This is a genomic window from Natrinema salsiterrestre (genome assembly GCF_029502005.1).
GTDB lineage: Archaea > Halobacteriota > Halobacteria > Halobacteriales > Natrialbaceae > Natrinema > Natrinema salsiterrestre.
Map to the genome: position 1 here is coordinate 57672 of NZ_JAMQOT010000011.1, position 54927 is coordinate 112598.

Below are 54927 nucleotides of genomic sequence, written 5' to 3' on the forward strand. Positions count from 1 at the left end.
TCGCGAACGTGTGCGCTTCATCCTCACGAGTGCGACGATGGGCGAAAACGTAGAGGAAGCAGCCCCAGAATTTGCGGCCCAGCTCACAACCGGAGATCCGGACGATTTCTCAGTAATCACCGGTGAGCAGGTGGAGTACGAAGGTGGAGAACCGAGCGAGAAACGCACGGCACAACTCCTAGAGCGGGTTGGCTACCAACTCGATGATCCATCGAAGATTCGCAACGTTGCGAGCGAACGAGGCTGGGATCCTCTTGAAAGTGATGACGTAGAATCGGTCCGTTCGTACCTCGCTGACCAGTTAGTCGATGACCCACTCTTCAGATTAGCACACGAATATCTTCGTGAAGAGCCGCTGCGCCTATCGGCCCTTGCCGAAGAGTTGTTCGAGGACATCGATCAGGAACTGGCTCGTGAGGCGACGGGTAATCTTCTGTATCTTTGTACCGAGGCCCGCCAGGGGGAGGATCAGGCGTTGCTTCCGACACGCCTGCATATGTTCCTCAAAGGGCTCCCCGCCCAGTATGCGTGTGTCAATCCTGAATGCAGCGGCCGCCGGGTAACAGAGGGGGAGAACCTCCTCGGGCGCATCTACAGTAATCCGCACACGACCTGTGAGTCCTGTGGCAGTCGAGTCTTCGAACTGATTAGCCACCGCACCTGTGGAGCAGCATATCTGCGTGCCTATCGACGCTCTGACGACGACCGCGGGCCGACGTTCCTGTGGTCAGATCCTGAGAGCAGCGAGGACTTGGACGAGCTTCATCTCTTAGTTGAGGAACCTCGGGATGACCCGAATCCAGACCACGAACACGGACGCTCGCTCGCCGAGACGACGACCTCACGAAACCTCTCGATTGCCTCCGGCCATCTTGTTGATGATCGGCATGTGGACGACGAAGGACCGACCACTCATATCGAGGTTCAGGTCCCGACTGAAGAGCCGCCGGACGAGGGCGGTGCATGGAGTTGGACCCAATGTCCGGCGTGCGGGATCAAAGAGCGACGTCGTCCGAATGGCGACACGAAGGTCGAAGATCTGGTCACCAAAGGTGAGGAACCATTCGCGCACAGCGTCCGCTCGATGTTCGGTATCCAGCCGACCGACCCACTCAAAGAGGAGTTCCCCAACGAGGGGCGCAAGGTATTGTGCTTCTCTGACGGTCGACAGAAGGCGGCCCGCTTAGCTCGCGACCTCCAATCGAACGTTGAATCCGACTCGTTCCGCGAGGTCTTAACCGACATTATTGGATCCGCGGAAGATGAAATCACGATGGGTCGGTTGTTCGCCGAGTTCGCAGTCTACTGTGCGAAAAACAACATCGTATTCTTCGACGACAGCGACCAATACACGAACCAGTCGGGTGTCGTGTATAAGGGTTCACGCTCCCACTTTGAGGATATTCGTGGGAACCTGTCCGATATTGTCGATGAGTACTATCTTGAGTCCATCGACGATATTCCGGAGGTGCCAGCCGCACGCAATGCGTTGTCGGAGCGTCCCCGCCAATATGAGGAACTTCTCCTCCGATCGTTGGGCGATGAGCAGTACTCCATCACCGGCGCTCTCGTCGGGTACATTGCGCCGTCCGAGGAAGTGTTTGAGAAAATCGATGAAGCGGTCCCTGAAATTGAGACAGACCAACTCAAGAGCATCCTCATCGAGGCGCTTCGTCATGCCTGCGAGGAACGGGCATTTGATTCAAGCATTGAAGCTAGACGACGTTCGAACTCCTATCCCTACCAAAATTGGATTGACCCGGACGATACGGGGCTCCCCCACAGCGAGATAATCCCTGAATATATTGTAGAATCACTCGACGACGAAGTGCCGGAAGAGGCGTGGAATAGTCTGAGACGGGCGTTGATGACGACAGAGCCTGTGTTGTTTGGGGCCTCCCACGGAAATTACTTCGTCAATCCAAAAGCAACGACAATCGATCTCCGACTCGACGACGATTGGTACCGGTGTGAAGGATGTCGCCGGTTCTCGGTAGTGTCTCTCAATGATTCGTGTCCCTACGATGGGTGTCGCGGAACTCTGAGTCCGGTTAGTGACGATGACATCCATCTCCAGGCACGGAAGAACTTCCTTCGGAACCCGCCACGCGAAGTGCTCCATGGCGAACGGGACCCGCTCACGCTGCGTTCAGAAGAGCACTCCGCACAACTGAGTGCAAAGGACAACTCCGAGGCATTCGCACGCTCCGAAGAGTACGAACTGCTCTTCCAGGACATCCTTGTCGGGGACTCCGAGGCCGATCAGCCAATCGACGTGTTAAGCTGTACGACTACTATGGAAGTCGGGATTGACATCGGGAGTCTCACCGGCGTGGCCATGCGGACGGTCCCGCCAGGACCAGAGAATTATGAGCAACGTGCTGGTCGGGCAGGACGTCGCGGAGCTGGGCTCTCGACGATCGTCACCTTCGCGGACAACTCCCCTCACGAGTCACACTACTTCGAGAATCCTGAGGAGATGATAACGAGCGAGGGGAACGCACCGGTCATCTACGCCGGCAACGAAAAGATCGCCCGGCGGCACATCAACGCCTCGCTGCTTGCTCGGTTCTTCGATCCATCGGCCGTCGAGACGGAAGCTGCCGTATTCCGCTCGCTCAAAGGTACAGCCGAGTTCTTTGAAGGAGAAGGGGACCAAACCCTCGCCGCGTTCGAAGACTGGCTGGACGAAGAGATCTTCGCCGATTCATCGTCGACGCTCGAGCAATTGGGGGCCCTCCTTCCGGATGCACTAGGAGAGGGACGTCCATCCGACTGGGAGGTCGCATTAGTCCGCGACGCCGCTACAGAGTTCCTAAGCGAACTCCAGGAGCTACAAGCCAAGACAGAATGGGAAGAGCAATCCACGGAAGACGACGATTTACTTTCCGTCCTTCTCGATGCAGCCCTCCTTCCGACGTTCTCGTTCCCGACTGATGTGGCCGACTTCGTCGTGCGCGAAAATGAGCCCGGGTCGTCACAGCCGAAGAACAAGTACCAGATGTCTCGGGATCTGAAACAGGCTCTCTCAACGTACGTACCAGGCCGAGAGATCGTCGTTGACAAGAAGACCTACGAGTCCTACGGTGTCTATGTCAAATTCCCAGACAACCCGAAGAACCGAGTAGCTGGCGAAGACTGGGGAGACCTCGATTGGTTGAACTGGTGTGACGTCTGCAAGACGGTCTTTGACGAGCATAATGAGAGTCTGGCAGCCAGGGATATGGAATGTCCAGTCTGTGAGGGAGCGACCGTCAGTTCCCTTCAAATGTACACCCCGGAGGCATTTGCACCGAAAGTCGATGAGACAGGTGCAGCTGAGAAAGGATCGGACTACAACGAGAACCGCGCCTACGCGACACAGCCTAAATACCCGCTGACGTCGACTTCTCACGAGAGTGAGAACGCTAGCGAGATGGCAGAGGAGAAATCCATTGGCCATTCGATAGTGGGGAAGATGAATGACGAACAGCTTCTTGTCGCTAACTTTGGGGCTGATGAGGATGGATTCGAGGTCTGCACCGATTGTGGGGCCGTTAGCCGCGAAGGTCCGCTCTCGAACCCACACGCCCGTCCATACCCCAAGGATCTCCGATTTGTTGGGGAATATGACTGGGATGATCAGTGTACCGGCTCAACAGTCACGACGAGTTTCAGCCACCGCTTCCCCAGTGATTTGACCGTCCTCCAAATCCCGTTAGGTGATGAGATGGAGTTTGTTCCATCCGAAGCATGGTTCGAGACACCAGGACAGTCGTTAGCTGAAGCATTAGTCATGGGTGCATCTCGTGCGCTAGGTATCGAAGATGACGAACTCGAAGGTGGATTCCGTACTCGTTCGGCAGAGCACGCCGACATCGACGCACGGGGCGTTATCGAGGTCTTCCTCTTCGACACAACCGCTGGCGGTGCTGGCTTCTCATCGCGCGTCTGGGAGGAATTCGACGCCGTGTGTGCAGAAGCCCGTTCAATCCTCGAGAGTTGCTCATGCGATACGGCGTGTCACAACTGTCTGCGCCGGTATCAGAACCGCCATCTCCACGACTCGTTGAATCGCCACGAAGGCCTGGCCTTGCTCGATTACGCACAGACGGGGACTCCACCAACGCTTCGTCCTGATAAGACACAGAGCCTGATAAAGCAGCTCGAACGTGCCTTGGAGTTGAAGGAAGAAGATGTTGCACTCAGGGCGATTGACGACGATAAATGGGAAATCGAGATTGACGGGACGACGATGACATTTGGTATTCGTTCGAGTCTGCGGCGTTCACGTGCCCCGACGTCGACGACGTACGACGAGGACTACTCAGACTACGAGCTGTCCCAACGGTTGCCAGAGGTGGCTCACTCAATCGTCGATCAACTCCAATAGCGGAATGGATGGGTCAGAACAGTTTGCACACGTAAACTGGTCGGCGTCGGCAGCACAGCTGTTCGAAGAGTGCCCCCGGCGGTTCTTTTATCGATACCAACAGATCGAGTCTACCGAGGACTATAGTGAGTATACACCGTCGCCAGGGGCCTATCTGGGAACTATCGTACACGAATCTCTCGCGGGGCAGGTTGCACGATGGGCTCGGGGTGAGAACATCCATCTTCAGACTGCAACTGAATATGCGAAAGACGAACTTGAGAGGTATGTCGAAGCGAATTCTGAGACGATTGCTGATCGGATTGACATTACGGATGGGGAATCCTTCGATAGTGATTCCTTCACGCGGTCATTAGTTCGTACAGCCCGTAATCACATCAGGCAGTTCTTCCGGGTGATTTGGCCCCACCTTGAGGACCACCAGTATATCGCCCACGAAACGCGCCAAACGTTCGAAGTCTCCGAAGAACCCGTCACCGTCCAGCCAGATCTCTGTACGCGAAACCCAGAGGGAGACTTTGTCGTTACTGACTGGAAGACAGGCGCGTATGACCGGTTTAGTAACCCTACAATACAGATGCAAGCATATGCACTCTATGCTCACGAAGCGTATGAACCCGAACTCAGTCGGATTCGGGTCCAATTAGCCCATACTGGAAGTGGGGAGTTCGACCGAATGGTGCCGACCACGGAAGACATGAGACAGATCCGAGAACGGATTACGAATGATAGGGCCTTCTGGACGAGTATGGGGGACATCGAATCTTACAAGACAAATCCAACAGTCCAGAAATGTAGCCAATGTTCGTACCTTCACCGGTGTACAGACGGACAAACCGTCACGGGTGAAGAGCCAGAACCAAACTAAGTAGTAAAGTGCGAATTAGGTCGTCTTATACCTCATCTACTGCATACAAAGCAAATCGGATTATATCACAATTCAATCACGCAATCGATAAATCCACTTGCGACGAACAAAATCATCAACTGAGGACCGGCCTTCGCGCGACTGCCAACTATCTCCTTGAGCTTTCTCTTCCCGAACTAGTTTGAAACCTGCCGCAGAATAAATCGTCCCCTTGTTACCTGCTACTCCAGCGTGAGCAGAAATCCGTTGATAGCCCTCTAAGAACGCCCACTTTCGGGCGCGAGCGATTAGCCAAGAACCAGTGTTTGATGGCCTTTCGGGTCGCGATCCGTACCGTGTAATTGAGATTTCTTTGTCTTCGTCGACCATTCGGGCTACTGGACGACCGAGAACACAGACTGCAATTAGATTAGATTTATGACGAGCTCCGAACGCAGCCTTCCATCCAGGGATACCTCCCAATTTGTGGTCTACCATATCCGACTCGAGGAAATCGTTGATCTCGTTTCGGCTTCGCTCCCGGGTTAGTTTGAGATCCGATACAGAGTCTGGTACTGATATTGGACCTTTCATCGTTTGCCTGAGGCAACTTGCGCCTCACCCAATCAGGCGCATGAAAAACAGAACGAGATCACCAGAATGGACTCATATTTCTGCGTTAGTACGTTCGAACCAAAGATTATCGAGGAACCTCACAACCCGTAGATCAGACGAGTTGTGAACGCTGATTATCTAGGAATGCCTCTTTCCGAGAACATCCCTATGGAGAGACCTGTTAATGAGCCTAAGCGCTCTTAGAAACTATCAAAACAGCGATCAAGCAGGGATAATGTAGGCCTTTCCGGAAACAACCCGGTCACGCTTTTATGACTAGACGGGAAACAGGTCGGACAGTAACAGATGATCCGCGATGCTCGCGTTCTCCGCGCCGGGTTCGTCCCTCGAGAAGTTGAGCATCGCGACGCCGAAGTCAACCACCTCTCTAGCGTTCTTGAGCCCATCACGAACGGGGAACCCGCCGACACGGCCATCGTCACTGGACCCAGCGGCGCCGGCAAGACCTGCATCTCTCAGTTCGTCACCGAACGACTCCGGGAAGAGGTGCTCGACGTCGAGGCCACCTACGTCAACTGCTGGCGCAACTACACCCGGTTCCGCACGCTCTACCAGATCCTCGACGACCTCGGCGCGACCATCGACATCCACCGGCAGTCGACGCCCCACGACGAACTCGTTGATCGCCTCCAGCAGCATGACGGCCCGCGAACCGTCGTCATCCTTGATGAGGTCGACCAGCTCGAAGACCCCAGCGTCATCTACGACCTCCACAGCCTCCCACAGTTCGCGATCATCTGCATCGCGAACAAGGAAGAGGAGCTGTTCAGCCGCGTCGACGACCGCCTCGTGAGCCGGCTGCGCTCCAGCGAACACGTCCGGATGGACAAGTACCACGACGAGCAGCTGTACGACATCCTCAGTGCGCGGGCGAAGTGGGGGCTCGATGAGGACGTCATCACCGACGACCAACTCTACCGCATCGCCGACGCGGCCGCCGGCGACGCCCGCCTCGCAATCGGCATCCTCCGAACGGCCGCCGGCAAGGCCGATCGCGAGAACCACGAGCGCATCACCGACGACATTCTCCTGGACGCCGCCGAGGATGCTCGGGCCCAGATCAAGCAGAAGAGCCTCGACTCGCTCACGCCGCACCAGCGCGTCGTCTACGATATCGTTCGCGAGCACGGCCCGGTCGGGCCGAGCGAGATTCACGAGCGCTATTCCGAGGACGTCGATGATCCGCGGACGAAGCGGACTATCCGCACGTACCTCTCGAAGATGGAGCAGTACAACCTCCTCGAGGCGGAAGGGACGAGCCGAGACCGAGAGTACTCGCTCGTCGATTCGGCAGCCGCGTCGCCGATGCAGTGACCGTGACCCCGTCAGCTATCAGGAACTGAACTCGCCGAGGCCCGATTGCTCGTGGTCTAGCGGCTCGATGACCGGGGGATCGTCGTTGCCGGGGTTGTTGACCCGCGTCGAAATCTCGTAGGCGTCCAGATCGTCCTTCGGGTACGGCTGGCACAGTTCCATGCGGGTGTCCGGGTCTGCGGCGAGCCAGTCAGATTCCGCGTCCTGCGGGAGGACGACCGGCATCCGGTCGTGGATTGAGTTCATCAGGTCGTTCGGCTCCGTCGTGAGAATCGTGACGCACGAGATCGTCTCGTCGTCGCCCTCCCAGACGTCCCAGAGCCCGGCCATCGCGAATGCGGGGTCGTCCTCCCGGTAAATCCGATAGGGCTGTTTCGACCCGCCGTTCGGCGATTTCCATTCGTAGAACCCTGACGAGGGGACGAGGCAGGGACGTGATTCCCACGCCCGCTCGAAGACGCGTTTCTCGTCGGCAGTCTCGGAGCGAGCGTTGATGATGCCCTCCTCGGGTTCGTCCGCCCAGAACGGAATCAGCCCCCAGTGGTAGGCATCGATCTCGTCGGAAGCCTCGTTCGTGATGATGTGGAGGTCGTCACCAGGTGCGATGTTGTATCGGGGTGTGTACCCGCCGTCCGCGACGACCTCGGCATCGAAGCGGGCCTCGAGGTCTGCTTGGTCGATGAAGAGCGAGTTCCGGCCACACATACATCCGGGTCCGGCCGGGAGAGTCTTCAACGTATCTGGAAATGTGAACGGCTCTGAATCGTCGATTAGAGCTCGGTCGGCGGCAGAAGCTCACAGAGAACAGCTGCTTGTTCAAGAAGTGCGTCGAAGAGTCGTTCAGTCGGTCGATATAGCGCGTGGTGTTCATCAACAGAGTATGGGGTTTTCTCATCATCTGTGTGTGAGAGAAATCCGCACTCAAGAAGCGGAGCAAGGGTAGTATCCAGCGCAGTTCCGGAACGGCCGGATTCGGCTTCAAGAGTGTGTCGAGGGAACTCAGAAAGGAACCGCGTACAGCAACTCAGGACGTGAGCACGTCGATCAGCGAATAGTTCGTTGAGCGCAGTACGATGGGTGCGTGTCCAATACTCATCGAGTTTGACGTATGTGCGAACGATCGGGGATAGCTCGTTCAAGGAACCAGTAGCATGGACGATGCCAAGGTCGTTGAGCGCATGTTGGTCTTTGGTGTCCAAAGACTCGCCGAGGGGATGGAGAACAGTTTGAAGCGCCTCGTGGTACCGCGAAGTGAGGAATTCCCCGGCAACAACGTGGGCGTTCACGATATTTCGAGTTGGGTGCATTGATTCGTGGTGGTCGGGGTTTCGGTGGTCGACGTGGGTTCGTGGATAGCTCATAGAGCACCTCTTCCAACGTGGCGTTGAGCATTAACATTCCGAGCAGTCAGGCTCGAGACTGCAGCTGGGTAGGTTTAACCAACACACCGCCGTCAATACGGCCGGGTGTTGGTTAACACGAAGTACGCTCGATTCAGGAACTATTCTCGGAAATAGGATCCAAACGGAGACAACTCGGGACTGTACCGGGATTAGAGGGGATCACATCGAGTTTCCTGAAACGCGGAAGCGACACGCCGCGGCTTATCGGGAACGTAGACAACTAATCTAGTATGGGAGAACACTCAACGTCGAACCGATTGGCGGTGGACCAGCCGACACGGGGCGCTGACCGCAATCGGTCCCTTGCTGACCAGGCCGATCCGACTACGGACGAGATGTTGTTGCCGTCACTCGGCGACGGCATCACGCTGCTCGACGTCGAGGGAGGCCGCGGCGTCCCGATCCTGCAGTCGCTCGTACTCGACCATCTCCTCCTGCAAGACGGGCCCGCCTTCTGGGTCGACGCAAACGGACACGCGACGACGACGACACTCGCCCAAATCGCGCCCAGTCAACGGTTGCTCAATCGAATCCACGTCGCCCGCGGATTCACCGCCTACCAGCACTACGGCGCCGTCTGTGATTTCCCGACGGCAGTGAACAAGTCGATCCAGATGTCTACCACCGATGCCGGGGCGGCCGGTCGAGGGGCGCCAAGTCGTGACGAGAACACGTCGCCCCACACCCCTGCCCTCATCGTCGCGCCGGCCGTCGACGCCCAGTACCGCGACGACGATACCCTTGGCGAGACCCACGCAAAAACCCTCCAAGCCCGCACCCTCGCCCGGTTATCGACCTACGCCGAGGGGTACGACATCCCGGTTCTCGTTACGCGAAACGAACGAAACGAATTCACCGAGTCAGTCGCGACGGTCGCCGACCACCATCTCGAGTGCGAGCAAACTCGGATGGGCCCACGGGTCGTCGGCGAGGACTTCGAGACGCTCGTCTATCCCGTCGACGACGGCGCGTACTACCAGACGACGTTCGCGTACTGGCGGCAGCTGCTCGCGGCACGCGCCACGCAGGTCGGCGTGGAACCGACAACGCCGACGCCGTCGACGCCGACTCCGGAGGGTGTCGGGACAGGCGTCACAGCTGACGGTGAGACGGTGGCGGCCACTGCGGACCCCTTGCTCGATGCGTGGACCGCGACCGGGACAGGAGGGCGATAGCGATGGGACGCACGAACCCGACGTACCGAGATGCACTGCGGGCCATCGAAGAATGCTGGGCAGAGTTCCGCCGGGCACTGCGGCGTCGCGACCAGCCGCGCTTCGACCGGCTGTTCGAGTACGCCCGCGAGCACGCCGACGCGAGCGGGCTGTTGAACCACCAGAACCCGCTGCTGCCGGCGCTGCTCAGCATCGATCTCGAACAGGAGGCCCGCCTCGACGACCACGAGGAACGCCTCGAAGAGCTCGAAGCCGCGATCGCAGCACGCGATGATCAAGAGAGTGCCCCACCGGACTCGAACCCGTGACGATGCCGTTCAGTATCGACTTTCTGGACGACGGCCGCGTCCTGGAGTGGGAGGCAACAGCCGACGGCGCCGTCGCGACCGAGCGCGATGACTACACCCCACGGTTCTACGTCGCCGCTCGCGACCCTGATGCCGACCTCGACCTCACGACACTCCAGTCGGTGTACGACCAGCACCCGGACGTCGTCGCGACCGAGACGGTTGCGCGACGCCCCGGATTTCGACGGGACGAGGAGGCCGTTCTCGCGGTCGATGTCGCCCACATCGATCGCGTCACTCCACTCGCCCGGCAGGCGCGTCAACTGCCGGACTATCCAGTCGGGGATCTCGCCTGTTTCAACGTGGACTTTTCGCGGGAGTTCCGGTACTGTCTGGAGACCGGCGCCGATCCGACGCCGGCGAGCGAGCTGTCGACGCTCCGGCTCAGCGTCCCGGTGACCGAAGCGAGCAACAACGTCTACGAGGAACTGTCCGTCGCCGGCGACACCGTCACCGGCTCGCCGACGGATATCCTGACCGCCGTCCAGGGGGCGCTCGAAGCGCACGATCCAGATGTCCTGGTCTGCTCGACGAGCGAGATCGTCCCGGCCCTGTACGAGATGGCGACGGACGCCGGCGTCGACGACTTCTCGCTGAGTCGGTGGCCGGACGTCGATTATCAGCAGCTCGCCAGCCGGTCGACGTACTCGAGCTACGGCCGCGTCGGCCACTCGCCGGCGAGGTACAACGTACCCGGGCGGGCGATCATCGACGAGTCGAACACGTTCTTCCACGGGGAGACGAACCTCGACGGCGTACTCGACCTCGTGTCGCGCTCGAACAAGCCTGTCCAGGAGCTCGCGTGGGCGTCGATCGGGAACGTGCTCACGGCGATCCAGATCTGCGAGGCCCACGACCGCGATGTCCTCGTCCCGTGGAACTCCTGGTGTCACGAGTTCTACAAGCCGATGGGGACGCTCCACGACGCCGACCGTGGCGGCTTCATCTTCGCGCCCGAGGTCGGGCTTCACGAGAACGTCCACGAACTCGACTTCTCCTCGTTGTACCCGAACATCATCTGTACCCGGAACGTCTCGCCGGACGTCATCCGGTGTGAGTGCCACAGCGACCGCGACGACGTCCCCGGCCTCGAGTACTCGATCTGCGACGACCGGGGCTACCTCGTCGACGTGCTGCAGCCGATCATCGACGCGCGCGACGAGATCAAGGCGGCCATCCGTCACGAGAAGGAACGGGACAACCCCGACGAGGACCGGCTGGCGGAACTCGAGGGACGGTCGGGTGCGCTGAAGTGGATCCTCGTCGCCTGCTTCGGCTATCAAGGGTTCAGCAACGCGAAATTCGGCCGCATCGAGTGCCACGAGGGGATCAACGCGTTCGCTCGCGAAATTCTGCTGACGGCGAAACAGCGACTGGAAGCTGGCGGCTGGCGGGTCGTCCACGGCATCGTCGACTCCATCTGGGTGACTCCGGACCCCGACGTCGACGACGATGACCGCGAGGACCTCCAGACGCTCGCGACGGAGATCACCGACTGCGTCGAGATTCGGCTCGAACACGAAGCCCACTACGACTGGGTGGCGTTCGTGCCGCAGCGCGAGAGCGACGCCGGCGCGCTGACGAAGTACTTCGGAAAGGTCGCCGGCGACGACGACTTCAAGATACGCGGTATCGAAGCCCGGCAGCGTTCGACCCCACCGTTCATCGAGGACGTCCAGCTGGACTGTCTCGAACGGCTCGACGCAACTCGATCTCCGGACACCGTACTCGACTGTCTCCAGGACGCGATCAAGCGCCTCCACGCTGGAACGGTGCCGGTCGAGCAGCTCGTCGAACGGAATCGTGTCTCCAAGCCGCTGGAAGGGTACACGCAGAACACGCAGAACGTGGCGGCGCTGAAGCGGGCTCGGGACCAGGACCTCGCTATCCACCCGGGACAGGACATCGAATACGTGGTCGTCGACGACGAGAAGAGTTCGCGAGAGCGGGTCGCGTTAGCCCACGAAGAGATAGAGTCGTACGATGCGTCGTACTACGAGACGCAACTCGTCAGAGCTGTCGAGAGTGTGCTGGCACCGCTTGGCTGGGATCGGACGGAGATTCAACGCGAGATCGCGGAAACTCGGGAAACGGACTTGACTGTCTTCACCGAGATTGAGAGGGGTTAACCAACACTATCGAGGTATCGGGAGGTTTGTTGGTTAATGCTGAGTGGAGACACGGAAGGGACTTGGAGAGAATACCCCGCCCACACACCCCTCGTCCAGAGTGAAAACCATTCAGAGGTGTGGGGTGAGGTCCACGGGAAATAGGGGTTCTCGTGAGAGAAGATCAGCAAGAATCACGGAATAACTGCCTGAGACGTGAGAACACGGAGGAAATGGAACAGCAAACACGAGCAGCGGTTCGAAACCACCCAGACGAATGCCGCCTTCGTCTTCTTCCCTGTGCTGAATACACTTGGAGAGTGGTAGGAGGTAGGTAGTAATAAAACTTCTAGGTAATACTATGAAGATTGGTATGTTTAGAGGAACTTCGACTGTGTGACGACTGCTGTTCGAGGGATACTCGTCTCACGTCTTGTGATTTCGGCACTTCCTAGCCGACTCGTCGTGTGGTTTCCGCCGAGTCAACCGAGGGACTCTCGTGGCCTTTCACTCTGGACGAGGGGTGTGGGGGTTCGATTCCGTCGTCCGTGTATTATGAGACGTTGAAGGAACAATCGTTATTCTGACTATTCGCCAACCAGTGAACCGGCATCAAAGCCGAAATCGGGATTGGTATCTCCCGATCTCCCTCATCAATCGGAATCAAGATACCCGATCCCGACAGTTCCGATTGTACCCTGCTTTGCTTCGGCTGGAGATCTGACCTGCGTCTTCACTCTTGATTGGGGGTGCCGACGAACGCTCGTCACCATCACTCGAGGTTCACACTCCACTCCAGCTCATCACACCAGCGCTTTCACTCTGGACGAGGGGTGTCTGCCGTGCGTCAGACGTCCAGGGCCGATGTGTCCTCTCATAGAAATGATTGATTACCCGGTTCGGGAGATACACTCTGGACGGGGGGTGTCGTCTCAACCAAGTACGCTGCTCCTGGATGGAGGGCTATTCACTCTTGACCAGGGGTGTGTCAAACCCGCTCCAGTCTGGCGTTTTCACTCTGGATTGGGGGTGCCGGTCTCCGTCGGTAACTCTCGCTCCGAATCCGATTTCACTCGGGACCGACTCGACCCTTTGTGAGGATGATACGCCAGCGACAAAACATCAGAAGACGACCATAGCCCGATTTACACTCTGGTCGAGGTAGCCAAATCATTAAGTAGGTCCCATCCGCGATGTCTGATATTGATGGCTGAGGAACCGTCCCAACTCTCTGACTTCGACGGCCGCTACGAGGATCCCGCTGACGATCCCCTCTTCGACTTTGATGAAGACGACCCCGACCGAGCCAACATTTTCGCTCGCAAGGAGCTGCTGAAGGTTGGCCACGTCCCTGAAAGCGGACGTATCGTTGGCCGAGATGGCGAGATCAAGGCCGTGGCTGCTGAACTCAGGCCAATCGTTCGTGGCGATCCGCCCAACAACGTGATTATTTACGGCAAAACGGGAACCGGGAAGTCACTAGTTGCTCGCCACGTCACAGAACGAGCCCGCCGAGCCGCGGAGTCGAACGGTGTGTCCGTGGGCACGGTCTACGTCGACTGCGCGCAGCACAACACACAGACACGCGTCGCGAGGACGGTAACTCGTTCACTCAACGAGACGGACGAGACTGACCTCGATATTCCACGCGCAGGGATTGGCAGCGGTGAATACTACGACTATCTCTGGGAGATTCTGGATACTGCCTACGAGTCAGTCATCATCATTCTCGACGAGGTGGACCGACTCGATGACGATGATATTCTTATGCAGCTCTCGCGGGCTCGCGAATCGGGGAAAGCGGATTGCCACCTGGGTGTCATCGCCGTCAGCAACAAGATCGAGTATCGCGACCAGCTGAACGAACGCGTCAAGTCCAGTCTTCGCGAGGAGGAGTTCGTCTTCCAACCCTACGACGCGAATCAACTGCGCGAGATTATGAAGCACCGACGGGACGCGTTCCACGATGGCGTTCTCTCCGATGATGTGATCCCGCTGACGGCGGCTCTAGCCGCTCAAGAACACGGTGACGCCAGAAAGGCAATCGAAATTCTTCGTCACGCCGGCGAACTAGCCGAGCGAGAAAACGTCGATACAGTCGTCGAAGAACACGTTCGCGATGCCCAGGAGTGGGCTGAAATCGATCGCTTCGAGGAGCTTCTCCGTGGATCGACGACACAGGTCAAATTCATTCTCTATTCGCTCGCGCTGCTCACCGAAGAGAATCCGAACGAGGACGGGTTTTCGACCAACCGGATTTACGAACGGTATCAGGCGACGACAGAGAAGGCTGACGCGAAGACTCTCAGCGAGCACCGCGTCTACGAGCTGTTGAAAGAGCAGGCGTTCCTCGGTGTCGTTGAATCAACTCGGACCGGTGGTGGCCGGGGTGAAGGCAGTTATCTCGAGCACCGGCTGGTTCAGGATACCGGCATCGTGCTGAAATCTGTCCTCCGGGACAGTCGGCTGGAAGACCTGGCCTAGCTCCCGTTTCGGTCGCTGACCACACCCCTGATCACGAGTGTATCTCTCGATACGTCGGAAACGTGGGGTGGGTGATCCGAGGTCGTCTTCTACTCCCAATAATCGACTTTGGGCGGGGTGACGAAACGACGGAAACGTGGGGGGTCTGATCCCCTCGATCGTGGCTGCGTTCCGTCCACGGACCTCCAGTTACGACGGAAACGTGGGGTGGGTCTGTTCTCTCCGAGTGTTACCTGTCTGGGCTGACCGGACCCATTCACATGAGGGGTGTGGGATGGGTTGAACCCATTCACACTCTGGGGTGTGTCCTCTGATACGCTACTAATTGCGCTCGACAAACACCCGGCTACGGTTCACCACCGTCTATTCGTCGGGACTGACGGGGCCTTTATACTGGGAACGAACTTTCTCGCCTTCTCGCCACTGCCAGTAGTAGTAGCGGTTGTCGTTAATCTCCTTGATCGTGATCGTGGCCTTCGCTGGGACGTCGTCCGGCAGATCGTCTGGTCGCTCTTCGACCTCGTCTTGATCTGCCGACTCCTCGAGGCGGGCCTCTCGTTCTTTGTGCTCGGCGAGCGCTTCAGCGTACGTCGCCACATCTCGGAGCTGCTCCGGATCCGACTCGTTGAGCGTGTTGACGATTCCCGTCGGGAGGTTCGCCGGTGGGGTCGGGGGTTCGTAGGACATCGGCTACTCTCGTGTTAACCAACACGACCCACGAGTCCATAGTTTTGTTGGTTAAGACGATGGGGCGGTTCTTGCGATTGCTGCCTGTAACACTACTCGAAACTTCTTTATATACAAGTTTCGTACTATGTTACACCGTGCTCCGGCGCATCGAACTCGAGGTCCTCGCCACGGTCGACCGCGGCGACACAATCTCCGAACTCGCGACGAAGCTCGACCACAGCGAGAGCTACCTCTCTCGTGCCGTCGGCGACCTCGTCGAAAAGGGACTCGTCTACACGGAACGCGACGGGCGGCGAAAACGAGTCGTTCCATCGGATGCTCGCGCCGTCGAACGCTACCAGGATCTTGTCCGCCAGCACTCCCATATCGACTTCCCCGAGCTACTGACCGGCAAGGCACTCGAGGTGCTGTACTACCTCGACCAGCCACGAACCGTCTCCGAGATCGCCGACCGGAGCGACAACTACCGCAACACGGTCAACCGCGTCCTCAAGCGGTTTCGCGACCGTGGGCTTGTCGGGACGGCCGACGGCCGCTATGACTTCAACGCCGACTTCGACCGCCTCCACGAGTTCGCCCGTGAACTCACACACCATCTACATCGCCAGCGCCTCGAAGCCGTCGCCCGGAAGGGCACGATTCTCTGGGAGGACTATGACGAATTCCTCGCTCAGACCGAGAAGGAGATCGACGCCGAGGGGTTTCACGAAACCGGCCTCGCTCGATTCGCGGCCTTCAACCTCCAGTTCCTGCTCACCGGCCATCGCTACTACTTCTACTCCGAGGATCTCGACGCAGTCTCGCCGGCGGAGGTCTGCTGTCACACACTGTTAATCGACGACGGCAGCCGCCACCGCTCGTACTGTCTCCTTCTACTCAGCCACGTCGACGTCGACGAGGCGGATCTCCGAGAGCAGGCGGCGAAGTATGGCCTCGAAGACGAAATCGACGCCTTGCTGCGCTACCTCGAGACGCACGGCGAGGTCGACGCCGACCGGCTCCCGGAGTGGGATGAGTTCCAGGAGCTGGCGGCTGACTATGAGGTGGATCTACCACAATGAGACCACGATTCGGACGCGAGTACATCGAGAACGAATTCCAGCGAATCGCGGATGGCCTCTCAGCCCCGCTCACGGTCTACCTGATCGGTGGTGGCGCGATGTCGCTGCGCGACCTCAAGGGGGCGACGAAAGATATCGACCTGGTCGTCCCGGATGGCGACGCGTACGGCCAGCTGTGGGCCGTCCTGATGGACCTCGGGTATGCGGAGGTTCAATCGCTGGATCCAGATTATCGGGCGCTGGGGGCAACGAGCTGCGTCGAGAACGACGATGGGTGTCGCCTCGACATCTTCAACCAGCAGGTCGCGAACAAGCTCGTACTCACCGACGGGATGCAAGAGCGCAGCGAGCCGTTCCTCGACAAGGATCGACTAACGGTCCGGCTAGTCAGCAACGAGGATATCTTCCTGTTCAAGGCGATCGCCGGCCGCGACGACGACATCGAGGACATGAATATGCTCGTGCAGGCCGGCCTCGATTACGACGTCGTCCGGGCTGAACTCGAAGCCCAGATCGAACGCCTGGGGGACGATCAGTTCGCCACGTTCGCGAACGAGGCGCTGGTCGAACTCGAGGAGCGGTACGGAGTGACCACACCGATCGAGGACCGCGTCCAGGAGCTCACGAACAGGTACTACCGGGGGCTCGAAGTCCTCCAGGCACTCGACGAACCGATGACCGTCGACGAACTGGCCGCCAAACTGGAGCTGGATGACGAGGAGGTTTACGACCGGATCGCGTATCTCTCAACGTTCGACCGGGTCCGTCGGGATGGCGACACAGTCCGTCCCGTGGAGTAGTCTGGCCACGACTACGGGGAGGGAAGGCGGCCGTCTGGTCGGGGAACGCGGCCCCGTTTGATCTCGTGATCGACGCGGCGCAGGTGCTTGCAGCCGCCTTCGGGTGAACGTTGCTGCCAGTCGGGGCAGGTACACGATTCGTCGATGACGTCGACTTCGTACCGGTTCCCGGACGCAGACTGTACCTCGTAGCGGCCACCCTTCGAGAGGAGTGAGACGTCCATCGCTTCGGCGACGGCACGCTTCGTGCGGGGCTCAAGATCGTCCTCCGACTGTGCGTTCTCGTCGACGACCAGTCGGTCGCGAACGTCGCCCGTTCGGCCACCGTCGGGAGCGACGGCTTCCGCCGGGCCACTGAGCCGCTTGTGGAGCACTTCCTCCACTGGATGGCCTTCCGGCCACAGGTAGTGGACCTCGCGGCGCTCGCGATGGTCGTAGGAGCCGCACGCGGCTGCGCACCCAGTCCAGACGCGCCAGGCACCCAGCGCAGCCATCACGTCGACAATGGCGCGAGGAACTGCCTGGTGGTCGTCCGGGAAGAACACCCGGAAGCGGGTACACGCTTCTCGCGGCGGGACGGTCTCCCACCAGTCTTCGCTGGAGCCCCAGCTATCGAACATCGCCTCATCGCTCCCGTAGCCGACTGTCACGCCGTCGGTCGGCGTCCAGTCTGCTGGGAGGTGGTCCGTCTCGCCTTCAAGCACCCGAAGAACGGCGTATCGGAGGTACTCGTGGGCTTGGTTGTCTGTCGTACGAGCGACCTGGTCGTGCTGCTCGGCAACGTGCTCGGCTTCCTCGAGGACCGTCGTGAGATTGGGTTCAGTCATCATTCGACGGAGGTCTGAATGCGCCTCCGCCCCTCGGCGGGCGCTGAAAAACTTAACCAACAGAACGGAAGGAATCCATCACTCTGTTGGTTAACTATGTTGGGACGAGGAGTCTCCTTCGAGCACGTCGATGAGCTCTTCTGCTGTAGAACTGATCCGTCCGAGCCGCTCGCGAACGACCTCGGGATCGTCCGACTCCCACGCAGCGAGGTAGAACGCCGACCCACTAGTGTCGATCCCGCAGTACCGCCCGACGACGTACGCGACGGCTTCGGCCTCGACTTCGCGTTTCGCCCGCTCGGTGTCGTCGTCGACATCGAAGTGGAGCAGAGCGTGGGCGTATTCGTGAATTAGCGTCCGCGCGAGGTCGGCCTCGTTCTCCCGATCACGCACCTCGACGAGCGGCTGAACGTCGACGAGGCTCAGCTGCTCGCAGATGCCCTTCGCCTCGCCGTGGGTCCACTCCTCGGCTGGAACGATCCGCACAGTCACGCCGAGCTCATCAGCGGCGGCAGTCAACTGAGAAACGAGGTCACCGGCGTCCCCGGTCGCTTCCGTGTCCAGGTCGGGAAGCGGCTCGCCCTCAGTTTGGGAGACGTCGAACACCGGCGCGGGTTTGAACCCCACCAGGCCCTCGGACCACTCCTCGGGCGGCGTCTCGTCGTACTCACAATCGCTGTCCTCGTGGTAGCTCGGCGAGTTCTCGCATTCCGGGCACTGCTTGGTAATGATCGGCGCCCAGATCCAGATGGCCGACTCGCCCTCCGTGACGTGGCGGTCGAACTCCTCCTGCCACGTCCGGTAGCCCGCCACCCGGCTCGCCTCGGGACACTGCCGCTTGATGAGGAGCGTGTTCCGGTAGGAGTAGTCGTGGAACCGACTCTGGACGTCAAGCCACTCCTGGAACTCTGAGCTGGCCTGCGCATCGTCGACGCCGGCGACGAGGTCGTCGATCCACTGTTCGATAGTGCTGTTCATCTCGTCGGATCGTGTGTCGGTCTGGTCGAAGGAGACCGACGAGTCTCTGGTCGTAGACATCGTGTTCACCGAATCGAGTTCACGGCGACTGCGTCTGTTCAGACCGCGCCGCACCCCTCAGGGGCGTTCAAAAAACCGCTCTGTCGGTCAGCGGAGCTCGTGGCGTTCGTCTGCAAAGCCGACCGTGACGAGGTACTCGAGGAACTCGTCGAACCGCTCGACGTCACTGGGCGTGTCGGTCGCAAGATGACGCGCCCACTCGATGGCCCACTGGAAGGCGGGATCCGTGCCGCCCTTGCCGTGAATGTACCACCACCGGGCCGCCTTGAGAACCACTATGGGATTCGTCGGCGGCTGCTCACCGGCGAGCCCACGGGTGATGGACTCGATTTCGTCGGGGACATCGGCGGAATCGACCTCCGCTGATTGCGTGTTGTCGATGTCGACCGGGATCTCGTCGATCGAGACGTTGTCAGGACGCTGTTGTTGACTCACTGGAAGTCACCTCTGAGGGCTCTCGAAGGAGCCCTCGCCCTCTCTGGGGGCACGAAAAACAGGTCGCGAAGTCACGCCGGCGGGAGGTAGACGCTCTGCTCGCCGGCAGACTATCGTGCTGAACGTGGAACTTCGCTTGTTAGTCAACCACTGGTTGGACTGGAAGCCGTTCGAGGCGGCGGTGGCACGGGATACAGAGAGTCAACAGGTTACTCGGTACATCTGCATCGTCGACCGACCGGTCTGGGTCGTTGTAGAACCGGCGTCGAGGGATCCTATGATGAACCGGGAGATCACGTCCGAATTTATCGCGGTGAGCTTCGCGGCCCATACCGCAGCGCAGACAGGATTCATTGTCACGGGTAATGATTTCCTCACGAATCTGTGGCCAGTTCGAGCCGAACGGTACTGTCTCGGTATTTGACTGGCGGTAGTCGTCTAAATAGTCTGGATCGGCCGCCTGTAGGGCTGTTCGCCATGATCCGAATACGCGCCGATACGGCTGGGTCGTGAATTCCCCGTGTTTAATCATCTCACCCGTTGTCGGCGGATGACCCAACTCTTCGGCGAGCTCTCGCAATTCGGTCAATAAACCCTCACGTGGAATTCGCCACCGGGTATTTGGCTCGAAGCCAGCGGCTGTAAGCGCCTCGTTCCAAGAACCGAACCGCTTCTGGTAGACCGATCCGCTCCATTTTCCCTGGTCCTGCATCTCCTCTTTGCGCGGAATGTGTCCCAACTCTTCGCTGAGTCTCTTGAGTTCAGACAGCAGAGTGTCTTCACTCACGTTTCGTGTATAGTTTATTTCTAAGCCAGCCCTCTGAAGAGCCTGATTCCAATTTCCGAAGGCCCGTTTGTACGGATCCGAGGTGTACGGACCATCTTGATCCATCTCGTCTGTCGTGGGTGGGCGGCCAAGTTCCTCAGCGAACTCCTGTAGAGCAGCAATAAGTGCTTCTTCGGAGAGATTCAGTTCAACGTTGGGCTCCAACCCAGCTGCCCGTAGAGCTGAGTTCCACCCGCCGAATCGCTTGCAGTACGTTTTCACCGAGTACTTCCCGTAACTTCTGTAGGTTCGCTCTGAAGGTGCCTCTCCTACGATTTCAGCGACTGATTTGAGGTCCACAAGAAGATCGGCTTTCGGTGTCGCTGGTCTTCCGTTTGGTTCGTTTGTTCCCGTCTCAAGGTCGGCAGTCTTGAGCGCTTCATTCCACGACCCGAAACGGTCCGCGTAGGTCTTTGCGGCATGAGTGCCGGACTCGTTCATCTCATTCTGCGACGGGGGCCGCCCGAGTTCCGACGCGAATTCCCGGAGACGATTGAGGAGTTCTTCGTCTGAGTACAGCTTCTTGCCCATGATTTGTGATGTGATTGAATCACTCAGTTTGGTCCCGGCTTGGTATTTGAATGTCAGTTCTCGTGTTTGTGAGTCGTTACCTGTTGATGCTGACTGAGCTTCTATTCGATCCCGCGAGGCCGCTGCTGGCTGCCTCGCACCCATCGAGGGGGCCGAAAAACTGAGGCACACCCTGTTAACCAACAATGGGGAAACCCACGTGGAGTGTGTTGGTTAAGGATAGAGCTTACTCTTCGCCCTCACGTAGCTCTTCAGCCTTCCACTTGAGCCGGCGCAGGATCTGCGTTCGATTCTGGTTGGCGTTCTCGTAGGCAACACACTCTTGGAGGGTTTCCATATCCGGAATCGTCGCGATTCCTGCCTTGATCAGGCGCGTGTTCGATGCTTCAAGCCGCTTCTCTGGCGAGAATTCGTTACTCTCTTGCTCGTCAGTGGACCCCATCTCAAAGAGCCTCCACCCCCGTTGGGGCCGACACAAACAACTCTCCGGACGATAACGCCCCACCTCTCATAGGGTAAAACCGATACAACAGTTACCGTAATGGCCATCCCCCGCGAGTGTTTACAGTCCCGTATGGAGCGAAAGACGATCTCAGTCACCGGGATGTCGTGCAACGGGTGCGAACAGAACGTGGAGACCGCCCTGCGAAACCTCGATAGTGTGACTCGGGTCGAGGCCGACCACAAAGCTGACACGGTCGACGTGGTCCTCGAGGATGAGGTCTCAGATGACGATGTGAACGCGGCAATCGAACAGGCTGGCTACGACGTCGTGGCCTAATCGGCCGCCGCTCGGCCGTCGCTCACGTTATCGTCCGTGCGTTCGTCGAGGGCGAACTCGGTGTTGACACCCTCGCCCGAGAGGAGTTGACCAGCGAAGCTGTTGGCGAGGACGGCCGAGACCGACAGCACCATCGCGAGCATCGCGAACACCGGGTGAACGAGCCCGGTGGTCGCAGCGGCGACGCCGATGCCGTTGAAGGCGAACGCCGTCGCGAGATTCTGGCGGGTCTTCCGGTAGCTTTCGGTCCCGATGTCGTAGGCGTCCATCACGCCGCCGAGCCGGTCACCCATCAGGACGATGTCCGCCGATTCGATGGCGATGTCGGTCCCTGCGCCGATCGCGATCCCGATGTCCGCCTGCGTGAGTGCGGGGGCGTCGTTGATGCCGTCGCCGACCATCGCTACGCGGTGGCCGGCTTCCTGCAGGTGACCGATCTCTTCACGTTTCTCGTCGGGCAGGACGTCGGCCATAACGCGATCGATGCCGACCTCCTCGGCGACAGCCTGCGCGGTGCGTTCGTTGTCGCCGGTGAGCATCATGGGTGTGATACCGGCGTCGCGCATCCGCCGGATGGTCTCCGCGGCGTCGGCTTTGATTTCGTCGCCGATGCAGATCAAGCCGATCAGGTCACCGTCACGGACAACGCCGGCGACGGTGAGGCCGCGGCCCTGAAGTCGTTCAATGTCGTCGCTCTCCTTCGACAGGTCGATCCCCTCGTCGCTGAGCCATCCCGTTTTCCCGACCAGCACGTCGTCGCTGGCCACGGTCGCTCGGACGCCCTTGCCGGTCACCGAGTCAAAGGCGTCAGGATCCGCGTACTCGCCGCCCTGCTCGTCGGCGGCCTCGAGGATCGCATCAGCGAGCGGGTGTTCGGAGAAGGCCTCCGCACTGGCCGCAGTCGTGAGTACATCCACCTCGTCGGCACCGAACGCGACGACCTCACTAACGGCGGGTTCGCCGACGGTGATGGTGCCGGTCTTGTCCAACACGATGTGGTCGACGTCGGGAAATATCTGGAAGGCGTCACCGGAGCGCATCAGGATGCCACGGTTCGCGGCCTTCCCGCCGCCCCGGATCAGGGCCAGCGGTGTCGCCATCCCGAGCGCACACGGATAGCCGAGCACGAGGACCGCCAGCGCCGCGAACGCCCCGCGCTGGACGTTTGGGGCTGCTCCCCACGCGAGGGGGGCGACCACCCAGAAGAGGAACGACAACCCAGCGATCGTCAAGACGCCGGGGACGAAATACTTGAGCACGCGGTCGGCGAGCTGGATGATGCCGGGCTTCATCGCCCGCGCCTCCTCGATCTCGCGGGCGATCTGGTTTAGGAACGCGTCCTCCCCGGTTGCAGTTACCTCGATGAGCAGCGCCCCGGTCTCGTTGACGCTGCCACCGATCACCGTGTCGCCGCCCGTTTTCTCCTCGGGAATGGACTCCCCGGTGGCGACCGATTCGTCGACTGTAGACTCACCCTCGACGACTTCGCCGTCGACGGGGATGTTCTCGCCGGGCTTGACCCGGACGCGATCACCGATGTCGAGGTCGTCGACAGGAACCTCCTCGACATCACCGTCATCACTGACGCGGCGTGCCGTGTCGGGCTGGAGGTCGAGAAGGCCTTGGACGGCTTGGGAAGCTCGCGTGCGGACGATGAGGCTGGTGTACTCCGAAAGGATGTGATAGGTGGTGATGAACACGGAAACGGCGAAGAAGTGGACGGTCGGGAAGCCAGGGAACACGAACAGGCCGAGCAGCCCACCAAGTAACCCTGCGAATGCACCTGCTTCCAAGAGAACGTGCTGATTGAAGATCCCCCGGCGCAGGCTCTGGTAGGCTTTCTCTTTGATGTACCGTCCAGAACCGAACATCGTCCCGAGCGCCAGCCCCAGTGTCACCAGATCCATCACAAGAGATGATGACTCGAAGCGTCCCATCACGAGAATCATCCACCCCATCAGGGCAGCGACCACGATAGATGCGCCACCTGCGAGGAGGAGGCGGCGCTTGCCGTCGGCGAGTTCGGCCTGCTGTTGCTCGTACCGCTTCGCTTTGTCCGGGTCGCGGATGGTGTACCCGAGATCCCGGAGCGTGTCCTTCACCTCGACCTCACTCAGCAGGTCGTTGTCGTATTCGACGAGAACTTCCTCGTGGGCGAGACTCACGTCGACGTCCTCGACACCATCGGTTCGGCTGTAGGCCTTCTTGATGCTCTCGGCACAGAACGAGCAGGACATTCCCCCGACGTTGAATTGTTCGTGTGTCGTTCCCATCGTGGATGGTGGTTACCGTGCGACGCGGATAACCATTACGACGATAGTTATAGCGGTCTCGATGTTATACTACCACTGTGGGGTGAGTGGCGTTACTCTTACTGTCGTTGTCCGTCTACCTCCTCACAAGAATGGCGCTCCTTGAATCTGACGTACCGATCCGGGAAGTCGTAACCACCGACCCGGAGAAAGCGAAGGCGCTGGAGAACGATGTCCGGGCGAAGATCCTCGATATGCTCGCGACCGAGGAGATGACGATCGAGGAGATTCACGACGAACTGCATCGTCGCGGCGAGGAGAAGGCGGAAACAACGGTCCGCCACCATGTGAACGTCCTAAAGGACGCCGGGATGGTCGAAATCGCGCGGCTCGAGGAAGCTGGTGGTGGGACACGGAAGTACTACAAGTCGAACACACGGGTCTTCTCGTACGACCTTCCAGAAAGCAGCGGAGAGCAACTTGCTCCGGCGCAGGACACGACTCGTGAAGAGCTAGCTGCGCTGATCGAGACCCTCGCCGAGCAACACGGCGACGAGATCGAGGCCGTAGCCAAGGAGATGAAACCGTGTGAATACTGCGAAACCCAGCACTACAAGGAGTTCGTCGTTCGAGAACTGCTCAATCGCGCGCTCATCGACCTCGGCGAAACTGGGGAGCTCGACGAACTCTTATCGACAGCTGAGTGACCGATTCCGCGGTGAAATATCGCCTGCTCTGTGACGTAATAACTCGCTTCAAGACGCGTTACGAGGGTTTGTGAACACCTCCGGCGGCTGAGTTGATGCTCTCGGGGAGCGTGGGGTGGATGTGCATCGTGTCGGCGATCTGGTCGGCGGTCGCGCCGAGTTCGATGGCGAGGATGAGTTCGTGGACGATTTCAGCCCCTTGTTCGCCGACGACGTGGGCACCAAGGAGTTCGTCGGTGTCGGCGTCGGTGACCAGTTTGACGAATCCCTCGGTCTCACCGAGTGCCTTCGGCTTGCCCTGGTCGGCGAAGTCCTGGCGGCCGATGCCCACCTCGTACCCTTCGTCTCGTGCTTCCTGTTCGGTCAGTCCGACGTGGCCGACCTGCGGGTCGGTGAACACAGCCCACGGGACGGTTCGGTCCTCGGTGCTGATCGTTTCGTCTTTCGCGAGGTGTCGATACAGGAGGTCGGCGTCGTCGCGCGCGGAGTGAGTGAACATCGGTGGCCCGCTCACGTCGCCGATGGCGTAGATACCGTCGGCAGTCGTTTCGAAGCTGTCGTCGGTCTCGACGAATCCTCGCTCATCGAGCGACACGTCGACATCTTCGAGGCGGAGACCGTCCGTATTCGGCGTCCGCCCGGCGGCGAGCGCGACGTCTGAGACGGTGACGGCGCCGGCACCATCGGCATCGACTCGGATGCCGGAATCAGTCTCCGACAGTGCCGTCACGGGCGCGTCTGCCTGGACGGTGATTCCTTCGTCTTCGAAGGCGCTCTCGATAACCTCGCTCACCTCGGGGTCCTCGTTCGGGAGGAGGTGGTCACCGCGCTGGAAGACGGTGACATCAGCGCCGAATCGGCTGTACATCTGGGCATACTCGCAGCCGACGTACCCCCCGCCGATGACGGCAAGCGAATCGGGAACTGCGTCAAGCTCGAGCAAATCTGTACTGTCGTGGACCTCGACGGCGTCGAGACCGTCGATCGGCGGCTTCGCCGGGCGTGCCCCCGTATTGATAATGACCCGGTCGGCCGAGAGTGTCTGGTCGTCGACCTGGACTTCGTCTTGTGACGTGAAGACGCCGTGGCCTTCGATGAAATCGATGTTCTCGTTTTCCTCGACATTTTCATAGGCGCCCTCACGGATGCTCTCGACGATGTCGTCTTTGCGATCGAGAATCGCTTCCATGTCGGCCTCGATTGCGCTGTCGATGTCGATGCCGAACTCCTCGCTGCGGCGGGCGAGATTCGCGACCTCCGCGCTCCGGAGCATAGTCTTTGTTGGGATACACCCGCGATTGAGACACGTTCCACCGAGGAGATCCTCCTCGACAAGGGCCGTCTCCATGCCCGAATAGGCACACTTCATCGCGACGGGGAGGCCGGCCATCCCACCCCCGAGCACGAGCAGATCGTAGTCGTATCCGTTACTCATCGCTCTGGCTCCCGATCTGGATTGTATTGTGGTCTGCCGTTGCTTCTCGGGTGGTACATTGAACGAGAATCACTGTATTCTTGGATACGGTCATAATTCGGATAATGCTGGTGGGGATTACTCAACGCAGCAGCTCATCGTCGACGTGTCCCGCCGAAACGCCTGACAGGCCTGTTTGAACGCCTCGGAGAACGTCGGGAACGGGTGGACGGTGTCGATGATGTCATCGACGGTGAGGCTGAACTTCACCGCCAGCGTCGCTTCCATGATCATGTCAGCGGCACGGGGGCCGACCATGTGGACGCCGACGATCTCGTCAGTCTCGTGGTGTTTGACGACCTGGACGAGGCCATCTGTGTTCTTGACTGCCTTCGCCCGCGGGACATCCTCCATCTGGACGGTTCGGCACGAGCAGGTGCCGTGCTCGTCCATGTACTCCAGTTCGGTCGTGCCGACTGCGGCGACTTCGGGACTGGTGAAGACGACTGCCGGGACTGCGTCGTAGTCGATGCTGACGCCCTCGTCGCCGAAGGCGTTCTTGACGGCTTGATTGCCTTCCTTGGCGGCGACCGTCTCCAGTTCGGGTTCGCCGATCACGTCGCCCGCCGCGTAGATGTCGGGATTGGTCGTCTGGAAATGTTCGTCGACACGAATCGTCCCGTCGTCGTTTGTTTCGACCCCTACCGTTTCCAGGCCGATGCCCTCGCTGTTCGGCTGGATGCCGGTCGCGACGAACAGCGCGTCCCTTGTAACTGTCCGCTCGGTGCCGTCGACGACTGTTTCGACGGCGACGATTGACTGAACCGCTTCGGTTCCACCGTCGGCTGCTCGCCTGCGGACGCGCTGGAAGTCGTTGCCGGTCATTACCTCGATGCCGTCCTCCTCGAACGTGCGCTGCATCTCGCGACCCAGTTGGCTTTCCATGTCCGAGAGGACGTGGTCGGAGCGCTGGAGGATGGTCACGTCGACGCCGACGCGGTGGAGGATCTGGCCCCACTCCAGCGCGATGTATCCGCCACCAAGCATCACGATGCTCTCGGGGAGGTCGCGCTCCTCGAGGATGGTCTCGCTCGTGTAGTAGTCAACGCCGCCGAGGCCGTCGATGGGCGGCGCCCAGGGCGAACTTCCGGTCGCGACGAGCGCCTTCTGCCCAGTGATGCGCGCGCCCTCGTCAGCGCCGTCGACGACCTCGATAGTCGTGTCGCCGACCAGCTGGCCGTAGCCCTCGTAGATGTCGGTCTCGAAGTGCTCGGCGATATCGACGTAGTTCTCCTGCCGGAACCGTTCGACGAGTTCGTCGGTGCCGTCGAGTGCGTCGGCCCAGTCGACGGTCGGCTCCTCGGAGTATCGAACGGCGTCGAAGGGATTCTCCGACGCTGCAGCGCCGCTCTCGGCGACGGCGAGAAGATGCTTACTCGGGACACAGCCGACGTTCACGCAGGTCCCGCCAATCGGCAAGCCTGTGTTCACCATCGCAGTCGAGAGGTCCCGCCGGCTCGCTTCAGTGATCGCGGCGAACGCTGCGGCGCCACCGCCGAGAATCACGAGATCATAGTCGGAGGTGTGGGTCATCAGTGCCTATACTTTACGACGGGAAGTTCTTATGCTCCAGAGTCCGAAGCTATAGAGTAGGTTGGAGGCTACGAAGCTATGGCAGATACTACTTCACCGGCGCCAACGTGCGATGTTGAGGGGACGTGCTACTGTCCGCTCACAGGAGTTATCGACACGTTGAGCCGAAAATACGCGATGCAACTCGTTAGCATCATCGGCGCACATGACTCACTGCGGTTCGCGGAGATCGAAGACCACCTCCCGACAGCGAGCACGTCGACAATCTCGAAACGCCTGAACGAATTCGAGGAGGCAGGGCTCGTCTCACGGACGCAGTACAACGAAATCCCACCGCGTGTCGAATATGCGTTGACAGAGGATGGCGACGAGGTTCGAACACGACTGGAACCGTTACTCGAGTGGGCGACAGAAAATAGCGGAAATGCGTAAACCGAGCCATTCCAAAAGAGAAACCAATTCTCCACGGACTCCCCTCAAGTCTGGTTAGGCCTCTGGGGATTCGAGTACTGTGAGATTCTGGACTGGGAAGGGATTGCTTTCTCCGGCGAACTCGTCCTCAGGGACGTAATGCCAGAGGTGGCCGTTTACCTGGTAGAGAAACGACTCGCTGCCTTCTGCTTCTACTCTCACCCGCTTCCCGACATTATCGTCTTCTTCCCAGCCGATGACGGTCAACGGCTCGACGGGCCATTCAAAGAATTTGACCGAGTCACCAGGCTCCAACTCTTCAAAGGTCTCTATATCCCCCTGCTGTGGCTCTCGCGCGTCGAGAGTCGGATTATGCTCAATAGACATGGTCTCTGGGTGCGCCCCTACTCACTTAATACTGTCAGCAGTGGATTCCAGCCGCTAGAACGGAAGCACGCCTGGCGAATCTTCTCTCCGATTGCTCTTAGCCCATTGCCTCTTGGAACCGCTCACGCAGCGCGTCCTCGCGTTCTTCGAACTGCTCGACTTTCTCCTGCAGGTCGTCGCTGACCCGTTCGATGCTCGCCAGCGCTCGTTCGCCGGCCAATGAGGCCTGTGACCCGTCGTCACCGTCTGCCTCTAGCTGCTGCTCGTAGGCCTGCTCGACGCGCTCGATCGTGCTTTCCGGGTTGAACAGGATGTCGTTGGCAATCCGAACGTACTGATCGAGGGACGCCCCCTCTTTCCCCTGGAAGAAGTGGGTGAGCGCGTACGTCGCGCCGGAATGCAGCGTCCACATATCGATCTCGAAGGGGGACGCCGCATTGGCTTCTGCATCGCCGGCGGCACGCTTGGCCAGGTAGTCCGGGAAGCCCAGCAGGGTGTAGAACTCCGTGACGGTGAACGGGAGCTCCGAGAAGTCGAGGTCGATATCCTGGGCGTCTCGGATGAACTCGAAGAGGTCGGCGGCGACGAGTTCGACCTGTGCGAGGAGTTCCTCCCACCAGGTGCGGAAGTTCCTCCCGTCGCCGACGTGCTTGATAACCTCCTTGTCGGTGAGCGAGCGCATCGTGTTCGAGCAGTAGCCATCCTGGGCGAACCCCTCCACGTAGACGGCGTGCTCGCCGAAGAAGTCGTAGCCCGACGTGACGCCCATCGTAATCGGGTCCGACCGACCGGGCAGGCGCACCTCAAGGCCGTCGAACATCACGTCCATGTGGACCTCGCCGCCGCCCCGGTAGCGTCGAATCTCGCCGAACATCACCTCGCCCAGCGGCGTCCCGTCGATGGTCTCCTCCCGGAGGACCTCCTCCAGCGGCCCGTAGATGTCGACCGGGTTGATGATCGCGTAACTGTCTGTGGGAACGTGGAACAACGGGTCCGTCTCCGCGTCCTCATCTCGGGCCTGCTCCCGAGCTTGACTCGGCTCGACGAGCGCATTGAACCGCTCCGTCTCGACCCACTCGTCGGTGTACGGATTTTGGTACGCCACGGTCGTCTCGACGGCCTGCGGAAGATCGCGGACCGCCTCGGCGAATGTCACGGGGTCTGCATCCCCGTGACGCTCTCGGTACCACTCGGGCAGTTCGGTGTCGGTACGTCCATCGACGCCAGCGAAGATGGTTCTGGACTCTGGATCTTTCATCTCAGTCACCTCACTTCAGGAATCCTCGTCGACGGACGCCTGCATCGTCTCGCGCCCTGCGCCCCTCTCCCGGGCGCAACAACAACACCACGTTAACCAACACTGACCTCGATCGCCGGAACTAGTTGGTTAATCAGGTTTTGCTGATGGACGAGAAGTACCTTTCAAAAGGCGGTAGGATGGCCTTCTGACCGCGACTATTCCCGTTCTTCGAGGACGATCCGCCTTGCTTCAGCTACAAGCCCGTGGGCATCAACCATCGCTTCCGCATCAAGTGCGACTGCGGCTCCAATCCCGTCTTCGAGAACGGAATTCATCTCGATAACGTTCTCGAAGCACTGAACCAGGCACGTGAGCTGTCCGTGGTCTTCTGAGAAGGTGTTTTCGTAGATTGGTGCCGTTAACGACTCCATTCGGGATTCGTCGATTGCAGATTCGAGCTCATCTGTCGTATATTGCTCAGCGACGTCATCCCTGAGATGGACGATTTCGTACGTGCCTTCCTCGTATTTCACGATACTCCGGAGATTCCCGTCAGTTCGTTGTTCGAAGAAGTTCTCGAGCCGAGTGGCCATCCTTGTCGCCATATTAGCAACTCGTGTCTCTTTCATCATAGGTGTAGGGCAAAGAAATAACATCGCCGCATCGATTATTGTCCCTTCTGTCCTTCAATCTCTCCGCCTACGGCGCACCTGCTCAGGATTCGGTACCCACGGATGGGCGTCCCAGCAGTGAAGGGCGTGCTCTCGTGGCGTGTCGAACAGCGCCTCACACGACCCACACTCGTAGGCGGTCTCGGGCCAGCGTTCCGTGACGAACATCGCTGTCACCGTCGACCTGACTGGATCTGGTGCAGCCGACCGCTGAACGTAATCATAGCCGATCACTGTCCGTCGACGAAGCGCCGACTGCGCCAGCCGTTCGGGCCGGTCTGCTGGGAGATACACCCACCGGACGAACGCCTTCTCTGAGTCCTTCGCCGAGGGTTGAAGGATGAACCACCGGTCATGATCGTCGCGGAAGAGATACCGTTCTGCTCCCTGATTTTGGAGATAGAGCGGATCGCCGCGTCCGGCAATCACCCGCAGACCGATGGACCGGGAGATGGGTGAGAGGAGTCGCTCTTCCAGCGTGAGCGAGCGGGACTCTCCGGCCGAATCCTCGATCTCGAAATCGTCAAGCGTCGCTTCGTCAGTCATGATTCGCTGGGATTCGTCTCGTCTGTGTCTTTCCCATCTGTTCGCTCGTGCCGGTCGTTGTATCGCTCGAGTTCTCGGCCGATGCACTCCAGCGCCGTGACGGCGCGTTCGATGAGTTGGTATGTGGCCCGCGAGAGTCGGATGTTTTCCATTAGGTCTCCTCCTCTGGCTCGACGAGGTCGTTACTCTCAGCGACGAGTGCCTGAACGGCTGAAGCAGGATCGTTCTCGACCGGAAGCGTTCGATGGTCAAGCGGGGTGGGATACGCCCGATCCCCCTGCGCACAAAGTATGATCAACCACTCTTCGCTCCCTTCGGCGAGGACGACGTAGTGGTCGATCTCCCGACGTTGGAAGACTGTCCGATCTGTCCGGCTCACCGCACTCCAGTTTGCCGGCAGTGACGATGACGGCGTCCCACCATCTGGCGTGAGTACTCGGTACTCTTCGAATTCGGCGAGTGCCGCCTCGATATCCTTCCCGGTGAGGTGCCAGCAGTCGGCCGGGCCATCACACACCAACTGACTGACTACGTCGTTGCGGAACTGGATGTAGTGTTGCTGGGCGACGGTTTCGTTGTCGGTGTAATCGAGGAGGAGCGCACAGGCGAGCTGTGCCGGTCCGCTCCCAACGTAGCCCCAGTCGAATCCCGCCGGGCTATGCCGCACGAGACCGAGACTTCGATTGGGGGAGAGGCGTTCGTGTGCGGTGAGGTTCAGGACAACTGGCGTTCCGTCGACACGCATCCCGACGTACTCGACGCGGTCTGTACTCGCCTGACATCGCTCATCCGTATCCTGTACGACTGCTCGTGGGTCGGTAGTCGAATTCGTCTCCATCGGTTGCATGCGGGCGTTCGGATTCCCCGCACCCCTGCTGGGGGTCGAAAAACCACCACCGGCTATTAGCCCCTCAGCGCCGCTTCAAAGTTAGAATTCAGACTATTATAGTTCAGACTATAACAATTCATCAGACAACCAATCGACAGAGGCAAGTCTATTCTTCGAAGAGACAGCGAGCGGCTGCATCGGCGCCAGTGAGGGTTTGCTGATCCTCGTCCGTATCAGCGAAGAGTGTTGACTGATCTCCCTCGGATGTTTGCTCAACTTCGGGTCGATCGTCGACGCCGAACTCACTCGCCTCGGGGTGATCAAGACGCGAATCCCGGTCACGATGATCCACGTCAGCGCCGAAGTCCTCAAGCGAGGTCTCGACGCTCGTTTCGGCCAGTTCGAGTTGGCCATCGTCACCGAATGCGGTCTGTCGTTGAATCTCGATCTCTGGTCTATCGCTCATCTCATTCGAGCCTCCACCCACCGAGGCTCAGACAGAGTCCCCCGAGTGCTGCGTCAATTCTCTTGTGCGCGGATTTCGCTGGCCCGGTCTTTGAGCCGGCGAAGAATCGGGATCCGTTGCTGATTCGCGTTCTCGTAGGCGACGCAGGCTCGCAACGTCTCCATATCGTTGATCGTCACGATACCAGCGTTGATGAGTCGCGTATTCGGTGGCTCGATCCGTTGTTCTGGCGAAAGCTTGCTTGCGTCTGTTGTTTGACCGTCTGGATTGCTCACTGATGATCGCCTCCGCCACTGCTGAGGCGACAAAAAACGGCCCTCGCCGTTACCCGTCTTCTTCCTCGGGTTGGATTTGGCGAGCGTCCTTTGCGAGATCATGGATGTACTCCCGAAGGATTTCCATGTCCTCGCGAGCGTCTTCGAGGGTCTTGCCTTTCGCTTTCGCGATTACCTCGTCCTGGTCCCTGGTGCCGGTTCCACGCTTGAGCTTCACGGTGAGGGAGACGCCGACGTCACTGCGTTCGACGTACTCCGTTCGTGTCGTCTGTTCACTGGCTTCAGCCGATTCGCCATCCGCACGAGATGGTTGGGTATGTTCTGACATAGGTTACTTTCGGTGATTGGTATTCAGATGGACGGTGCAACCGGCTCGCCGGGTGCTTCGTGAAGGACTGCGTCGATCTCGGGCCCGGTGAGTCGCCAGCTTCCAGCAGACCCAGCACAGTCCAGCTGGCTCACGACCTCGGTTTTGAATGCCTGGTAGTGGTCGAGGGCGAACGCCTCGTCTCCCGTGTAGTCGAGGAGGAGTGCGAGCGCGAGTTGCGCCGGACCACTACCACCATATCCCCATTCGAATCCCGAGGGACTGTGATTCACCAGCGCGAGACTCCGCTCTGGTGTGAGCCGTTCTTGGCCGGGACGTTTCTCAACGATAGCCTGCCCGCTCTGCCGATACCCGACGTAGGCGATGTCGCAGTCGCTCGCTGGGCGTGTCTGTTCAATCGAGTGTGTGTCGCTAGGTCTACTCATCGGTCTGTTCGGGAGCTACTCGTTCGAGCACCCCCGCACCCCTCAGGGGGTGAAAAACAGCCACAGGAACTGCTTTCCCCTACGCGAGATGGGAGATCTCGGCTGGTTCGTCGACATCGTCGAACTCGCCTCGTTCGACCGGCTGCCAGTTATCGCCGGGTGCTGGACTCCACCAGTCGACCTCGTAGGCACCCGGTGCGCCGAAGATCTTCACCCGCGCCGACCCATCTGGCAGGTCGCGACGGAACTTCTCGTCGACGTGGAGGTTCCACGTTGAGTGGGTGTCGAAGCAGGCGAGGACGGCCTCCTCGTAGCCGCGTGTCTCTCGGGATTCTTGGAGTTCGACCTGCGTGTTGCAGTTCTTGCAGAACACACCTTCGAACGGAATGTGACTAAATACCTCGTGCCCGCAGACGGGACACCAGAGGAACTCGAACAGTGCTTCGCTGTGACGGTCGATGATTTCCAGACTCATCTGTGTATCTGGCCCGATTGAGACGGGCCACCCCTCTCGGCCCAAAAATAAACGTCATCGCAGATGCGCCCTTATCAATCAGCGCTCGGCGCCGTACACGATCCTCGAAGATGCTTCGTACCCACAGCTCTGACACTCAAACCAGCGCTGAACCTTCGCGCCGCCAGCCGTTTTTCCACCGATTGCCACCTCGCTGTTCCGACACTCGGGACAACTCAGTTCGGGCGCTGGCCGTTCCCGGAGCTCGTCACGGAACGATTTCGCGTCCTTGGTTTCGTACCCCCGCGACCACACCGGGTAGCCGTCGACGAGGATTGCCCCACGCCACTTGTAGCGGTACGAGCCCGGTGCTCGGTGTAAGACAGCCCGAGCGCCGGTCTCGGTATTCCGGTATACGAGTGTTGGCGTGCGGCTCTCGCGCTTCCAGTTTGTGATTCGAGCCATCTGTTAGAAGTGGACGTCTGCGGGCACGATCCAGAGCTCCTCGCGCTCCTCCAGCACTCGATCCAGCTGCTCACGGTGGCGAATACCGTTCGCGTATTCGTTGTACAGGAAGATCGTTGGCCCGTCGTAGGCGCCCACCTGGTGGAACGCGTGCCGAGCGAGATCTTCGTCGCGCATAATCTCCTCGTCGGAGAGTTCGTCGAGTGCCTCCTTCACCCGCTCGAGGTTGCGCTCGAACTCCTCTTTCGTCGCCTCCCAGCCCCGTTCGAGCAGGTCTTGGCCGTCATCGGAATCGACGGGCACCGCGGTCGGGAGATCTCCCCATCGCGCCTTCCCCGCAACGGACGTGTTCTCCTCGTCGAAAGTCACGTGATAGTCGAAGACGGCGCCGGCGTGTGGGTCAGCACCAACTAGGCGGTCGAACACCGTCTTTCCGGTGGCCAATGCGTCGTCGTGGGTCGATGCCTCTACGAGGGCGTAAATCACCATATGCATCTCGAACACCTCGAAACGCCGACGCACCGGAGTGATTGCTCGTTCGCTCCTGCTGCGCCGGCACCCATCGCCGGCGCTCGAAAAACCCTCATCTTGCGGTCGATTCTTAGAATTCGTTCGTTCGCTCGACTGTGATGGTCAGGTTCCCGGACTCGTAGGCAGCTTCGAAGTCGACGGTGAACGCATCCGAGTCGTACGCGGTGTAGTAGGCGCGGTGACGCTTGAGCGAGCCGGTCGCCTTGAAGTGGAAGAACGCAGCCGCCGTGTAGGGCTTGCTCTGGGTCTCGATTTGCGTTTCGACAGACGCCGGAAGTGCGATCTGTGGCGTGTCGGTGTCAATACTCGTAGCGAACTCCCTCGCCTCCTCGACGGTCGCTTGCGAGTGTGCTGGTGTCTCGCCAGTGAGCACGTTCACCGGGGTTTCCGTGTCGTCGGTGAACAGGACATCTTCGAACGTGTGCGTCTCGAGCATCGCGTCGGGGTCCAACTCACAGTCGTGAAACGGATCGTCGTCTGCGTGTGTGGTCATCGGATCACGAGCCCACGGCGGGGCTCACCCATTCGTAGCCCCTGGAAAAACAGCACCTGCCACGAAGCAAATCACCTCTGTAGCTTCCGCTCCTTGAAGATGGAGGAGACGACTACCGGCGTCTGATCGTCATCATATGTGACTACTGGAGCTGACTTCCGAAAAATACCGATCGTGAACAGTGTTTTCTGTTCTTCGACGCGATTCAGGCGTCGAAGAACCGGTCGGGCGTCATCCGCGATAGGCGCATCGCATTCCCGGTCACGCCGAGACTCATCCCCATGTCGCCGACCACGACCGCCAGCGCGACGCTCACCAGTCCCAGCGGGACGCCGAGTGCAAGCAGGGCCTTCACGCCGAGGCTCGACCAGATGTTCTGGCGTATCACGCCGTTCGCCGTGTGCGACAGCCCGTAGAGATACGGCAGCTTGCCGATGTCGTCGCCCATCAGCGCGATGTCGGCGGTCTCGATTGCGGTGTCCGTTCCGGCCGCGCCCATCGCGATGCCGATCTCAGCGGTCGCCAGCGCGGGCGCGTCGTTGATGCCGTCGCCGACCATCGCCACGTCGCCGTACTCCGCCTGTAACGCCTCCACGGCATCGACCTTCTCGTCGGGCAATAGTTCTGCGCGATACTCGTCGACGCCGACCTGTTCGGCGATCGCACGGGCCGTCCCCTCGTTGTCGCCGGTCAGCATCACGACGTGCGCGACGCCGAGTTCGTGCAGCCGTGCGACCGCCCGTTCGGCGGCCGGCCGCACCTCGTCGGCGATGGCGATAATGCCGATCAATTCGGTATCCGTGCCGACGAGGACGACCGTCTTCCCTTCATTCTCGAACCGCGAGATCGCGCCGTCCTCGAGGTCGGCACAGTCCTCGCGCTCGCACTGCTCGTGGGCCACTTCGGCGACTGCGCCGCCGTCGGCACGGAGGTGGGCGTGCGACAGGTCGAAGCCCAACTCCTCGAAGAGGGCGGGCTTGCCTGCATAGTACGTCTCGCCGTCGATGTCTGCGCTGATCCCCTTCCCGGTGATGCTCTCGAATTTCTCGATACTCGGCACGTCATCGCCGGCATCCTTCTCGGCGCGTTCGAGTATCGCCTCGGCGATTGGGTGTTCGCTTCGCTGCTCGAGTGCAGCCGTGTGCCGGAGTACCGTCTCGTCGTTCGTACCGCCAAGCGCTACGACATCCGTGACGGCGAGTTCACCCTTGGTGAGGGTGCCAGTCTTGTCGAGGGCGATGGCGTCGACGTCGCCCATCGCTTCGAGGTGGTTGCCGCCTTTGATGAGGACACCGTTCTTGGCGGCGCTGGTGATCCCCGACACCACGGAGACTGGCGTCGAGATGACAAACGCACACGGGCAGGCGATCACCAGCAGAGTGAGCCCCCGAATGAACCACGCCTGCCAGTTACCAGTGAAGGTATGTGAGAAGCCGGCGAGACCGAGGGTTGCACCCCCGTTGATGAGCAGCGGCGGGAGCGCGGCGGTCAGAATCGCAAAGGCAACGACTACCGGCGTGTAGTAGCCCGCGAACCGGTCGACGAACTGCTCCTTCTCGGTCTTTTGCTCCTGTGCGCCCTGCACCATTTCGATGATCTGTGAGAGCGTCGATTCCGAGGCGGGGGCAGTAGCCTCAAATTCGAGGTAGCCCTCTTCGTTGATGCTGCCGGCGTACATCTCGTCTCCCATCGTCTTGTCGACGGGCACGCTCTCACCGGTGATGGGGGACTCGTCGACCGCACTTCCGCCGTCGACGACGGTGCCGTCGAGCGGAATCTTGTCGCCGGGGCGGACGATGACTGTCTCCCCGACCTCGACCTCGTCGGCGGGGATCGTCACCTCCTCGCCGTCGCGGCGGACGGTGGCCTCGTCGGGCGACAGTTCCATCAGCTCGCGCAGGGAGTTCCGTGCCCTGTCCATCGCGTAGTTCTCGAGGATTTCGGCAGTGCTGAACAAAACAGCCAGCGTCGCCGCCTCGACAAAGTAGCCGATGCCGGTCGCGGCGATAATCGCCGTCCCCATCAGCAGGTCGATATCGAGACTCAGGTTCTTCGCCGAGTAGTACCCGCCGCGAACAACCGGGACGCCGCTGGCGACGGTTGCCACGAGGAAGAGTACGTCCGCAATGTGAAGCGGGTAGTTGAGGACACTTGCGATGGCGATGTTTTGTCCTGCGAGGAGGAATTCGAAGAAGAGCCCGACGGTGAGGAACGCCGCTCCAATCCACGTCTTCTTCGCTCGCGGGCTCGTCCACACCTCTGACGGGGGAGCAATCTCCATCCCGCCCTCCGATGTCTCTTCGGTGTTGTGTCCACCGTTGACGACCTCGTACCCTGCGTTCTCGATTGCCTGAACAACCTCCGCCTCGGTCGTGCGGTCGGAATCGTAGGTGACGCTGGCTGTCCCGGTGGTCGGTTGGAGCGTGGCGTCGACGACACCGTCGACGCGCTGGAGGCTCTTGTCCACTTTCTGGGCGCACGACGGACAGTCCATATCGGGGACGGTGAGGCGGGCGGTCAGCTCCCGTCGCTGCCCGCCGCCGCTCGCTGGCCCCGCTGTATCCGCATCCGGGTTCTCTGTCATCGCTTTAGGTTAGGAGCGGGCGTTCGATATGTCTTTGTTGGAATATTCCAAATTCGTGCGTTAGCGCGATGCCAGCCGTTCTTCTGCTACCCGCTCGCCGGCGACGTGCTGCTTCGCCAACTGTTCTTCCGCCCGGCGGAGTCGGTAGGTAAGTGTCGACCGCGGCACGTCGAGATGCTCGGCGAGCTCGCCGACGTCGACCTCGCGGGGTGACTCGTAGTAGCCGTGTTCGACCGCGGCCTGGAGTGCGGCCTCCTGGGCTGGCGGGAGGCCGCTCGGTTTCCCGTCGCGTCCCCCAGCTCCTGTTGTCGTGTCCGCTGTGCGGAGCATCTCCATCTGGGCGCATTCCCCGACGGCAACCCCGAGGGAATCGAAGAACGCCGCCACATCGCCCTCGCCGGAGTGAATGAGCCGCCACGTGTAGTGGCGCCCCTCGTGACGGGTCTCGAATAAGACGCCGTCGCCGAGGTGATCGCGAGCGATGTGGGGAACTGAGGCGCAGGTGGGAGTGCGCTCCCAGTCGGAGTAAAGGATGAGCGTGTCGTCCGTGCGGTCGAGGACACGGGTGGTCTGGGTTGCGCCGCAGTCCTCGGTGGCGAGACAGTCGGCGTAGTAGTCGCTGTTGCGAAACGCGTCCTCGATGGCGTCGAGTGCGTCCGGAGTGCCGGTGGCATGGTCGACTCGCCAGAGCTGGTCGGCAGTGGCGTGCAGCGAGAGTGAGCGGACGCGAGCGTCGGGGTGGTCTGCGAGGGCGTCCGCCACCCGGTTGCAGCCGGGCTCGTATTCGAGAGCGAAGACGAGTTCGCGCATACCCCGACTAAGGCCTGCTACGACATAACCCATGGCCTGCAGCGTTGTCGACTAGTGGACCTCAGATTACGTCGTCAGGGTCGTGGACTTCCTGCATTCGTTGCGCTTCGGTCGCGTATTGCTCTTGGAGGCCGGGGTCATCGACTATGCCAAGATTGCCGGGTTCAGCATCGACTGCTGCTGTCGTGTCTCGGACGTCGGTGAAGGACGTGAGTGCGCGTTCCTTCCGATAGTACTGTTCTCCATCGGGTGTTGCGTAGGTGAGGATGATCAGGTTCTGCTCGTCATCGGAGTACGTCCGTTCGACAAGCCAAACACGAACGTCATCTTCAGACTGATTTGCCATACTTAGACGTCCCCCGATATCCACTAAGGGATTGGTGTTACGGCTTGCTGAGACTCGCCTTCTCGAAGGGAGATTCACCAGTCGGGATGAGCAGCTCCTGTCGGTCTCCGACTCGCTCGGCCAGCTTCCGTTTCAGGTACTGCCTCGCCGTCGACGGCGTGAAGACGCCCTTGTCGAGCATATCGCCAACGACGTCTTTGAGGGCCGCGAACTGTCCCTGTAGGTGGCCGTCGCCGACCGGCTCGCCGTCGTACCAGCGCACCGTCGCGAGCGCGCCGTTCCCGACCGTCTCTCCCTGTTCGACTGTCTCCGAATCGTACTGCAGGCCGAACCACAGCGTCCGGTAGGCGGTCACCTCGAAGGTCGGCGACACCACGAAGAACGCCTCGTGGTGAAGGTAGTCCAGGTGGTCGGCGACGATCTCGTCGAGGGTGAGCCCGGTGGCGCGGAGCTTCGGCTCGACGACCGTCGACGGTCGATCCTCGTCAGCGAGGTAGCCGTCGACGGCTTCTGCCTCGAGGCCATCGGCAAGCTCTGCGAGGAGCTGTTTCGCCCACTTGGAGTCGGTGTCGTCGCCACCGAACGGTGTTTCGGCCGAGATTCGGTGCTTGAGCTTGAGATTCGCAGCGCCCCAATGAGAGTAGTGGAGCGTGTACTGTCCGTCCGTGCGTTCGTACGCAACAAGTGCGCGGTGGCCCATTGAACAATCACCTCACGGGGCGACCGCGACTGGATCGCCCCGCACCCCTCCCGGGGGACGAACAACGCTACTCGTCGATCGGGTCGAGGGAACTGAGGTCCGCGTGGAGGACTTCGCCGTCGCGAACGACGTACCGCTTGGCCAGGACTGGGAAGCGGCACTTGGTGAACCCCGCCGTCTGGATATCGAGTTCTTCGTCAGCTTCGAGGTGGTCGGCGAGTTCTCGCAGGAATTCGTGGGTCACGATGCCACCCTCGTAGTCCGGGAGGCCGTTCTCCCGCGCCTCGTACACCTCGAAATCATCGTACCCCCAGATGGTGAGCTCTCCGTCTTCGGTAACCTCCCAGTCGAGCGTCCCGAAACAGTAGCTCTCACAGAGCTCGCGGACTGCCTGCGGATCCGATACGATCGCGCCGGTCGATGTCGTCGCAGCTTGCAGTGTCGCCATGTCTGGACCTCTCGGGGTCGCCCCCGCACCCCTGTCGGGGGCGATAAACCGACGCGAGAGGTGCCTCCCGAGGCGTGGCCGGCGACGCCAGTTAGGAGTCTGCGTGGGCGTCCGCCCCGGCTCCGTCGCCCGGCCGCGTGAGAAGGCTCACCTCTTCCAGGAGGTCTCTCGCGGTCTCGACTCGCTCTCGATCCGCGTCGTCTAATCGGTCGACGTCGAGTCGGTTGAGATTGCTGAGTATACGATGCATCCGGTGGCCCTGTTTGAACTCTTGCTCCATCGGAAGCGCCTCACCGCTCGCCGGCGCGGAAAGACTCGCCATCGAGACTGGCGTCGGGCTTGCAGGAGCTCGCGACCTTAACCAACGAACCTCGACGATACTCGCAGGCTGTTGGTTAATCGACGGCCAGCACTGGCCCTACTCGAGACTGGGGCCGTAGCGAGCCAAGCCACACACCCGGCACTCCCAGATCGGTTGCCCCGTCCACGCCTCATCCGGGACCGACTCGTGGGTCTTGAACCGATGGTCGGTCGCCCGTCCACAGTTTTGACAGTCGAGTTCCTGAGCCGTCGGTACCGACGACACCTGGCGATCAGCTGCAGCCTCGCCAGTAGATTCGGTCAGCACCATCGCTGGAACCAGCCACACCGCGTCGTCGGCGTCGTCGAGGACAGCGTCGAGACGCGACGCGTCGCGGATGCCGTCCCCACGCTGGTCGTAGAGCCGCGTCGGGGCCTGTTCCTGACGCTCCGACACTTCCTGCCCGTGCCACCCAGTCCGGTCACGGGCGGCACTGAGAAGCCGCTCACCCTCCTCTGACGACACCTGTACCGCGTCGGGAAGTGAGGGCCATTGCTCGACCAGCTGGCACGCCGGCACCTCATCGAGATCGTAGATGAGGGTGTAGTCGTCGACGGCCGGCTCCGCCTTGTTGGCGGTGAGGAGGTTCGCCGCGGCGCCGCCCTTCGCGACAGCGCCGTAGAACGTGGACGACTCGACGACCAGATGGACGATTCCGAGGAGCGTTGCCTCTGTCGACTCGTCCCTGCTGTTTGCTTCATCGTCGAGATGGTTGGTGAGACAGAATCGACATTTCGTCTGTTCAGCCGGGATCGACGCGCTACAGGACCGACACTCTCCGCTGACGGCTGTTGGTTCGTTGGGGTAGCCTCCCGTGCTCGTTGCAACGCGTTGTCGCTGGGGGTCGCTGTCACAGCTCTCGGTGAGCTTCTCGTCCGGAATGTGGGACGCCTCGCCGGTCGGCCGCAGTTCCTCGAAGTCAGAATATCGGTTGTACATCGATTGGCTCGTAGGTTCTGCCGTGATGGTATTTCAACGTCAGGGTGATCGTACTCTCGATTCCTTCTTGATTATACGCGAAGACACAAACATATATGGGAGTAGGGCGAGAACACTGGTGCTAGAGGTGCCCAGCATGTCCGACTCCTCGCGAGATGGGGTCCAGTCGTGGACCGAGTCGATGAGCGCTCGTGAACGTATTCGGGCGGTCGCCGAGACGCTTCGTGAACCCCGTTCAGTTAACTGGATCAGCGAGCAGGCCGACGCCGCTTGGAGCACGACCAACGAGGAACTCCAGGCGCTCGTCGAGCAGGGGCAGCTGCGCCGCGTCGAGGCCGGCGAGACCACGCGCTATCAGCCGGACTTCACGCGACTGCTCTTCGAGGAGATCCGCACGCTCATCGAGGAGAACACGCGCGAGGAGCTGCGGAACGAGTTGGCCGCAATCACCGAGGAGATCGAGGCGTGGCAGGCGACCTACGACGTCGAGACGTGGGAGGATCTCGAACAGTCGCTCGCCGACGGCGACCTTGCAAGTGACGCGCTTCGCGACCGTCGCGACGTCATCGCGTTCTGGCGCGAGAACGAGGAAGATCGCCGACTCATCAAGCACGCACTAGAACTCTACTCCGACGTCGAAGCTGCTCGCAAACAGATGACCGACATGGCCGACCACGCCACAAGCTAATCCCCTCTTCACACAGAATGCTCTTTCTTGCCGGTCGCGATCGATATACACAGCGGACTCTCCTTCGAGACGTCCACGACAGATTGACGAATCAGCCTGGGTGTGGGGACGTGCGCTATCGCCCGTCTCGACGACGGCCTCGGTACGTTATCGCGGATGTCGACCCGACACCGTTCCTGAGTAACTCCTACGACACGGAGACCGCACGACTGGAGATTCGTTTCTGGTACCCCGCCGGCGTCGACCACGAATACTACCGCATCAACTGGGTCGAACCGGACCGGAACCTGATGCTCGGCTTCCACCAGGACGCCGACCATCCGGACCTCGGGCCCTGTCACATCCAACTAAACTACGAAGACACGCCCCTCGACCGGCATAGTGCGACGTTTCTCGATGCGCACCCACTCGCCGCCCTCGATGACCGACTGCAGCAGTTCCCGCCTGCGCTAGATGCGATTCACTGGGAGAATGGGACGCCCTCGCTCCCTACCTGGCCGGTCTAGACAGCGAGCTCATCGAGTGTCTCGTAATGCGTCCGGACAGTCGTTGGCGTGACGTTCCCGGACTCGGCGACGTCACGTTGCGTCACCCACTCCCCTTCTTCTTGCCCCGCTTTGTAGAGGCAGGCGGCCGCGAACCCGGCTGGGTGGACACCCGTCGTGACCCCCAGTTCTTCAGCCTGCTCTGCGAGCGTTCGGGCCCGCTGCCGAATCCAATCCGAACACTCGAGGTCCGAGGCGAGTCGCGGCACGAACATACTGGGCGAGACCGGCTCGGCAGGAAGCCCCAACTCTTCGTTCAACGTTTTGTACGCGTTCGCGACTCGCGACTCCTCCACGCGGGCCGTCTCGCTGACGTCATCCACTAACCGCGAGAGGCCGTTGCACCGGCAGGCCCCGTAGACGCTGGCCGCGGCGATGGCCTCGATGGATCTGCCACGAAGCAGATCCTCGTTCTGGGCGCTCCGGAAGAGCTGACACGCCTGGTCGCGAACCGAATCGGAGAGCTCGAGGGCACTCGTCAACCGACGCACTTCGCCCAGGCCGTGGGCGAGATTCCGTTCCGCTTTCGACCGCCAGCGGCCCCGGGTCTGCTCACGGCGCATCCGTGCGAGTCGCCGTCGCTTCTGCCCCGAGAGTTCGTTCCCCTTCGCGTCGGTGCCGCGACCGATTTCCGTCGACAAGCCGCGATCGTGGCGGGCCGCAGTAAGTGGGGCTCCCGTTCGCTCGCACTCCTCGTCGTCGTACGCACGCCACTCCGGCCCGTGATCGATGCGTTGTTCGTCGATGACCAGGCCACAGCCCTCGCAGACCGTTTCGACCGCTTTTGTTGTGACCTGCCCGTCGCACTCGGGACACTGGTTTGATTCGCTCTCCCTCCGAACCTCTTCGTCGAACGTCGTTTCGTAGACTTCTCTGATAGCCATGGTTCACTCACCGAATTAGGGGATAACTCGTCCTCGCGACGAGCCCCTCACTCATCATGGGGCTAACAAACTCTGCGTTCCGAAGATCGGCACCATCCGATCGGGCCTGTAGTCTGTTGAGGGGATTGGTAGCACGAACGCTTGGCCATCTCATACCGTTCAGAGCCCTAGATGGATCGAACTGACAACAGTGGGCAGTACTGCTGTAGGTCTCATCGAAAGGGACGATCAGTTGAGATGGGGAATCTTAATAACCCAATCGCAATTCATTATTAAGATTAGCTAGAAAAGATGCATATTTCTCAGTTAGTTTAATAATTACGGCGTGGCGAGTCCACGATAGCATGAGTGATCACGAGTCCGGCCACGCCCACGGCGGGTCGCATGACGACCATAGTCACGGACACGGCACGTCCTCCACGAGCAGTCGCAAGCTGGCCGCCGTCTCCGCGATTAATCTCCTCGGGTTCCTCGCCGAACTCGCCGGCGGCCTCCTCTTCGGGTCAGTCGCGCTGCTCAGCGACGCCTTCCACATGCTGTTCGACGCGCTCGCCTACGTGATGGCCTTCGTCGCGACGTATATCGCGGACAACCATGGTGATACAGACCGCTGGTCGTATGGGTTACATCGACTCGAGCCGCTCGCAGCCTTCCTTAACGGGCTGCTGCTCCTCCCGATGGTCGGGTTCATCCTCTGGGAGTCCTACCAGCGATTTCTCGAACCGATCGCGATCGGCACGGGGCCAACGCTCGTCATCGCTACCGGCGGCCTCCTCGTCAATATCGGCTCTGTGTACGTCCTGCAGGGCGATGGGATGAGCCTCAACGAACGCGGGGCGTTCTACCACCTCCTCGGCGATGCCGGCGGCTCGATTGCCGTAATCGTCTCGACACTCGTTATCGAACTGACCGGCCTCCGCATCGCCGACCCGATCACGGCGGCACTGATCGCCGTGCTCGTGACGTGGTCGGCAGGCAAGGTCCTACGAGGAAGTGGTGCGATCTTCCTCCATCGGACACCGCTCGACACCGAGGACGCTCGTCAGCATCTTCGTGCGATCGATGGGGTCGAAGCTGTCGACGATTTCCACGCCTGGCAGATCTGCAGTCAGCTCACCGTCGCGACGACCCATCTCGAAACAGATGACGAGGCGAAGGCCGACGCCGAGACTGTGACCCGGCGTGCACACGAGGAACTCACCCATCACGGCGTCGATCACGCGACCGTAGAGTTGTGCCCCGATTCAAAGAACCGACGCACGCATCTCAACGCGCATTCCCACCAATGACCACCGACACCTCCCCCGCGTTCGCGACCACGGACCGATCGTCCTCGCCCATGTTCGAGATACTGGAGGCGACTCACGACGACGTGGTGGTCATTCGAATGGGGACAGGTAGTGCGGACGGGTACGGTGAATTCTACGAATTGCTCGTCGAGAAGACGGAGAACTATGGTGTAGTGCATGTGTACGAAGAGACGCGAAACTGGACGCTGGCGACGTATCTCTCACACCTCCACGGCATCCTCCCCGACCTTCGAACCGGACCGAAGTTCGACATCGGCAGGTATTCCGCAGTCGGAGATTCCCGCTGGGCCGAACTCCTCTACCGCCAGTGGCGGACAATCGCCCCAGTCTGGCCGGTCGCCCCGGATGAGATGCGCTACTACGAACCGTCTGAACGCGGTCGAGCGCTCGACTGGGTGACGACTGGAAATGCCAATCCTGATGAGAAATAATCTAACAATTGAAACAAATGGCTGTTGACATCGCGATTCACGACGCGTTCGTGCTCACGGTCGACGACAGGAACCGGCTCTACGAACGCGGAACGGTACTCATCGAGGATAATCGCATCACGACTGTGCGTCCGTCTCGGGACGACGATGCGGACATCGCAGCCGGACGTGTCATCGACGGCGACGGCAAGCTCGTGATGCCGGGACTCGTCAACGCACACACGCACCTCGAATTGACGCCGCTGATCGGCGCGTTCAGCGACCTCGATCTGCTGGAGATGATTGGCGGGATGACCGCAATCTTCGGCCACATTGCCGAGGGCGAGTACGACTACCTCACCGAGGCAGGATACGAGCTGGCCGCGCTCAATTTCCTCGCTGGCGGCGTTACCACGGTCAACTCACAGGATGTCCGCCCGAGTGAAGGCGCAGAAACGTTTGGTGAGGCGGGCCTCCGTGGGTTCTTCGGGCCGGCACTCTCCGACCTCTTCTGGGACATCCCCGTCGACGAGCAGTTTGCTCGCGCCCGGGCGTTCATCGACGAGTATCACGACACGTACGACGGTCGCATCCGGGCGACCATCTGCCCCCACGACGACTGGTCGTGTACTCGAGACCTGTGGGAGCGCACCGCCGAACTCGCCGCTGAGTACCCTGACCTGCTCGTTCACACCCACCTGCTCGAACTCGAGGCGAGCAATACGATGGCACGGTCGAACGGAGGCGAGGACTCACTCGACCTGCTTGACGACGTTGGCCTCCTCAACGACCGACTCGTGGCGGCCCATTTCCGCCTCGCCAACAGCGAGGACATCCGCCGGACTGCCGACGCGGACGCGTCGGTCGCGCACTGTCCGTCGATCTTCTGCTACTGGAACACGGACGGCGACGTGCAGTGGACGCCAGTGCCGGAGCTCCGCGCAGCGGGCGTCGACGTGGGCCTGGGAATTGACGACCACTACTGGCACGATTCATACAACATGTTTGGTGAGGCCCGACAGGCCCGGCTCGCGGCCAATCTCAAGCGATCGGCCGGCCAGTACTCCTCGATGGAGCTAGTCCGAATGCTCACCATTGAGGGGGCGGAGGCGCTCGGCGTCGGCGAGGAGATAGGGAGCCTCGAACCCGGCAAGCGAGCCGACGCGATCGTCCTCGACGTCGAGCACCCCAAGTTCACGCCGCTGACTAACATTCCGGCGCACGTCGCCAACAACGCGGCGCCCGCCGACGTGGAGACGGTCATCGTGAACGGAGACGCGGTGATGCTGGACGGCGAGGTGAAGACGATGGACGTCGACGCAGTTTCTGAACGCGTGGAAACCGCGGTCGGACGATTCGAGTCCGAAACGGACTGGGAACTCGGGATTGGCGGAAGCGACCCACCCGGCACGCTGGATACCGTCCGCGATCTGCCAAAGCGCGGCCCTGCACAGCTTCTCGGCCGCCTCGGATTCCAGTCGGTAAAGGACCGATTGCAGTTCTGAAGCGTGCAGTCAGTGGTTACGGTCGTGGCTGCGCGCGCAGCGAAGCGAGCACGGAGCGGAGGGTGGGGTGGCGGGGTCTGGGTCGGTCCGACACACAGCAAAAAAGACGGCTGCTCCAACTGGCTACTCTTCCCACCACCGGCCGCGCTCCGGGAACTCGATCCTGCTCCAGCCCGTGATGGCGAGACTGCACCGTCCCTGGTACCAATTTTTCTTGACTGCTCTGAACCTGACTGTCTGCCCTTCTCGAACCACCGTCTTGCCGCTCTTCTCCCAAATCGTGAATTTCGTACGTCCGCTTTCGTCTTCGATGAGTCCGACTTGGGCGATGGCTGGGGAACTGGGATTCCAGAGTTCGATTATCTCACCTTCGACCGTCACCTCACCGACCGGGACGTCCGGCACGTCCGCGACGGGCACGATCGCCCCCGGCGCCGCCTTCAGTTCCTCGAGCGTCTCCAGCACCGCCTTCGTGACGTCCCGACCGCGCAGCACCTTCTCGGCCAGCTGCTTCGCGACGACCGCTCTCGACCAGCCGCCCTGCACTTCGTCGCTGATCCGCATCGCCTGCTCGTTGACCGCCGCGAGTTCGTCTTGCGTCAGCTTCTCCCGGGGATCCGTGCGCTCCGCCGGCGCCGGCTCGTCACGACCACACTGCTCGCTGACGACTTCTCGCGTGCGCTGCTCGCGACCGTCCTGCGTTCCCAGCTCGGCCTGGGCACTGATGCGCTCCAGTTCGGCTTCCCGCGCCCGAATGCGCTCCTCCTGTTCGAGGGTGACACCGTGAATCTGGTCCTCGCTCGTGTCTGCGATCCCGTCCGGGTGGTTCGCATCCACCTTCGCCTGCGTCTCCTGCTCGACCGCCGCCTCGAACTCCGGCGTCTCGTCGACGACCGGGAAGCCGTCTTCATCGACCGCCTGACCGCCCGCTTTCTCGAATGCCTGTTCATCGACCGAAACGACCTTTCCGCTAGCGTTGTTACTATACATTGGAATCACACCTGATTCCGAAGGCGCTCACGCGCCGACTCCGCGATGCTACCACATCGCGGTTTTCCGATGACAACGACCGACAGAACCATCTGCGCGCTCTCGCTCGCGCCTTCGCGAGCGCCCTACCGGGCGCGAGCGAGAGCGCGCCTGCATGAGGTGGCCCCAACCAGCACCGCGCGCCGACCCGCCCGGAGCGAGCGGCCAGCGGAGTAAGCGTGGGGGGTGAGCAGCCACGCCGCGCAACCCCTCGCGCTTACCCGCTGGCGTCGAGACCAGATTCATTTTAGCCCGGAACGGGCGCGGGCGGTGCGGAGAGCGCCCGCACGCCCGGAATGGTCGGTCGCGAGCGACGCGGAGGGCGGCAGCGGCGAGCGGGGCGGGCCGCTACGTACACACCTGTTCAGCTGGTTGCGTCGCTCGGTGAGCCATCTACCGTCCTGGTGGACTCAGAAAGGGCGAGGCCGTCTCGGCCGTCCCCCGACCCCGCAAGCACCGCAGGCACGAGGCGCGCAGCGGCGGTCGCGGGACGTCGAGCGGCCGAGGGCTTTCGAGTGTTTTCTCTCCTACCGAATCAGACCTGAATCTCGTCAGCTGTCACCGGCGATCAGGTCCTCGATGAACCGGAACCCGTTCACGTACGTCACCGAGTCCCCGTACCCTTCACTCGCGAGCACGGTTTCGGCCCCCTCGCCGGCCGCGATATCCGTCGTGCAGATGTACACCTCGGTCGCCGACCCCAAACTGAGATGCTGGGCAGCGAGGGCGGCGAGGGCGGGGTCGGCACGTTCAACCTCGTCGGCAGGGCGGTCGTCGGCGTTCGCGATGTACCGCTGGACGCCGTCCATCACCCGCGAGACGACAGGCTCGGAGAACTCCAGCGGCGCCGCAACCGTCGCCCACCCCTCGTCGATTGCGGCGTCGACGGGCGGGTTTTCGACATCCGGATCGTCGACGGTCAGCTCCTCGTACACCCGTTCGGGCAGGACGAAGGTGATGTCGTTTCCGCGAGCGAACCGCCGAACAGCCTTGTACCGGCTGTTCGACGGCTGTCCCATCGCGACGAACAGGCCGGTGTCGGCGATGTGGAGCCGGCTCACGCGTCGTCAGCCGCGTCGCCGTCGTCGATATCCAACTCGTCGAGTCCTGCCCCTGCCTCCTCGATGTCGTAGTGTTCGTGGACGACGGGCCGGAGCGCCTGGAGGATCATCTCCGCAGCTAGCGGCGAGATGTCCAGATCCTCGGCCATCAGGCGGTGAGTCACCTCGCCGCGCTCGCGGGCGACGGCGTAGGTGAGCGCGGTCGCGAGGCCGGCGACGCCGTGGCGGTCGATGTAGGTGTCGATGTCGGCGTCCGTCTCGCGGCGGCCGACGGCGTCGATGAGCGCCGGCGTGATGGTGTACTCGCGGTCACCAGCAGCCGTCGTCACTGTCAGGTCGATCTCCTGGGCGGCGTACCGTCGCGGCTGCTCGTCGTCGGTGACGTCGACGACGCCGGCGTCGACGAGCCGGTTGACGTAGCTGTAGGCCGTTCCCTGTGCGAGCTCGAGGTCCTCCATCACGTCCTGGACGGTCGCTTCCCCCTCCCGAGCGAGGTACGCGTACAGCTGGGCGAGCTGTGGCTCCTCGAGGAGGTCCGCGACCGAGAGGAAGTCTTGGACGATGTCGCCGTCGGCGTGGTTTGAGGTGCGTGACACGATCCGTTCTAGATTACAGTTTACAGCGAACCAGTAAAGAGTGTTGGGGTCACTCTGCCGGCGTCGCGACGAGATGCTCTTCGAGGTCGCGCGTCCAGTACGTCGCGAGTCCGCCCGGACTACAGCGGGCGCACAGCTGTATCGGGCCTTCCAGGTGCCCCAGTTCGACCCGGAACCGGGTGAGTGCCGCGAGCGTGTCGACGACCAGCCCACAGCCGTCACAGGCGACGTGATCGCGCTCGTCGGGATCTGGCTCCGTCTGAATCGCGCAGTCGACACAGATCGGGTGGGTGACCCGCTCGTCCTGCCCCCAGGTGTGGGCCTCGCCAGTCTCGGTATCGGGCGGCGCGTCGCAGAACGCACAGCGGACGAGGGTCTGCTGCATCACTCGCCCTCCGCGTCGGCGTCGCGGCCGGCCGTCCAGCCACGGTGGAAGACGGCCAGCTGCGTCGATGAGTCGAACGCGGTACCGCTCGGCTCGTGAACCAGAACTTGGTCCTCGGGAACCAGCGTGACGACGTCCGCGTCGACGAGGTCGCTGACCAGGCGTTGGGCCGTCGTGTCGTCGACGTCCGCCGTGTCGACGCTGGTGGCGTCGCGGTCCTGGGCGAGCAGTTCTTTCTCGAACTGTTCGTAGTCGCGACTCGTGTCGTCGTGAGGATCGGGACCAGGCATGGTGAGTCAGGCAGCGCACGCTGTCGCGCGCTGCACGCCTCCCGGCGCCGACAAACAAGCCGTGACGTGTAGATTCAGTACCTCTTGCTCACCCGCATCTGTCAGGATACTGAGAAAACTGAATAGTCGCGCGAAATTCGCTACTTGTGCCAGTGCGAAGCCGTCACCGGTACAGTAGCTACTCGATATACTGTGATTCCCACGCTCGTCGGTCCTTGATAGCTTCTTCGCCGTCTTCCGTGATTGTGTAATAGTTTGTTCGCCTATCGAGCTGCCCTTTTTCGACGAGGCCCTTGTTGACGACGGTATCGAGATTCGGATACAGCCGGCCGTGATTGATCTCGTCACTGTAGTACTGCTCGATCTCTTCTTTCACGTCCTGACCAGACGGTTGGTTAGCACCAGCGATCACGTATAGCAGGTCTCGTTGGAACCCTGTGAGATCATCCATGTTGTGGCAATTCAATTGTTCTAATGTTTGTTATCAGATCCGTATATGGCTGTATGTCAACGCTAGAGGCCATCTCTTTACAAGTTTCCTAGAGGGACTCACAGAGTGTCCAGCCTGTATGTTTGTCTATATGTTATATATCGGTCTCTCATGTGGACTCCTAACTTCCGAATGTATATCCAAGAACTCATAGCACCTCCAACAGGGAATACAATTAAGCAGTATCGTATAGCATTACATATGCGGATGAAGTGATACATGTATCTGGCCGATGACCCTCGTCCCCCGCTCCCCGAGTGGATCATTGAGACGTACGCTGTCCTTTCTGCTGAGATATCGAACTCGAACACCGAAGACAGCAACCAGCAGGCCCCGTCAATCGATCGATATCGGGCGATCGATATCCTTTGCACAACTGACCAACTGACACTCGAGTCAGCGGATGCAGAGCATGCAATCACACGGCTCCTCGAGCGCGGGTATTTTTACGAAGTCGGCGCTGAACTCCGCGTGACTCTCCCATCTGCGGAGTGAAGATGTTGCTCCGTCACTTGGGTCCGGAGAGGAAGCCGCTCACGTACTGGTCTTCCCACTTGCGACGGGCTTCGAGTTCACGGTGGCCGCGGGCCGTGATCGTATAGTAGTTCGTTCGGCGGTCGAGTTCACCTTTCTCGACGAGGCCTTTGTTGACGATCTCGTCGAGGTTTGGGTAGAGCCGCCCGTGGTGTATCTCCTTCTCATAGTACTTCTCGAGTTCGTCTTTAATCGCGAGACCATGTGGCTCGTCCTGATCGGCGATCGCGTACAAGAGGTCACGCTGAAACGCAGTGAGATCGTACATATATGAATGTGTGTATATTGGCTGATGAAGGTTCTGGGATCATCCTTTGGATCTGTTGGTTCGTATCTGTTGCCCTTCTGCAGAACTGCAAAAGAGGACATAAACTCGGGAGAGACAGGGATCTACCACCGACGAGCGGCTACGCTACAGACGGTGACTTAATCCCCACCATTGCGGTGCTCAGAATCGAGCCGAGCATACGCGTCTGTAGTGGCGCGTAGTTCAGTGAGTGACCTGTTGAGCGCCAGTGGCTCGGGAAGTTGTTCGTCGATCTTTCTTAGCGTCTGTTCGGCCTCAAGGAGTGCCTCATGCAGATCGTCGACGGGAATCTGACCGCCATCCTCGGCGCCACGTTCTGGGTGATGCCTCTGATCACCGTACACCGGGTCAAGAACCAGATCGTCGACACCGAGAGCTCGGTCGAACTCAGGGACGTCCTGAGGATCAGGATCATCTGGCGTCATCGGTCGAGCACCTCGACGTCAGGATTCGCACCGGCTGGACCAGCGACTGCTTTCGCACGCTCGCGTTCGCGGCGCTCTCGCTGGGTCTGCCGTTCGAGGGCGTCTGCCCGACGACAGTGGTCGATTCTCTCATCTTCGACGTCATCGATCGTAAAACGCTTACCACGGTGGTCGATCTGTTCGAGCATCAGGATGAAGCCTCCTGAGCCGCGTCTCGAGCGTCCGCCTGCAGGTGGTCGTATTGGACCGCACAGCTGTCCGAGCAGAACCGGCCAGCGTATCCTGCCTGACCGCGAGTGAGTGCTGACCAGTTCGGCATTCGGCATGCGTTGCGGTTGGTCATCTGGCGATACCTCGCTTCTGGAATTGAGTCGTCTCCGCGTCTGGCGACGCTGTGGCTATATCAGTTACTCGCATGGGATTCTGCGGCAGGCTTCAGGCGAGCCCCCGCACCCCTCTTGGGGACGATAAACCATCTCAAGCGAACTGCCAGTTCAACTCATAGTTTATCTGTAGATAGTCGCACTGTTTCTTTATTTAGAAGGATTCCTGAAACCGAACCAGGGCGATTCAGTAACTACAGTTGCTCACTGAACGGGTAGACACGACTGATGTGCTGTCCGTTTAAATCCATTAAGTCAAATACGTGATAACTGTTAGCGATGCCAGCTACAAAGGAAATCTCCCTGCTAATGCGTTAGTTGGTGTCATGCCCTTTCGTGGATTGAACCAGACCGTTTTCGAGGCGATAGAGTGAGTTATACGATGATGTACTATCGAAAACCGGTCCTTGTGCTCGCAATAATTACAACGCTGATGGCCAGCGCAGTCGTCCCGGTTACAGCCCATGAAAGTCAAAATGTCGAAGGTTACGATATTACCTTCGGCGGAGCAGAAGAGCCCGTAATCACCGGCGAACGGATGTGGCTACAATTCGAGATTGTCGATAACCAGACGGGAGAGCCGGTTGCAAACCAATCCGAAAATCTAATCGTATCCGTCCAGACCGAAGGAAGCAATAAAACGGCTCTCGAATTGAGTGAGAAGCACGGTGATCCCGGCGTGTATGAGGCGCCAGTGATCTTTACGGAACCTGGAAACTATACCGTCCACCTCGAGGGCAGTCTCGAAAATACCGAGGTCCATACCCACTTCGAAAAGGAAGTTCACGATCACACTGAGCTCGAATATCCCGGCGACAAATCTCAGACCTCAGACGACGGTACCGGATCCTCAACCGAGGATACACAGACCGAGGAAGCCGGTTTCGGCTCCTTGAGCGTTGCCATCGCTGCAATGGGAACCATGGCGGCTATCGGTGCATTCCTCTTGCGTCGGCAACGGTAATCCGCCTTATCAGCATTTCCTTCGCCTGTACTTATCGCGAGTTTCCTGACCAACTCTGAATAAAGAAATCGGATTGCCAACTACTGTTATCGATTGTCCCATCTGGGCCGGTGGTGATCCCAGTTTGGATTTCGAGATCAACACATCTGAGATGTTTGCAGCCACCGGCAGGCTGGCGTTGTTCACAATCCGGGCAGGTACACGTCTCTGCCTCGGCATCGACCATATAGGTGTTCCCGCTCTCGCTGACAACCTTGTAGATGGAACCCACTCTGGCGAACCGGATGTCCATCTCTTCGCTCAATGCACGCCGGGTTCGCGGATCCTCAATCGAGTAGCCACGGCCTCGAGCGGAGTCGGTGGGTCTGGTGTCGCACAGTGGTCGATGAACTCGCTACGACGATTTCGTTCTTGACCGCAGTTCCGGCAGTGCCAGTACCGCGTGCGGTACTCACAACCATCGGTGAGGTCGATCTCGTACGGTGTTGGCTCCGTGCCTGGCAGCCACTCGTCGATGGCGACGAGTTCGTGCCCGTTCAGTCGAGCAATGTCGCCGGAATAGCGTCGCTCTCAGTTACTGGTATCGTTGCAGTCATGGTGGTGGTCCTGGTGTTGCTCGCGAGGGATCGGTCGATCTGTACTCATAGATACTCTCGAGGCACACATCGTCGCGCCTCACCCATCAGGCGCAAAAAACGGCTTCGAGAGCGGGTTGTCGGTGGAGGAGAGTAGTTTCTGACTGGAACGAGCGATCTCCGTTCCTTCAGATTCTTTCCTCGAGCAAGATCAGGTCCAGACGGCAAGTCCTTCGTCGAGGACTCGAGTAGGGGACACCCAGACGATGACGATCGACGCGCCGGAAGCGGCGGGTTTCGAATCGGTGACACATTCCATCTAGAATTGGCGGCTATCGTTCGCCGCCTACCAGGACGATCGCTGGCGTATCGAACTCGCAGAAGAGTAGCTATCCGATCTCGGCGGGATTTGGATGGGTCAGTGGGACGGTTCCGACACACTTGGAATCGGAGCAGGGTTGATATAGGACAAGACGAACATATTCACTGTCGCGTTCCCACCGCGCGACACGATCCAATCAGCACCCAACCCTACTGATCTAGTTTCCATGCCGCCAGGCGGCCATCCCCTTGTGCCTATCCGGGCGGCATTTTGAGGTCTTTCGAGGCGATCAAACGCCGAGCGATAGCTATCCCATCTCGAGTGCGTCGACGGCCTCGGCGGGCTCGATGTCGTGATCGACGAGGCGGCTCGCTGCGAGCTGCCATGCGTGTTTCGCGAGCTCGGGATTAGCTTGATCGTAGTGGACGCTAAACTCGGTCAGTGCGACGGCGATCAGGAGGTCTTTCTGTGGATCAGTGAAAGGCATCGCCGGCGTTAGCCGCGGCTTTGTACAAAAACTCACGTATCACAGAAACGCCGACAGGGGATGTCAGCGTTAGAGCCCCCATCCCCTTTGTGAGTGCCTCTGAGGGTGGGTCCGAGATCGGTGTGCTTGACAAGTTGGCTATTGACTTGACGTCGGAACATGATCCGATCCCGGAAGGCGAGGTACTGATGTCACGGAATGGACTGGTTGTGGGTAAACGACCTAGTCCTCTCCCCTCGCCATCATCATTTCGAGTCCGTTCTTTAATAACTATACTGTCTATATAAGTTGGTATCAATGATGTTACCGGCGGGTGAGCGGAGGAGAAGTCCGTTTATTCGCTGGCTGATCCGTCGCTGTCGTCCTCGCCCAGATACCGTTCTTCCT

The 54927-nt window shown here is 60.3% G+C and carries 62 protein-coding genes and 1 pseudogene (1 of these 63 cut by a window edge); 18 read left to right on the forward strand and 45 right to left on the reverse strand.

The genetic code is table 11. The features are described 5' to 3' along the window. Positions 1-4372: the 3' portion of a DEAD/DEAH box helicase gene (locus tag NDI89_RS20910; protein WP_277524536.1), read on the forward strand. It extends 1055 nt beyond the left edge of the window; 4372 of the gene's 5427 nt are visible here — the last part of the coding sequence; its start codon lies beyond the left edge, outside the window; it ends in the stop codon at positions 4370-4372. A gap of 4 nt (positions 4373-4376) precedes the next feature. Continuing rightward, on the forward strand, positions 4377-5240 hold the full coding sequence (locus tag NDI89_RS24110; protein ID WP_425498957.1) for a RecB family exonuclease: 864 nt from the start codon (positions 4377-4379) through the stop codon (positions 5238-5240). Positions 5241-5312: 72 nt separating this feature from the next. Here the strand turns inward: NDI89_RS24110 and NDI89_RS24115 are convergent, their stop codons facing one another. Further along, positions 5313-5813, reverse strand: coding sequence for an XF1762 family protein (locus NDI89_RS24115; protein WP_394351767.1), 501 nt, complete (start codon positions 5811-5813; stop codon positions 5313-5315). A 327-nt stretch (positions 5814-6140) separates the two neighbouring features. On the opposite strand from NDI89_RS24115, the gene NDI89_RS20915 reads away from it, so the two are divergent. Then, positions 6141-7169, forward strand: a complete 1029-nt coding sequence (locus tag NDI89_RS20915; protein WP_137711733.1) for a Cdc6/Cdc18 family protein — start codon at positions 6141-6143, stop codon at positions 7167-7169. 18 nt (positions 7170-7187) lie between these two features. Here NDI89_RS20915 and NDI89_RS20920 read toward each other — a convergent pair whose 3' ends face one another. Beyond that, entirely contained in the window at positions 7188-7874 is a 687-nt protein-coding gene (locus NDI89_RS20920; RefSeq protein ID WP_277524542.1) for an SOS response-associated peptidase, read from the reverse strand. 65 nt (positions 7875-7939) lie between these two features. After that, positions 7940-8530: a hypothetical protein gene (locus tag NDI89_RS20925; protein WP_174955907.1), complete on the reverse strand. Its 591-nt coding sequence runs from the start codon at positions 8528-8530 to the stop codon at positions 7940-7942. A gap of 272 nt (positions 8531-8802) precedes the next feature. Between NDI89_RS20925 and NDI89_RS20930 the strand changes: the two genes are divergently transcribed. The 4 genes from NDI89_RS20930 to NDI89_RS20945 all read left to right on the forward strand — a co-directional run bounded on the left by NDI89_RS20930 (position 8803) and on the right by NDI89_RS20945 (position 14686). Then, positions 8803-9747 (forward strand): hypothetical protein, encoded by a 945-nt coding sequence (locus tag NDI89_RS20930; RefSeq protein WP_277524545.1) that lies wholly within the window; start codon positions 8803-8805, stop codon positions 9745-9747. A 2-nt stretch (positions 9748-9749) separates the two neighbouring features. Continuing rightward, the gene (locus tag NDI89_RS20935) at positions 9750-10055 is read left to right on the forward strand and encodes a DUF8156 family protein (protein WP_277524547.1); all 306 of its coding nucleotides are present in this window, start codon (positions 9750-9752) and stop codon (positions 10053-10055) included. Between the two features lie 2 nt (positions 10056-10057). Further along, the gene (locus NDI89_RS20940) at positions 10058-12223 is read left to right on the forward strand and encodes a type B DNA-directed DNA polymerase (RefSeq protein WP_277524550.1); all 2166 of its coding nucleotides are present in this window, start codon (positions 10058-10060) and stop codon (positions 12221-12223) included. Positions 12224-13408: 1185 nt separating this feature from the next. Continuing rightward, positions 13409-14686 (forward strand): Cdc6/Cdc18 family protein, encoded by a 1278-nt coding sequence (locus tag NDI89_RS20945; RefSeq protein ID WP_236035664.1) that lies wholly within the window; start codon positions 13409-13411, stop codon positions 14684-14686. Positions 14687-15049: 363 nt separating this feature from the next. Here the strand turns inward: NDI89_RS20945 and NDI89_RS20950 are convergent, their stop codons facing one another. Then, positions 15050-15373 (reverse strand): DUF6788 family protein, encoded by a 324-nt coding sequence (locus tag NDI89_RS20950; protein ID WP_277524553.1) that lies wholly within the window; start codon positions 15371-15373, stop codon positions 15050-15052. 137 nt (positions 15374-15510) lie between these two features. Between NDI89_RS20950 and NDI89_RS20955 the strand changes: the two genes are divergently transcribed. Together NDI89_RS20955 and NDI89_RS20960 are read left to right on the forward strand one after the other, a co-directional pair. Then, positions 15511-16437 carry a helix-turn-helix transcriptional regulator gene (locus tag NDI89_RS20955; protein WP_277524554.1) on the forward strand — a complete coding sequence of 309 codons (927 nt, stop codon included), beginning with the start codon at positions 15511-15513 and terminating at the stop codon, positions 16435-16437. Continuing rightward, on the forward strand, positions 16434-17237 hold the full coding sequence (locus tag NDI89_RS20960; RefSeq protein ID WP_277524556.1) for a DUF6036 family nucleotidyltransferase: 804 nt from the start codon (positions 16434-16436) through the stop codon (positions 17235-17237). Before NDI89_RS20955 ends, NDI89_RS20960 begins: the two co-directional genes overlap by 4 nt. Positions 17238-17248: 11 nt before the next feature. Here the strand turns inward: NDI89_RS20960 and NDI89_RS20965 are convergent, their stop codons facing one another. The 5 genes from NDI89_RS20965 to NDI89_RS20985 form a co-directional block, all read right to left on the reverse strand. Next, positions 17249-18064 (reverse strand): hypothetical protein, encoded by an 816-nt coding sequence (locus tag NDI89_RS20965; RefSeq protein ID WP_277524557.1) that lies wholly within the window; start codon positions 18062-18064, stop codon positions 17249-17251. A gap of 90 nt (positions 18065-18154) precedes the next feature. Continuing rightward, positions 18155-19102, reverse strand: a complete 948-nt coding sequence (locus NDI89_RS20970) for an ArdC-like ssDNA-binding domain-containing protein (protein ID WP_277524558.1) — start codon at positions 19100-19102, stop codon at positions 18155-18157. Between the two features lie 87 nt (positions 19103-19189). Next, positions 19190-19537, reverse strand: coding sequence for a DUF8013 domain-containing protein (locus NDI89_RS20975; RefSeq protein ID WP_115821801.1), 348 nt, complete (start codon positions 19535-19537; stop codon positions 19190-19192). Between the two features lie 139 nt (positions 19538-19676). Further along, complete coding sequence (locus NDI89_RS20980; protein WP_144800151.1) at positions 19677-20894, reverse strand: homing endonuclease associated repeat-containing protein; 1218 nt, start codon at positions 20892-20894, stop codon at positions 19677-19679. Positions 20895-21120: 226 nt separating this feature from the next. After that, entirely contained in the window at positions 21121-21336 is a 216-nt protein-coding gene (locus tag NDI89_RS20985) for a DUF8129 domain-containing protein (protein ID WP_144800152.1), read from the reverse strand. A gap of 132 nt (positions 21337-21468) precedes the next feature. On the opposite strand from NDI89_RS20985, the gene NDI89_RS20990 reads away from it, so the two are divergent. Next, on the forward strand, positions 21469-21675 hold the full coding sequence (locus NDI89_RS20990; protein ID WP_144800153.1) for a heavy-metal-associated domain-containing protein: 207 nt from the start codon (positions 21469-21471) through the stop codon (positions 21673-21675). Here the strand turns inward: NDI89_RS20990 and NDI89_RS20995 are convergent. Continuing rightward, positions 21672-23948 (reverse strand): heavy metal translocating P-type ATPase, encoded by a 2277-nt coding sequence (locus NDI89_RS20995; protein WP_144800154.1) that lies wholly within the window; start codon positions 23946-23948, stop codon positions 21672-21674. The genes NDI89_RS20990 and NDI89_RS20995 overlap by 4 nt on opposite strands. 131 nt (positions 23949-24079) lie before the next feature. Between NDI89_RS20995 and NDI89_RS21000 the strand changes: the two genes are divergently transcribed. Beyond that, positions 24080-24634 (forward strand): ArsR/SmtB family transcription factor, encoded by a 555-nt coding sequence (locus NDI89_RS21000; RefSeq protein WP_277524564.1) that lies wholly within the window; start codon positions 24080-24082, stop codon positions 24632-24634. A gap of 58 nt (positions 24635-24692) precedes the next feature. On the opposite strand, the gene lpdA is transcribed toward NDI89_RS21000, so the two are convergent. Together lpdA and merA are read right to left on the reverse strand one after the other, a co-directional pair. Continuing rightward, complete coding sequence (lpdA, locus tag NDI89_RS21005; RefSeq protein WP_144800156.1) at positions 24693-26069, reverse strand: dihydrolipoyl dehydrogenase; 1377 nt, start codon at positions 26067-26069, stop codon at positions 24693-24695. A gap of 117 nt (positions 26070-26186) precedes the next feature. Then, complete coding sequence (merA, locus tag NDI89_RS21010) at positions 26187-27641, reverse strand: mercury(II) reductase (RefSeq protein ID WP_144800157.1); 1455 nt, start codon at positions 27639-27641, stop codon at positions 26187-26189. Between the two features lie 78 nt (positions 27642-27719). On the opposite strand from merA, the gene NDI89_RS21015 reads away from it, so the two are divergent. Then, positions 27720-28073, forward strand: a complete 354-nt coding sequence (locus NDI89_RS21015) for a winged helix-turn-helix transcriptional regulator (RefSeq protein ID WP_144800158.1) — start codon at positions 27720-27722, stop codon at positions 28071-28073. Positions 28074-28127: 54 nt separating this feature from the next. Here NDI89_RS21015 and NDI89_RS21020 read toward each other — a convergent pair whose 3' ends face one another. From NDI89_RS21020 to NDI89_RS21120, 21 genes are all read right to left on the reverse strand, one after another. Further along, entirely contained in the window at positions 28128-28439 is a 312-nt protein-coding gene (locus tag NDI89_RS21020) for a hypothetical protein (RefSeq protein ID WP_144800159.1), read from the reverse strand. Between the two features lie 97 nt (positions 28440-28536). Beyond that, on the reverse strand, positions 28537-29697 hold the full coding sequence (locus tag NDI89_RS21025; protein ID WP_144800160.1) for a hypothetical protein: 1161 nt from the start codon (positions 29695-29697) through the stop codon (positions 28537-28539). Positions 29698-29894: 197 nt separating this feature from the next. Further along, complete coding sequence (locus NDI89_RS21030; protein WP_277524571.1) at positions 29895-30284, reverse strand: DUF7522 family protein; 390 nt, start codon at positions 30282-30284, stop codon at positions 29895-29897. Positions 30285-30365: 81 nt separating this feature from the next. Further along, positions 30366-30896: a hypothetical protein gene (locus NDI89_RS21035; RefSeq protein ID WP_144800162.1), complete on the reverse strand. Its 531-nt coding sequence runs from the start codon at positions 30894-30896 to the stop codon at positions 30366-30368. After that, positions 30893-31048, reverse strand: a complete 156-nt coding sequence (locus NDI89_RS21040; RefSeq protein ID WP_186311048.1) for a hypothetical protein — start codon at positions 31046-31048, stop codon at positions 30893-30895. Before NDI89_RS21040 ends, NDI89_RS21035 begins: the two co-directional genes overlap by 4 nt. Further along, positions 31048-31734, reverse strand: coding sequence for a DUF6166 domain-containing protein (locus tag NDI89_RS21045; RefSeq protein WP_345781984.1), 687 nt, complete (start codon positions 31732-31734; stop codon positions 31048-31050). Before NDI89_RS21045 ends, NDI89_RS21040 begins: the two co-directional genes overlap by 1 nt. Before the next feature lie 157 nt (positions 31735-31891). Further along, positions 31892-32191 carry a hypothetical protein gene (locus NDI89_RS21050; RefSeq protein ID WP_277524575.1) on the reverse strand — a complete coding sequence of 100 codons (300 nt, stop codon included), beginning with the start codon at positions 32189-32191 and terminating at the stop codon, positions 31892-31894. A 53-nt stretch (positions 32192-32244) separates the two neighbouring features. Continuing rightward, a complete protein-coding gene (locus tag NDI89_RS21055; RefSeq protein WP_277524577.1) occupies positions 32245-32466 on the reverse strand; it encodes a DUF8129 domain-containing protein in 222 nt (73 codons plus the stop codon). A gap of 49 nt (positions 32467-32515) precedes the next feature. Continuing rightward, positions 32516-32794, reverse strand: coding sequence for a DUF7389 domain-containing protein (locus NDI89_RS21060; protein WP_277524579.1), 279 nt, complete (start codon positions 32792-32794; stop codon positions 32516-32518). Between the two features lie 23 nt (positions 32795-32817). Further along, a complete protein-coding gene (locus tag NDI89_RS23880) occupies positions 32818-33219 on the reverse strand; it encodes a DUF6166 domain-containing protein (protein ID WP_307729475.1) in 402 nt (133 codons plus the stop codon). A gap of 79 nt (positions 33220-33298) precedes the next feature. Continuing rightward, a complete protein-coding gene (locus NDI89_RS21070) occupies positions 33299-33694 on the reverse strand; it encodes a DUF7567 family protein (RefSeq protein ID WP_277524583.1) in 396 nt (131 codons plus the stop codon). Between the two features lie 78 nt (positions 33695-33772). Beyond that, on the reverse strand, positions 33773-34138 hold the full coding sequence (locus NDI89_RS21075) for a DUF7568 family protein (RefSeq protein ID WP_277524585.1): 366 nt from the start codon (positions 34136-34138) through the stop codon (positions 33773-33775). 3 nt (positions 34139-34141) lie between these two features. Continuing rightward, positions 34142-34633 (reverse strand): DUF7995 family protein, encoded by a 492-nt coding sequence (locus NDI89_RS21080; RefSeq protein WP_277524587.1) that lies wholly within the window; start codon positions 34631-34633, stop codon positions 34142-34144. Positions 34634-34739: 106 nt separating this feature from the next. Further along, positions 34740-35162, reverse strand: a complete 423-nt coding sequence (locus tag NDI89_RS21085; RefSeq protein WP_277524589.1) for a DUF8025 family protein — start codon at positions 35160-35162, stop codon at positions 34740-34742. 205 nt (positions 35163-35367) lie between these two features. Continuing rightward, positions 35368-37746, reverse strand: coding sequence for a heavy metal translocating P-type ATPase (locus NDI89_RS21090; RefSeq protein WP_277524591.1), 2379 nt, complete (start codon positions 37744-37746; stop codon positions 35368-35370). Positions 37747-37806: 60 nt separating this feature from the next. Beyond that, a complete protein-coding gene (locus NDI89_RS21095) occupies positions 37807-38556 on the reverse strand; it encodes a helix-turn-helix domain-containing protein (RefSeq protein WP_277524593.1) in 750 nt (249 codons plus the stop codon). Positions 38557-38617: 61 nt separating this feature from the next. Beyond that, a complete protein-coding gene (locus NDI89_RS21100) occupies positions 38618-38902 on the reverse strand; it encodes a DUF7967 family protein (RefSeq protein ID WP_277524594.1) in 285 nt (94 codons plus the stop codon). A 37-nt stretch (positions 38903-38939) separates the two neighbouring features. Beyond that, complete coding sequence (locus NDI89_RS21105) at positions 38940-39602, reverse strand: DUF6735 family protein (protein ID WP_277524597.1); 663 nt, start codon at positions 39600-39602, stop codon at positions 38940-38942. A gap of 67 nt (positions 39603-39669) precedes the next feature. Continuing rightward, positions 39670-40050 (reverse strand): hypothetical protein, encoded by a 381-nt coding sequence (locus tag NDI89_RS21110; protein WP_277524599.1) that lies wholly within the window; start codon positions 40048-40050, stop codon positions 39670-39672. A 91-nt stretch (positions 40051-40141) separates the two neighbouring features. Then, positions 40142-40330, reverse strand: a complete 189-nt coding sequence (locus tag NDI89_RS21115) for a DUF8012 family protein (protein WP_277524638.1) — start codon at positions 40328-40330, stop codon at positions 40142-40144. Positions 40331-40468: 138 nt separating this feature from the next. Next, on the reverse strand, positions 40469-41350 hold the full coding sequence (locus NDI89_RS21120; protein WP_277524601.1) for a biosurfactant protein 1: 882 nt from the start codon (positions 41348-41350) through the stop codon (positions 40469-40471). A 136-nt stretch (positions 41351-41486) separates the two neighbouring features. On the opposite strand from NDI89_RS21120, the gene NDI89_RS21125 reads away from it, so the two are divergent. Together NDI89_RS21125 and NDI89_RS21130 are read left to right on the forward strand one after the other, a co-directional pair. Further along, the gene (locus NDI89_RS21125; protein ID WP_307729476.1) at positions 41487-42038 is read left to right on the forward strand and encodes a DUF7342 family protein; all 552 of its coding nucleotides are present in this window, start codon (positions 41487-41489) and stop codon (positions 42036-42038) included. A gap of 17 nt (positions 42039-42055) precedes the next feature. Then, positions 42056-42544, forward strand: a complete 489-nt coding sequence (locus tag NDI89_RS21130) for a hypothetical protein (protein WP_307729477.1) — start codon at positions 42056-42058, stop codon at positions 42542-42544. Here the strand turns inward: NDI89_RS21130 and NDI89_RS21135 are convergent. Further along, positions 42541-43467, reverse strand: a complete 927-nt coding sequence (locus tag NDI89_RS21135; RefSeq protein WP_277524606.1) for a transcription initiation factor IIB — start codon at positions 43465-43467, stop codon at positions 42541-42543. The genes NDI89_RS21130 and NDI89_RS21135 overlap by 4 nt on opposite strands. Positions 43468-43811: 344 nt before the next feature. On the opposite strand from NDI89_RS21135, the gene NDI89_RS21140 reads away from it, so the two are divergent. The 3 genes from NDI89_RS21140 to NDI89_RS21150 are packed head-to-tail and all read left to right on the forward strand — an operon-like array spanning position 43812 to position 46692. Then, positions 43812-44756, forward strand: coding sequence for a cation diffusion facilitator family transporter (locus NDI89_RS21140; protein ID WP_277524608.1), 945 nt, complete (start codon positions 43812-43814; stop codon positions 44754-44756). Beyond that, the gene (locus NDI89_RS21145; protein WP_277524610.1) at positions 44753-45208 is read left to right on the forward strand and encodes a SpoIIAA family protein; all 456 of its coding nucleotides are present in this window, start codon (positions 44753-44755) and stop codon (positions 45206-45208) included. The genes NDI89_RS21140 and NDI89_RS21145 overlap by 4 nt, the downstream gene beginning before the upstream one ends. A 17-nt stretch (positions 45209-45225) precedes the next feature. Continuing rightward, the gene (locus tag NDI89_RS21150; protein ID WP_277524611.1) at positions 45226-46692 is read left to right on the forward strand and encodes an amidohydrolase family protein; all 1467 of its coding nucleotides are present in this window, start codon (positions 45226-45228) and stop codon (positions 46690-46692) included. A gap of 123 nt (positions 46693-46815) precedes the next feature. Here the strand turns inward: NDI89_RS21150 and NDI89_RS21155 are convergent, their stop codons facing one another. From NDI89_RS21155 to NDI89_RS21200, 9 genes are all read right to left on the reverse strand, one after another. Continuing rightward, positions 46816-47682, reverse strand: a complete 867-nt coding sequence (locus NDI89_RS21155; protein WP_277524612.1) for a DNA-binding protein — start codon at positions 47680-47682, stop codon at positions 46816-46818. 590 nt (positions 47683-48272) lie between these two features. Continuing rightward, complete coding sequence (locus NDI89_RS21160; RefSeq protein WP_277524613.1) at positions 48273-48782, reverse strand: PIN domain-containing protein; 510 nt, start codon at positions 48780-48782, stop codon at positions 48273-48275. After that, positions 48779-49378, reverse strand: coding sequence for a DUF7437 domain-containing protein (locus tag NDI89_RS21165; protein WP_277524614.1), 600 nt, complete (start codon positions 49376-49378; stop codon positions 48779-48781). The genes NDI89_RS21160 and NDI89_RS21165 overlap by 4 nt, the downstream gene beginning before the upstream one ends. A 49-nt stretch (positions 49379-49427) precedes the next feature. After that, positions 49428-49763: a DUF7558 family protein gene (locus tag NDI89_RS21170; protein WP_277524615.1), complete on the reverse strand. Its 336-nt coding sequence runs from the start codon at positions 49761-49763 to the stop codon at positions 49428-49430. Beyond that, a complete protein-coding gene (locus tag NDI89_RS21175; protein ID WP_277524616.1) occupies positions 49763-50053 on the reverse strand; it encodes a DUF8069 family protein in 291 nt (96 codons plus the stop codon). Before NDI89_RS21175 ends, NDI89_RS21170 begins: the two co-directional genes overlap by 1 nt. Positions 50054-50231: 178 nt before the next feature. Further along, positions 50232-50504, reverse strand: coding sequence for a PadR family transcriptional regulator (locus tag NDI89_RS21180; protein ID WP_226778737.1), 273 nt, complete (start codon positions 50502-50504; stop codon positions 50232-50234). 547 nt (positions 50505-51051) lie between these two features. After that, a complete protein-coding gene (locus NDI89_RS21190; protein ID WP_277524623.1) occupies positions 51052-51345 on the reverse strand; it encodes a PadR family transcriptional regulator in 294 nt (97 codons plus the stop codon). A gap of 158 nt (positions 51346-51503) precedes the next feature. Further along, complete coding sequence (locus NDI89_RS21195) at positions 51504-51809, reverse strand: hypothetical protein (RefSeq protein ID WP_277524625.1); 306 nt, start codon at positions 51807-51809, stop codon at positions 51504-51506. Then, complete coding sequence (locus NDI89_RS21200; RefSeq protein WP_277524627.1) at positions 51806-51997, reverse strand: hypothetical protein; 192 nt, start codon at positions 51995-51997, stop codon at positions 51806-51808. The genes NDI89_RS21195 and NDI89_RS21200 overlap by 4 nt, the downstream gene beginning before the upstream one ends. A 577-nt stretch (positions 51998-52574) precedes the next feature. Here NDI89_RS21200 and NDI89_RS21205 point away from each other — a divergent pair. Next, positions 52575-53156 carry a FixH family protein gene (locus NDI89_RS21205; RefSeq protein ID WP_307729478.1) on the forward strand — a complete coding sequence of 194 codons (582 nt, stop codon included), beginning with the start codon at positions 52575-52577 and terminating at the stop codon, positions 53154-53156. A 31-nt stretch (positions 53157-53187) separates the two neighbouring features. On the opposite strand, the pseudogene NDI89_RS21210 reads toward NDI89_RS21205, so the two are convergent. Continuing rightward, a pseudogene (locus NDI89_RS21210) lies at positions 53188-53801 on the reverse strand (hypothetical protein). A 559-nt stretch (positions 53802-54360) separates the two neighbouring features. Then, positions 54361-54540, reverse strand: a complete 180-nt coding sequence (locus NDI89_RS21215; RefSeq protein ID WP_277524629.1) for a hypothetical protein — start codon at positions 54538-54540, stop codon at positions 54361-54363. Positions 54541-54927: the final 387 nt, after the last annotated feature.

What these genes read in the sequence shown, in the direction of transcription:
- NDI89_RS21190 (WP_277524623.1), bottom strand. Translation starts at nt 51,345, where the DNA reads ATGTACGATCTCACTGCGTTTCAGCGTGACCTCTTGTACGCGATCGCC.
- NDI89_RS21175 (WP_277524616.1), bottom strand. Translation starts at nt 50,053, where the DNA reads ATGCCTGGTCCCGATCCTCACGACGACACGAGTCGCGACTACGAACAG.
- lpdA (WP_144800156.1), bottom strand. Translation starts at nt 26,069, where the DNA reads ATGAGTAACGGATACGACTACGATCTGCTCGTGCTCGGGGGTGGGATG.
- NDI89_RS21070 (WP_277524583.1), bottom strand. Translation starts at nt 33,694, where the DNA reads ATGAGTCTGGAAATCATCGACCGTCACAGCGAAGCACTGTTCGAGTTC.
- NDI89_RS20920 (WP_277524542.1), bottom strand. Translation starts at nt 7,874, where the DNA reads ATGTGTGGCCGGAACTCGCTCTTCATCGACCAAGCAGACCTCGAGGCC.
- NDI89_RS21195 (WP_277524625.1), bottom strand. Translation starts at nt 51,809, where the DNA reads ATGACGCCAGATGATCCTGATCCTCAGGACGTCCCTGAGTTCGACCGA.
- NDI89_RS20985 (WP_144800152.1), bottom strand. Translation starts at nt 21,336, where the DNA reads ATGGGGTCCACTGACGAGCAAGAGAGTAACGAATTCTCGCCAGAGAAG.
- NDI89_RS21110 (WP_277524599.1), bottom strand. Translation starts at nt 40,050, where the DNA reads ATGGCGACACTGCAAGCTGCGACGACATCGACCGGCGCGATCGTATCG.
- NDI89_RS24115 (WP_394351767.1), bottom strand. Translation starts at nt 5,813, where the DNA reads ATGAAAGGTCCAATATCAGTACCAGACTCTGTATCGGATCTCAAACTA.
- NDI89_RS21050 (WP_277524575.1), bottom strand. Translation starts at nt 32,191, where the DNA reads ATGAGCGATAGACCAGAGATCGAGATTCAACGACAGACCGCATTCGGT.
- NDI89_RS21155 (WP_277524612.1), bottom strand. Translation starts at nt 47,682, where the DNA reads ATGTATAGTAACAACGCTAGCGGAAAGGTCGTTTCGGTCGATGAACAG.
- NDI89_RS21140 (WP_277524608.1), top strand. Translation starts at nt 43,812, where the DNA reads ATGAGTGATCACGAGTCCGGCCACGCCCACGGCGGGTCGCATGACGAC.
- NDI89_RS20925 (WP_174955907.1), bottom strand. Translation starts at nt 8,530, where the DNA reads ATGAGCTATCCACGAACCCACGTCGACCACCGAAACCCCGACCACCAC.
- NDI89_RS21060 (WP_277524579.1), bottom strand. Translation starts at nt 32,794, where the DNA reads ATGTCAGAACATACCCAACCATCTCGTGCGGATGGCGAATCGGCTGAA.
- NDI89_RS21035 (WP_144800162.1), bottom strand. Translation starts at nt 30,896, where the DNA reads ATGACTGACGAAGCGACGCTTGACGATTTCGAGATCGAGGATTCGGCC.
- NDI89_RS20970 (WP_277524558.1), bottom strand. Translation starts at nt 19,102, where the DNA reads ATGTCTACGACCAGAGACTCGTCGGTCTCCTTCGACCAGACCGACACA.
- NDI89_RS21205 (WP_307729478.1), top strand. Translation starts at nt 52,575, where the DNA reads ATGATGTACTATCGAAAACCGGTCCTTGTGCTCGCAATAATTACAACG.
- NDI89_RS21130 (WP_307729477.1), top strand. Translation starts at nt 42,056, where the DNA reads ATGCTCTTTCTTGCCGGTCGCGATCGATATACACAGCGGACTCTCCTT.
- NDI89_RS21095 (WP_277524593.1), bottom strand. Translation starts at nt 38,556, where the DNA reads ATGCGCGAACTCGTCTTCGCTCTCGAATACGAGCCCGGCTGCAACCGG.
- NDI89_RS21200 (WP_277524627.1), bottom strand. Translation starts at nt 51,997, where the DNA reads ATGCTCGAACAGATCGACCACCGTGGTAAGCGTTTTACGATCGATGAC.
- NDI89_RS20995 (WP_144800154.1), bottom strand. Translation starts at nt 23,948, where the DNA reads ATGGGAACGACACACGAACAATTCAACGTCGGGGGAATGTCCTGCTCG.
- NDI89_RS20965 (WP_277524557.1), bottom strand. Translation starts at nt 18,064, where the DNA reads ATGACTGAACCCAATCTCACGACGGTCCTCGAGGAAGCCGAGCACGTT.
- NDI89_RS20935 (WP_277524547.1), top strand. Translation starts at nt 9,750, where the DNA reads ATGGGACGCACGAACCCGACGTACCGAGATGCACTGCGGGCCATCGAA.
- NDI89_RS21090 (WP_277524591.1), bottom strand. Translation starts at nt 37,746, where the DNA reads ATGACAGAGAACCCGGATGCGGATACAGCGGGGCCAGCGAGCGGCGGC.
- NDI89_RS21145 (WP_277524610.1), top strand. Translation starts at nt 44,753, where the DNA reads ATGACCACCGACACCTCCCCCGCGTTCGCGACCACGGACCGATCGTCC.
- NDI89_RS20950 (WP_277524553.1), bottom strand. Translation starts at nt 15,373, where the DNA reads ATGTCCTACGAACCCCCGACCCCACCGGCGAACCTCCCGACGGGAATC.
- NDI89_RS20940 (WP_277524550.1), top strand. Translation starts at nt 10,058, where the DNA reads ATGCCGTTCAGTATCGACTTTCTGGACGACGGCCGCGTCCTGGAGTGG.
- NDI89_RS21015 (WP_144800158.1), top strand. Translation starts at nt 27,720, where the DNA reads ATGGCAGATACTACTTCACCGGCGCCAACGTGCGATGTTGAGGGGACG.
- NDI89_RS20930 (WP_277524545.1), top strand. Translation starts at nt 8,803, where the DNA reads ATGGGAGAACACTCAACGTCGAACCGATTGGCGGTGGACCAGCCGACA.
- NDI89_RS21180 (WP_226778737.1), bottom strand. Translation starts at nt 50,504, where the DNA reads ATGGATGATCTCACAGGGTTCCAACGAGACCTGCTATACGTGATCGCT.
- NDI89_RS21135 (WP_277524606.1), bottom strand. Translation starts at nt 43,467, where the DNA reads ATGGCTATCAGAGAAGTCTACGAAACGACGTTCGACGAAGAGGTTCGG.
- NDI89_RS21170 (WP_277524615.1), bottom strand. Translation starts at nt 49,763, where the DNA reads ATGCAGCAGACCCTCGTCCGCTGTGCGTTCTGCGACGCGCCGCCCGAT.
- NDI89_RS20990 (WP_144800153.1), top strand. Translation starts at nt 21,469, where the DNA reads ATGGAGCGAAAGACGATCTCAGTCACCGGGATGTCGTGCAACGGGTGC.
- NDI89_RS21115 (WP_277524638.1), bottom strand. Translation starts at nt 40,330, where the DNA reads ATGGAGCAAGAGTTCAAACAGGGCCACCGGATGCATCGTATACTCAGC.
- NDI89_RS20945 (WP_236035664.1), top strand. Translation starts at nt 13,409, where the DNA reads ATGGCTGAGGAACCGTCCCAACTCTCTGACTTCGACGGCCGCTACGAG.
- NDI89_RS21085 (WP_277524589.1), bottom strand. Translation starts at nt 35,162, where the DNA reads ATGACCACACACGCAGACGACGATCCGTTTCACGACTGTGAGTTGGAC.
- NDI89_RS21075 (WP_277524585.1), bottom strand. Translation starts at nt 34,138, where the DNA reads ATGGCTCGAATCACAAACTGGAAGCGCGAGAGCCGCACGCCAACACTC.
- NDI89_RS21125 (WP_307729476.1), top strand. Translation starts at nt 41,487, where the DNA reads ATGTCCGACTCCTCGCGAGATGGGGTCCAGTCGTGGACCGAGTCGATG.
- merA (WP_144800157.1), bottom strand. Translation starts at nt 27,641, where the DNA reads ATGACCCACACCTCCGACTATGATCTCGTGATTCTCGGCGGTGGCGCC.
- NDI89_RS21025 (WP_144800160.1), bottom strand. Translation starts at nt 29,697, where the DNA reads ATGAAAGATCCAGAGTCCAGAACCATCTTCGCTGGCGTCGATGGACGT.
- NDI89_RS21100 (WP_277524594.1), bottom strand. Translation starts at nt 38,902, where the DNA reads ATGGCAAATCAGTCTGAAGATGACGTTCGTGTTTGGCTTGTCGAACGG.
- NDI89_RS21040 (WP_186311048.1), bottom strand. Translation starts at nt 31,048, where the DNA reads ATGGAAAACATCCGACTCTCGCGGGCCACATACCAACTCATCGAACGC.
- NDI89_RS21000 (WP_277524564.1), top strand. Translation starts at nt 24,080, where the DNA reads ATGGCGCTCCTTGAATCTGACGTACCGATCCGGGAAGTCGTAACCACC.
- NDI89_RS21215 (WP_277524629.1), bottom strand. Translation starts at nt 54,540, where the DNA reads ATGCCTTTCACTGATCCACAGAAAGACCTCCTGATCGCCGTCGCACTG.
- NDI89_RS21150 (WP_277524611.1), top strand. Translation starts at nt 45,226, where the DNA reads ATGGCTGTTGACATCGCGATTCACGACGCGTTCGTGCTCACGGTCGAC.
- NDI89_RS21045 (WP_345781984.1), bottom strand. Translation starts at nt 31,734, where the DNA reads ATGGAGACGAATTCGACTACCGACCCACGAGCAGTCGTACAGGATACG.
- NDI89_RS23880 (WP_307729475.1), bottom strand. Translation starts at nt 33,219, where the DNA reads ATGAGTAGACCTAGCGACACACACTCGATTGAACAGACACGCCCAGCG.
- NDI89_RS20915 (WP_137711733.1), top strand. Translation starts at nt 6,141, where the DNA reads ATGATCCGCGATGCTCGCGTTCTCCGCGCCGGGTTCGTCCCTCGAGAA.
- NDI89_RS21080 (WP_277524587.1), bottom strand. Translation starts at nt 34,633, where the DNA reads ATGCATATGGTGATTTACGCCCTCGTAGAGGCATCGACCCACGACGAC.
- NDI89_RS21120 (WP_277524601.1), bottom strand. Translation starts at nt 41,350, where the DNA reads ATGTACAACCGATATTCTGACTTCGAGGAACTGCGGCCGACCGGCGAG.
- NDI89_RS21105 (WP_277524597.1), bottom strand. Translation starts at nt 39,602, where the DNA reads ATGGGCCACCGCGCACTTGTTGCGTACGAACGCACGGACGGACAGTAC.
- NDI89_RS21030 (WP_277524571.1), bottom strand. Translation starts at nt 30,284, where the DNA reads ATGGCGACAAGGATGGCCACTCGGCTCGAGAACTTCTTCGAACAACGA.
- NDI89_RS20960 (WP_277524556.1), top strand. Translation starts at nt 16,434, where the DNA reads ATGAGACCACGATTCGGACGCGAGTACATCGAGAACGAATTCCAGCGA.
- NDI89_RS21020 (WP_144800159.1), bottom strand. Translation starts at nt 28,439, where the DNA reads ATGTCTATTGAGCATAATCCGACTCTCGACGCGCGAGAGCCACAGCAG.
- NDI89_RS20980 (WP_144800151.1), bottom strand. Translation starts at nt 20,894, where the DNA reads ATGGGCAAGAAGCTGTACTCAGACGAAGAACTCCTCAATCGTCTCCGG.
- NDI89_RS24110 (WP_425498957.1), top strand. Translation starts at nt 4,377, where the DNA reads ATGGATGGGTCAGAACAGTTTGCACACGTAAACTGGTCGGCGTCGGCA.